The organism is Burkholderia sp. A9 (assembly GCF_000801975.1).
Genome location: NZ_JSZN01000004.1, coordinates 113,277 through 169,018 on the forward strand (window position 1 = coordinate 113,277; position 55,742 = coordinate 169,018).

General features: G+C 68.0%; 51 protein-coding genes and 2 pseudogenes (2 of these 53 cut by a window edge). 22 read left to right on the forward strand and 31 right to left on the reverse strand.

Annotated elements, in window-relative coordinates:
* Positions 1-387: the final stretch of a serine hydrolase domain-containing protein gene (locus tag PI86_RS02460; RefSeq protein WP_039318450.1), read on the forward strand. The gene continues 1,014 nt to the left of window position 1, outside the view; 387 of the gene's 1,401 nt are visible here — the last part of the coding sequence; the start codon falls outside the window, past its left edge; the stop codon is at positions 385-387.
* Between the two features lie 79 nt (positions 388-466).
* Here PI86_RS02460 and PI86_RS02465 read toward each other — a convergent pair whose 3' ends face one another.
* From PI86_RS02465 to PI86_RS02490, 6 genes are all read right to left on the reverse strand, one after another.
* Positions 467-1,090: a glutathione S-transferase family protein gene (locus PI86_RS02465; protein WP_039318451.1), complete on the reverse strand. Its 624-nt coding sequence runs from the start codon at positions 1,088-1,090 to the stop codon at positions 467-469.
* Between the two features lie 73 nt (positions 1,091-1,163).
* Positions 1,164-2,663, reverse strand: a complete 1,500-nt coding sequence (locus PI86_RS02470) for a TIGR01777 family oxidoreductase (RefSeq protein WP_039318452.1) — start codon at positions 2,661-2,663, stop codon at positions 1,164-1,166.
* Positions 2,660-3,529, reverse strand: coding sequence for a thiol-disulfide oxidoreductase DCC family protein (locus PI86_RS02475; RefSeq protein ID WP_039318454.1), 870 nt, complete (start codon positions 3,527-3,529; stop codon positions 2,660-2,662). The genes PI86_RS02470 and PI86_RS02475 overlap by 4 nt, the downstream gene beginning before the upstream one ends.
* A gap of 97 nt (positions 3,530-3,626) precedes the next feature.
* Positions 3,627-4,097 (reverse strand): DUF2269 family protein, encoded by a 471-nt coding sequence (locus tag PI86_RS02480; RefSeq protein WP_014900886.1) that lies wholly within the window; start codon positions 4,095-4,097, stop codon positions 3,627-3,629.
* A complete protein-coding gene (locus PI86_RS02485) occupies positions 4,094-5,410 on the reverse strand; it encodes an SDR family oxidoreductase (RefSeq protein ID WP_039318723.1) in 1,317 nt (438 codons plus the stop codon). The genes PI86_RS02480 and PI86_RS02485 overlap by 4 nt, the downstream gene beginning before the upstream one ends.
* Before the next feature lie 88 nt (positions 5,411-5,498).
* Positions 5,499-6,032: a GbsR/MarR family transcriptional regulator gene (locus PI86_RS02490; protein ID WP_039318455.1), complete on the reverse strand. Its 534-nt coding sequence runs from the start codon at positions 6,030-6,032 to the stop codon at positions 5,499-5,501.
* Between the two features lie 160 nt (positions 6,033-6,192).
* Between PI86_RS02490 and fabV the strand changes: the two genes are divergently transcribed.
* Positions 6,193-7,395 carry an enoyl-ACP reductase FabV gene (fabV, locus tag PI86_RS02495; protein ID WP_039318456.1) on the forward strand — a complete coding sequence of 401 codons (1,203 nt, stop codon included), beginning with the start codon at positions 6,193-6,195 and terminating at the stop codon, positions 7,393-7,395.
* 61 nt (positions 7,396-7,456) lie between these two features.
* Here fabV and PI86_RS02500 read toward each other — a convergent pair whose 3' ends face one another.
* Positions 7,457-8,161, reverse strand: coding sequence for an SDR family oxidoreductase (locus tag PI86_RS02500; protein WP_039318458.1), 705 nt, complete (start codon positions 8,159-8,161; stop codon positions 7,457-7,459).
* A gap of 340 nt (positions 8,162-8,501) precedes the next feature.
* Between PI86_RS02500 and PI86_RS02505 the strand changes: the two genes are divergently transcribed.
* Positions 8,502-9,086 carry a TetR/AcrR family transcriptional regulator gene (locus PI86_RS02505; protein WP_014900881.1) on the forward strand — a complete coding sequence of 195 codons (585 nt, stop codon included), beginning with the start codon at positions 8,502-8,504 and terminating at the stop codon, positions 9,084-9,086.
* Positions 9,087-9,169: 83 nt separating this feature from the next.
* Here the strand turns inward: PI86_RS02505 and PI86_RS02510 are convergent, their stop codons facing one another.
* The 3 genes from PI86_RS02510 to PI86_RS02520 form a co-directional block, all read right to left on the reverse strand.
* Positions 9,170-9,748: a membrane protein gene (locus PI86_RS02510; RefSeq protein ID WP_039318460.1), complete on the reverse strand. Its 579-nt coding sequence runs from the start codon at positions 9,746-9,748 to the stop codon at positions 9,170-9,172.
* A 113-nt stretch (positions 9,749-9,861) separates the two neighbouring features.
* A complete protein-coding gene (locus tag PI86_RS02515) occupies positions 9,862-10,647 on the reverse strand; it encodes a YhfC family intramembrane metalloprotease (RefSeq protein WP_235362670.1) in 786 nt (261 codons plus the stop codon).
* Between the two features lie 76 nt (positions 10,648-10,723).
* Positions 10,724-11,254: a GNAT family N-acetyltransferase gene (locus PI86_RS02520; RefSeq protein WP_039318464.1), complete on the reverse strand. Its 531-nt coding sequence runs from the start codon at positions 11,252-11,254 to the stop codon at positions 10,724-10,726.
* 191 nt (positions 11,255-11,445) lie between these two features.
* Between PI86_RS02520 and PI86_RS02525 the strand changes: the two genes are divergently transcribed.
* From PI86_RS02525 to PI86_RS02545, 4 genes are all read left to right on the forward strand, one after another.
* Positions 11,446-11,823 carry an ArsR/SmtB family transcription factor gene (locus PI86_RS02525; protein ID WP_039318466.1) on the forward strand — a complete coding sequence of 126 codons (378 nt, stop codon included), beginning with the start codon at positions 11,446-11,448 and terminating at the stop codon, positions 11,821-11,823.
* Positions 11,786-12,271: an SRPBCC family protein gene (locus tag PI86_RS02530; protein ID WP_039318469.1), complete on the forward strand. Its 486-nt coding sequence runs from the start codon at positions 11,786-11,788 to the stop codon at positions 12,269-12,271. The genes PI86_RS02525 and PI86_RS02530 overlap by 38 nt, the downstream gene beginning before the upstream one ends.
* Before the next feature lie 119 nt (positions 12,272-12,390).
* The gene (locus PI86_RS02535) at positions 12,391-12,867 is read left to right on the forward strand and encodes an SRPBCC family protein (protein WP_039318725.1); all 477 of its coding nucleotides are present in this window, start codon (positions 12,391-12,393) and stop codon (positions 12,865-12,867) included.
* A gap of 225 nt (positions 12,868-13,092) precedes the next feature.
* Positions 13,093-13,731, forward strand: coding sequence for a 2-hydroxychromene-2-carboxylate isomerase (locus PI86_RS02545; RefSeq protein WP_014900874.1), 639 nt, complete (start codon positions 13,093-13,095; stop codon positions 13,729-13,731).
* Positions 13,732-13,748: 17 nt separating this feature from the next.
* Here PI86_RS02545 and PI86_RS16800 read toward each other — a convergent pair.
* Positions 13,749-13,874: pseudogene (locus PI86_RS16800) on the reverse strand (LysR family transcriptional regulator); the annotation flags it as partial.
* On the opposite strand from PI86_RS16800, the pseudogene PI86_RS02550 reads away from it, so the two are divergent.
* Both PI86_RS02550 and PI86_RS02555 read left to right on the forward strand, forming a co-directional pair.
* Positions 13,875-14,390 (forward strand): annotated as a pseudogene (locus PI86_RS02550) (MFS transporter); the annotation flags it as partial.
* A gap of 428 nt (positions 14,391-14,818) precedes the next feature.
* Positions 14,819-15,514 carry a phosphatase PAP2 family protein gene (locus PI86_RS02555; protein ID WP_039318729.1) on the forward strand — a complete coding sequence of 232 codons (696 nt, stop codon included), beginning with the start codon at positions 14,819-14,821 and terminating at the stop codon, positions 15,512-15,514.
* 127 nt (positions 15,515-15,641) lie between these two features.
* Here PI86_RS02555 and PI86_RS02560 read toward each other — a convergent pair whose 3' ends face one another.
* Positions 15,642-16,301: a glutathione S-transferase family protein gene (locus tag PI86_RS02560; protein WP_039318474.1), complete on the reverse strand. Its 660-nt coding sequence runs from the start codon at positions 16,299-16,301 to the stop codon at positions 15,642-15,644.
* Positions 16,302-16,430: 129 nt separating this feature from the next.
* The gene (locus PI86_RS02565; protein WP_039318477.1) at positions 16,431-17,501 is read right to left on the reverse strand and encodes a rhodanese-like domain-containing protein; all 1,071 of its coding nucleotides are present in this window, start codon (positions 17,499-17,501) and stop codon (positions 16,431-16,433) included.
* Between the two features lie 241 nt (positions 17,502-17,742).
* Here PI86_RS02565 and PI86_RS02570 point away from each other — a divergent pair, with 241 nt between their 5' ends.
* Positions 17,743-18,648, forward strand: a complete 906-nt coding sequence (locus tag PI86_RS02570; RefSeq protein WP_039318479.1) for an HTH-type transcriptional regulator ArgP — start codon at positions 17,743-17,745, stop codon at positions 18,646-18,648.
* Between the two features lie 152 nt (positions 18,649-18,800).
* Complete coding sequence (locus PI86_RS02575) at positions 18,801-19,013, forward strand: DUF1059 domain-containing protein (RefSeq protein WP_014900867.1); 213 nt, start codon at positions 18,801-18,803, stop codon at positions 19,011-19,013.
* Between the two features lie 105 nt (positions 19,014-19,118).
* Here the strand turns inward: PI86_RS02575 and ltaE are convergent, their stop codons facing one another.
* The gene (ltaE, locus tag PI86_RS02580) at positions 19,119-20,132 is read right to left on the reverse strand and encodes a low-specificity L-threonine aldolase (protein ID WP_039318482.1); all 1,014 of its coding nucleotides are present in this window, start codon (positions 20,130-20,132) and stop codon (positions 19,119-19,121) included.
* Between the two features lie 517 nt (positions 20,133-20,649).
* Between ltaE and PI86_RS02585 the strand changes: the two genes are divergently transcribed.
* Genes PI86_RS02585 through PI86_RS02595 form a run of 3 tightly spaced genes read left to right on the forward strand, consistent with a single transcriptional unit; the run spans position 20,650 to position 23,250 of the window.
* Positions 20,650-22,062, forward strand: a complete 1,413-nt coding sequence (locus PI86_RS02585; protein ID WP_039318486.1) for a cytochrome ubiquinol oxidase subunit I — start codon at positions 20,650-20,652, stop codon at positions 22,060-22,062.
* 29 nt (positions 22,063-22,091) lie between these two features.
* On the forward strand, positions 22,092-23,099 hold the full coding sequence (gene cydB, locus PI86_RS02590) for a cytochrome d ubiquinol oxidase subunit II (RefSeq protein WP_014900864.1): 1,008 nt from the start codon (positions 22,092-22,094) through the stop codon (positions 23,097-23,099).
* The gene (locus PI86_RS02595) at positions 23,071-23,250 is read left to right on the forward strand and encodes a hypothetical protein (protein WP_014900863.1); all 180 of its coding nucleotides are present in this window, start codon (positions 23,071-23,073) and stop codon (positions 23,248-23,250) included. The genes cydB and PI86_RS02595 overlap by 29 nt, the downstream gene beginning before the upstream one ends.
* Before the next feature lie 136 nt (positions 23,251-23,386).
* Here the strand turns inward: PI86_RS02595 and PI86_RS02600 are convergent, their stop codons facing one another.
* The gene (locus PI86_RS02600; RefSeq protein WP_014900862.1) at positions 23,387-23,581 is read right to left on the reverse strand and encodes a YqaE/Pmp3 family membrane protein; all 195 of its coding nucleotides are present in this window, start codon (positions 23,579-23,581) and stop codon (positions 23,387-23,389) included.
* Positions 23,582-23,742: 161 nt separating this feature from the next.
* On the reverse strand, positions 23,743-25,419 hold the full coding sequence (locus PI86_RS02605; protein ID WP_039318489.1) for an alkaline phosphatase family protein: 1,677 nt from the start codon (positions 25,417-25,419) through the stop codon (positions 23,743-23,745).
* Positions 25,420-25,668: 249 nt separating this feature from the next.
* On the opposite strand from PI86_RS02605, the gene PI86_RS02610 reads away from it, so the two are divergent.
* A complete protein-coding gene (locus PI86_RS02610) occupies positions 25,669-25,890 on the forward strand; it encodes a hypothetical protein (protein WP_039318491.1) in 222 nt (73 codons plus the stop codon).
* Between the two features lie 68 nt (positions 25,891-25,958).
* Here the strand turns inward: PI86_RS02610 and PI86_RS02615 are convergent, their stop codons facing one another.
* Positions 25,959-29,735 carry a DUF748 domain-containing protein gene (locus tag PI86_RS02615; RefSeq protein ID WP_039318494.1) on the reverse strand — a complete coding sequence of 1,259 codons (3,777 nt, stop codon included), beginning with the start codon at positions 29,733-29,735 and terminating at the stop codon, positions 25,959-25,961.
* 152 nt (positions 29,736-29,887) lie between these two features.
* Positions 29,888-31,324: a DUF1254 domain-containing protein gene (locus PI86_RS02620; RefSeq protein WP_039318497.1), complete on the reverse strand. Its 1,437-nt coding sequence runs from the start codon at positions 31,322-31,324 to the stop codon at positions 29,888-29,890.
* Between the two features lie 311 nt (positions 31,325-31,635).
* On the opposite strand from PI86_RS02620, the gene PI86_RS15915 reads away from it, so the two are divergent.
* Both PI86_RS15915 and PI86_RS02625 read left to right on the forward strand, forming a co-directional pair.
* Positions 31,636-31,899 carry a toxin HicA gene (locus PI86_RS15915; protein WP_082012114.1) on the forward strand — a complete coding sequence of 88 codons (264 nt, stop codon included), beginning with the start codon at positions 31,636-31,638 and terminating at the stop codon, positions 31,897-31,899.
* Positions 31,900-32,078: 179 nt separating this feature from the next.
* Positions 32,079-35,120: a heavy metal translocating P-type ATPase gene (locus PI86_RS02625; protein WP_082012115.1), complete on the forward strand. Its 3,042-nt coding sequence runs from the start codon at positions 32,079-32,081 to the stop codon at positions 35,118-35,120.
* Between the two features lie 61 nt (positions 35,121-35,181).
* On the opposite strand, the gene PI86_RS02630 is transcribed toward PI86_RS02625, so the two are convergent.
* From PI86_RS02630 to PI86_RS02635, 3 genes are all read right to left on the reverse strand, one after another.
* Positions 35,182-35,418 (reverse strand): hypothetical protein, encoded by a 237-nt coding sequence (locus PI86_RS02630; RefSeq protein ID WP_039318498.1) that lies wholly within the window; start codon positions 35,416-35,418, stop codon positions 35,182-35,184.
* Position 35,419: 1 nt separating this feature from the next.
* Positions 35,420-35,905 carry a tlde1 domain-containing protein gene (locus PI86_RS17590; RefSeq protein ID WP_082012116.1) on the reverse strand — a complete coding sequence of 162 codons (486 nt, stop codon included), beginning with the start codon at positions 35,903-35,905 and terminating at the stop codon, positions 35,420-35,422.
* A 225-nt stretch (positions 35,906-36,130) separates the two neighbouring features.
* Positions 36,131-36,610 carry a GNAT family N-acetyltransferase gene (locus PI86_RS02635; protein WP_039318733.1) on the reverse strand — a complete coding sequence of 160 codons (480 nt, stop codon included), beginning with the start codon at positions 36,608-36,610 and terminating at the stop codon, positions 36,131-36,133.
* A 265-nt stretch (positions 36,611-36,875) separates the two neighbouring features.
* Here PI86_RS02635 and PI86_RS02640 point away from each other — a divergent pair, with 265 nt between their 5' ends.
* Entirely contained in the window at positions 36,876-38,081 is a 1,206-nt protein-coding gene (locus tag PI86_RS02640) for an MFS transporter (protein WP_039318499.1), read from the forward strand.
* Between the two features lie 37 nt (positions 38,082-38,118).
* On the opposite strand, the gene PI86_RS17430 is transcribed toward PI86_RS02640, so the two are convergent.
* From PI86_RS17430 to PI86_RS02650, 3 genes are all read right to left on the reverse strand, one after another.
* Positions 38,119-38,274 (reverse strand): hypothetical protein, encoded by a 156-nt coding sequence (locus tag PI86_RS17430; RefSeq protein ID WP_162835528.1) that lies wholly within the window; start codon positions 38,272-38,274, stop codon positions 38,119-38,121.
* Between the two features lie 162 nt (positions 38,275-38,436).
* Positions 38,437-39,834, reverse strand: coding sequence for a hypothetical protein (locus PI86_RS02645; protein ID WP_039318501.1), 1,398 nt, complete (start codon positions 39,832-39,834; stop codon positions 38,437-38,439).
* 104 nt (positions 39,835-39,938) lie between these two features.
* On the reverse strand, positions 39,939-40,637 hold the full coding sequence (locus PI86_RS02650; RefSeq protein ID WP_039318502.1) for an MgtC/SapB family protein: 699 nt from the start codon (positions 40,635-40,637) through the stop codon (positions 39,939-39,941).
* Between the two features lie 111 nt (positions 40,638-40,748).
* Between PI86_RS02650 and PI86_RS02655 the strand changes: the two genes are divergently transcribed.
* Positions 40,749-41,858: an AGE family epimerase/isomerase gene (locus PI86_RS02655; protein ID WP_039318503.1), complete on the forward strand. Its 1,110-nt coding sequence runs from the start codon at positions 40,749-40,751 to the stop codon at positions 41,856-41,858.
* On the opposite strand, the gene PI86_RS02660 is transcribed toward PI86_RS02655, so the two are convergent.
* Positions 41,831-43,456: a methyl-accepting chemotaxis protein gene (locus PI86_RS02660; protein ID WP_039318505.1), complete on the reverse strand. Its 1,626-nt coding sequence runs from the start codon at positions 43,454-43,456 to the stop codon at positions 41,831-41,833. The two genes, PI86_RS02655 and PI86_RS02660, sit on opposite strands and share 28 nt — an antisense overlap.
* Positions 43,457-43,723: 267 nt before the next feature.
* Here PI86_RS02660 and PI86_RS02665 point away from each other — a divergent pair, with 267 nt between their 5' ends.
* Positions 43,724-44,167 (forward strand): PaaI family thioesterase, encoded by a 444-nt coding sequence (locus PI86_RS02665; RefSeq protein ID WP_014900849.1) that lies wholly within the window; start codon positions 43,724-43,726, stop codon positions 44,165-44,167.
* Between the two features lie 395 nt (positions 44,168-44,562).
* On the opposite strand, the gene PI86_RS02670 is transcribed toward PI86_RS02665, so the two are convergent.
* The 5 genes from PI86_RS02670 to prpB all read right to left on the reverse strand — a co-directional run bounded on the left by PI86_RS02670 (position 44,563) and on the right by prpB (position 52,391).
* The gene (locus tag PI86_RS02670) at positions 44,563-45,612 is read right to left on the reverse strand and encodes a CaiB/BaiF CoA transferase family protein (protein ID WP_039318506.1); all 1,050 of its coding nucleotides are present in this window, start codon (positions 45,610-45,612) and stop codon (positions 44,563-44,565) included.
* Positions 45,613-46,072: 460 nt separating this feature from the next.
* Positions 46,073-47,263 (reverse strand): 2-methylaconitate cis-trans isomerase PrpF, encoded by a 1,191-nt coding sequence (gene prpF, locus PI86_RS02675; protein ID WP_039318507.1) that lies wholly within the window; start codon positions 47,261-47,263, stop codon positions 46,073-46,075.
* Positions 47,264-47,289: 26 nt separating this feature from the next.
* The gene (gene acnD, locus PI86_RS02680; RefSeq protein WP_039318509.1) at positions 47,290-49,884 is read right to left on the reverse strand and encodes a Fe/S-dependent 2-methylisocitrate dehydratase AcnD; all 2,595 of its coding nucleotides are present in this window, start codon (positions 49,882-49,884) and stop codon (positions 47,290-47,292) included.
* A gap of 81 nt (positions 49,885-49,965) precedes the next feature.
* On the reverse strand, positions 49,966-51,138 hold the full coding sequence (gene prpC, locus PI86_RS02685; protein WP_014900845.1) for a bifunctional 2-methylcitrate synthase/citrate synthase: 1,173 nt from the start codon (positions 51,136-51,138) through the stop codon (positions 49,966-49,968).
* 359 nt (positions 51,139-51,497) lie between these two features.
* Positions 51,498-52,391 (reverse strand): methylisocitrate lyase, encoded by an 894-nt coding sequence (gene prpB, locus PI86_RS02690; protein ID WP_039318510.1) that lies wholly within the window; start codon positions 52,389-52,391, stop codon positions 51,498-51,500.
* Positions 52,392-52,561: 170 nt separating this feature from the next.
* Between prpB and prpR the strand changes: the two genes are divergently transcribed.
* Complete coding sequence (prpR, locus tag PI86_RS02695) at positions 52,562-54,562, forward strand: propionate catabolism operon regulatory protein PrpR (RefSeq protein ID WP_039318511.1); 2,001 nt, start codon at positions 52,562-52,564, stop codon at positions 54,560-54,562.
* A gap of 42 nt (positions 54,563-54,604) precedes the next feature.
* Here prpR and PI86_RS02700 read toward each other — a convergent pair whose 3' ends face one another.
* Positions 54,605-55,228 (reverse strand): CGNR zinc finger domain-containing protein, encoded by a 624-nt coding sequence (locus PI86_RS02700; protein ID WP_014900842.1) that lies wholly within the window; start codon positions 55,226-55,228, stop codon positions 54,605-54,607.
* Between the two features lie 279 nt (positions 55,229-55,507).
* On the opposite strand from PI86_RS02700, the gene PI86_RS02705 reads away from it, so the two are divergent.
* Positions 55,508-55,742 carry the 5' portion of a VOC family protein gene (locus PI86_RS02705; protein WP_039318514.1) on the forward strand. Its footprint extends 149 nt past the window's final position, so only the first 235 of its 384 coding nucleotides appear in the window; the start codon lies at positions 55,508-55,510; its stop codon lies beyond the right edge, outside the window.

Consider the following 55,742-nt stretch of genomic DNA (forward strand, 5'->3'; position numbering starts at 1 on the left):
AGTGCGTCGTTCATGTATGCGAGCGCGCGCGACTGGGCGCGCTTCGGGCAGTTGCTGCTGCAGGACGGCAGGTGGAACGGGCAGCGGCTGCTGCCGGAGGGCTGGGTGCGCTACCTGACGCGCGCGACGCCGCTATCGACGCGGAAAGAATTCGGCGCGCAGCTGTGGGTCAAGGTGCCGGAGCCGTTCAACGATCGCGATCCGCAGGCGCGCGCGATGCCGGCCGACGCGTTTCATGCGGTCGGCCATGAAGGGCAGTTCGTGAGCGTGGTGCCGAGCCGCGAGCTGGTGGTCGTGCGGCTCGGGCTGTCGCGGCCGGAATCCGCGTGGAATCACGAGGCGTTTCTCGCGCGCGTGCTCGACGCCGTGCCGGCATCCGGCACGTGACGGCCGCAACACGGCGGCAGCACGGCCGCAGCGCGGCGGCAGCCGTCACGCCGCCGCGCTGCGCACGACATCGGGTGCGTTACGGGTTCGCGCTGCCCGCGTACTGCTGGAAGCCGTCGCGCGTCGCGAGACGGTCGAGATAGCGCTTGACCGCCGGGAAATCGGGATGCTCGAACGGCGTGCCGAACCAGCGGTTCACCGACAGGCCGATCGGAATGTCGGCGAGCGTGAAGTGATCGCCGGCCACGAACGCGCCGGTCGCCTCGAGCTGCGCGTTCAGCACCTGCATGTGTTTCGTCCAGCCCGCGATCGACTGCGCGATCGCCGCTGGGTCCTGGTGATCGGGCGACTTGCGCACGAGGCCGAGGAACGCGCCGACCCACGAGCGGTTCAGGTCCGACGCCTGCCAGTCGATCCACTGATCGACCCGTGCGCGCGCCTGCGGCTCGGCCGGATAAAGCGCGTCGCCGCCGTAGCGGTTCGCGAGGTAGCGGATGATCGTGTTCGATTCCCAGAGCACGAAGTCGTCGTCCTTGATGACCGGCACGAGGCCATTCGGATTCAGCGCGAGATAGGTCGGGTCATTGGTCGTGCGAAAGCCCGCGCCCCAGTCTTCCTGTTCGAACGGCAGGTTCAGTTCGGTGCACAGCCAAAGCACCTTGCGGACGTTGATGGACGGGATCTTGCCGAGGATGTGCAGCATGCAGGCTCCTTTGTGAGGTCGGATGCGGAGCGTTCGGGACGCACGGCACGTCCTGAACGCGTTCACGCCGAATTTATACACGAGCGCGCGGCAAACGGCAGGCCGAGTGTGCGAAATCGGCGTGCGGCCGATTCATCGAGTCACGCAGCGCGGGCTCGGCCGCCGGGAACCGGAACATGAATCCGTCCTGATGCAGCCGCGCCGGCATCACCCGCTGCCCGTCCAGCAGCAGTTCCGCCATCTCGCCCATCGCCACGCGCAGCGGCGCGGCCGGCACGTGCAGCCAGGCCGGGCGGCGCAGCACCTTCGCCACGATCTGGACGAACTCGCGCTGGGTCAATGGCGTGGGCGCGACCGCGTTGTAGACACCGTGCATGCGCCGAGTCGACATCGCGGTCGCGATGATCCGCAGCACGTCGTCCCGGTGAATCCAGCTCAGCACCTGCGCGCCGTCGCCGAATCGGCCGCCCATCCCGAAGTAATGCGGCAACAGCATCGGGCGCAACGCACCGCCGGGGCCGAACACGATGCCCAGCCGCAGCACCACCGCGCGGACTCCATGGCGCTCGAGCGGTTGCGCGGACTGCTCCCACTGCCGGCACAGCTCGGACATGAAACCGGTGCCGGCGCTGCTCCCCTCGTCGAGCCGTTCGTCGCCCGGCCGCACGCCGTAGTAGCCGATCGCGGATGCCTGGATCCATGTGCGCGGCTTGACCTCGGCGGTGTCGACCCAGCGCATCAGCGACTGCGTGACGCCGACGCGGCTGGCAAGCAGCAAGGCCTGCCGGCGCTTGCTCCAGCGCGCACCCAGCACCGGCGCGCCCGCGAGATTGACGACCGTGTCGAAACGCTCGTGCGGCTGCAACTGTTCGACGGACGTCACGCTGCGCACGCGGCCATGAAACAGGTACGCCGCGCGTAGCGGATCGCGCGCCAGCAACGTGACCGTATGCCCTGCATCGAGCAGCTGGTTCACGAGGGTTTCACCGATAAAGCCGGTCCCGCCGGTGACCAGCACGGTGCCGGGTGGCAGCTCCGCGAACGGATTGGCGACCGGCGCGCGCCGCGCGATGCGGCATGCGGCGATCGCGTCGCGCAGACCCGATACCGTCACGCCGACGGCAAACACGCTGAGCAGCCAGCCGCGCCAGCCGAGGTCGAGTGCCCGCAGCGCGGTCGGTTCGTGCGCCCACGCGGCCAGCTGCATCGCGATCATCCCGAACAGCGCGCCGCCGTTGACGGCCAGCAGCGTGTGCAGCACGCGCTCGGTCGCCGGCAGCTTGCGGCTCTGGTCCTCGACGACGAAATCCCACAACGTGAGCACCACTTCGACGAGTAACACGGCCGCGAGGGCCGCGACCCAGGCACCGTGAAAGGCGACGTTCGCGATCGACGCGAACACGAGACCGTACAGCACGGAACGCACCGCATGTATCGCCAGCTCGAGCCGCGCGCGCGGGCGGTGCGGCAGGTCCTGCGTGAGTTCGTGGTGATAAAGCGTATCGAATGCGCCCATCGCACCCTGCACGATCAGCAGGTCGAGCGCCCAGTCGAAAGCAGGCAAGGTGTTCATACTGTATCCCTCCTCCACAGCCAGACCAGCGGCGGCACCATCGCGACGAGCGCGGCAACATCGATCGCCACGTGGCGCCATACCTGCGCCTGCAACGACAACAGCATGTCCTGCGGCGCCCAGATCAACAGTCCGGCCAGCAGCCATCCCCACACTTCGCGCCTGCGCAGCCGGTTACCGAGGTGGACGAGCGCCAGCATCCAGACCGACGCGCATTGGACCGTCGCGCCGATCAAGGCCATCCACCAGATCTGCTGGGCACGCGCCTCCACGGGCGCCGCGCCTGCCCAGAAATGCAGCTCGACGCCGCGGTGATACGCGTCGAGCCACGCCGCGCCGGCGCCCCACGGAACGGCCGCGCCGACGAGCAGGTGCACGATCGCCGCGCCGTACATCCAGCGCACCACGGTGCGGCGCGCGCGGTCGCCCACGGACCGCTCCGCCCCCGCGCCGTCGGCAGACTCGCCCAACCCGCACGCCGCCCCGTCGCATCGTGCTGGCGCGCGATGGCCGAGCCAGCGCGAAACCGCATGCCGGTTGCGTGCGAAGCGACGATATAGCGGCGCGAGCGCCTTGCGCATGGCCGGGACGCGAAGCAGCCACACGGGCCAGCGGCGCCCGACCAGCGTATAGGCTGCCAGGATGCCGTCCACGCCGGTCAGCATGCGTCCGTCGGGCAAGCGCGCGTGCAGCTCGCGATTCAGTGCGGACAGGTCGACGCCCAGCGGCGCCGGATCGAAGCCCGGCTCGGCGATATCGACGAAAGCCAGCCGGTGTCGCGCGTCCCGGGCCCCGAGACGCCGTATTTGCGCGACACACAACGGACACCGTCCGTCGAAGTACAGCACCAGTTCATTTGATCTCATGATTTGCACTCCTTCTTTTTATCGCCAGCATCGTGAAACGATCGATCGACTGCGTTCGACTGCGCCGCACCGCCATTCCCGTATGGCGGCGGCGCACTTACATCGGCTTGACCACCATCAGGAAATAGACGGCCAGCATCGCGACGAACGCGGGATAACCGAGCAGCTCCCAGCGCTTCGCATAGCGCCAGTACCGTTGCGGCAACGCGGCGGCGCCGTTCACGTGCGCGAGCTTCGCCATCGCAGCCAGTTCGAGCTGCAGCCAGACGACTGGCAGCCAGCACGCGCCGGCGATCGCGTACAGCACGATCGACGCGACGAGCCACGGCGTATGCCACGGCCAGCCGGCCGTGTGCGCGAGCCACAGCCCGGACGCCGGCTGGAAGATCACGGCCGGCGTCGTGAACCACCAGTCCGCGCGCACCACGAGCCGCGACACGGCCGCGATCGCGGGCACCGAGCGCGTGCGGTTCGCGAAGAACAGGTAGAACGCGGTGCCGAATCCCGTGCCGACCAGCAGCACCGAGGACAGGATATGAAGCGCCTTGATGACGAGATAGGTATTCATGCGTGTTCTTCTTCTGAAAACAGGATCGACAGGATCGCGAGAATCGGCACGTTCTTGAGCACGGGGCCGAACGGTTCGGCCAGCAGGCCGGGCATCGTGACCGCGATGACGGCCGAATACGCGACGATCAGCGCGCCTTGCGCGACCCACAGGCGCCGCGACGGCGCGGCGACGGTCGCGATGCCGAACGCGAAGTCCAGCGCGCTGGCCGCGTAGAGCGCGATCAGCGCGGGCAGCCCCGTCAGGTGCGCATGGGCGAGCAGCGCGAGGCTCGCTTGCAGCGGATGGATGAATGCGCTGGCGATCGCCGTCCAGATCCAGACGATCGCGAGTGCACCCAGCAGCAACGGGTGCTGCCACATCGCGAGCGCGTCGCGCCGCAGCGCGGTGGCGTCAGCGCCGATGAACCCGCCGACGCCGCGCGGCGGCCGGCCGAGCACTGCCGTGGCAGCCGCCGGATCGCCGGTGTTCCCGCCGCGCAGCATCGTCCATGTGTCGCGTGTGAACATCGCGCCGGGCAGCATGCCGAGCAGCACGGCCGCCGCGCCGGCCAGCGGGCCCGGCAGCGTCACGCAGGCGGCCGGCGGAAACCCCAGCGCGGCGCGGTAGCGAGCCAGCATCTCGCGGTATTCGACCTCGTCGTTGCCGACCACGTCGATCACGTCGATCACCGGGCTACCGGCCGCCGGCGCATCGACGCACCGCGCGACGACTTCCGCGAGATCGTCGACATGCACGGGGCGCAGCCGCTGATGACCGCCCGCCGGCAGGACCTGCACGGGCAGGCTCGCGAGCATCCGGAACAAACGCGCCGACGCGCCGGCCGTGCCGTAGACGAGCGCGGGACGCACGATCCGGCAATCGATCGGCAGCGTCTGCAGAAAGCGGTCGGCTGCGTGCTTGCCGGTGAAGTACCGCGTATCGCCACGCTCGACACCGAGCGCCGAGATCTGGATCACGCGCCGCACCCGCGCGCGGCAGCACGCGGTGAAGAGCGCGCACGGCGCGGCACGATGCACCGCGTCGAGCGTCGCGCCGCGTTGCTCGGCGAGGATGCCGACCGCATTGATCACGACGTCGACACCGTCCAGCCGCACCCGCCACGCTTGCGGATCGACATCCTTCGCGAAGTCCATCGCGACGTCGCGCGGACCGGCCGCATGACGTACGCCGCGCAGCACACGATGGCCGCCGGCTTCGAGTTGCGCACACAGGGCCCGCCCGATGAAACCGTTCGCGCCGCAGACGAGGACGGTCATGCTGCGCGCGCCGGTGCGATCGTGCTGGCAGGTCGACGACAAGGCTGCGTTCACTTTCATCCTCTATTTACAGTTATTTCTGTAATGACAGAAATATCAACTCCGAAAAAAGCGGGCTGTCTGCCCGCACTTCCGCTACCGCTTACTTCGACGGCTTGCGCCTGACCGTCTGGCTGATCTTCGCGCCGATGCCGAGCGCCTTCATCAGCGTATCGGGCTTGAGCCGCAGCATCTCGTCCGACCAGGTCGTCAGCGTCTCGACGAACGCCAGCGTGTCGCGGATGCGCTGTTCGGTCTCGCGGTTCTCGTTGGCGATCTCCGGATTCGTCAGGCAATCGCGCAGCACCGTGAGCGTCGGCTCGATCTCGCGTTGTCGCCGTCCTTCGACGATCAGCTTGAACAACTCCCAGATGTCGGTCGACGTCTCGAAGTGGTCACGGCGGTCGCCGAGCACATGCACGACCTTCGCGAGCCGCCACGCCTGCAACTCCTTCAGGCTCGTGCTGACGTTGGAGCGTGCGACGTTGAGCGTCTCGGCGATCTCGTCGGCCGCGATCGGCCGGCCGGCCAGGTAAAGCAGCGCGTGAATCTGCGAGACGGTGCGGTTGACGCCCCACCGCGAGCCCATTTCGCCCCAGTGGAGAATGAATCGTTCGGCAATCGGTGTGAGTTCCATGTCGTGAAATCTAGTTATTTCAGTTATTTCTGTCAAGAGAGAAATAACTGGGCGATCCGGCACCTTCCGGCCGCGCCCGCCCGCGATCGCCCGCTTCCTTTACAATGCGCGGGATTTTTCCGATTTCAGGCCGTCCCCGCCTTTCTCACTAGAGGTTTCCATGATCATCAAACCGCGCGTGCGTGGCTTCATCTGCGTGACGACTCATCCGGTCGGCTGCGAAGCCAACGTCAAGGAACAGATCGACTACGTGACTTCGCACGGCCCGATCGCCAACGGCCCGAAGAAGGTGCTCGTGATCGGCGCGTCGACCGGCTACGGCCTCGCCGCCCGGATCTCGGCCGCATTCGGCTCGGGCGCGGACACGCTGGGCGTGTTCTTCGAGCGCGCCGGCAGCGAAACGAAACCCGGTACGGCCGGCTGGTACAACAGCGCCGCGTTCGAGAAATTCGCCGCGGAAAAGGGGCTCTATGCGCGCAGCATCAACGGCGACGCATTCTCCGACAAGGTCAAGCAGATCACGATCGACACCATCAAGCAGGATCTCGGCAAGGTCGATCTGGTCGTCTACAGCCTCGCGGCACCGCGCCGCACGCATCCGAAGACGGGCGAAACGATCAGCTCGACGCTCAAGCCGGTCGGCAAGTCGGTCACGTTCCGCGGCCTCGACACCGACAAGGAAGTGATCCGCGAAGTGTCGCTCGAGCCGGCGACGCAGGAAGAGATCGACGGCACCGTCGCCGTGATGGGCGGCGAGGACTGGCAGATGTGGATCGACGCGCTCGATGAAGCCGGCGTGCTGGCCGACGGCGCGAAGACGACCGCGTTCACGTATCTCGGCGAGCAGATCACGCACGACATCTACTGGAACGGCTCGATCGGCGAAGCGAAGAAGGACCTCGACAAGAAAGTGCTGTCGATCCGCGACAAGCTGGCCGCGCACGGCGGCGATGCCCGCGTGTCGGTGCTGAAGGCGGTCGTCACGCAGGCGAGCTCGGCAATCCCGATGATGCCGCTCTACCTGTCGCTGCTGTTCAAGGTGATGAAGGAAACCGGCACGCACGAAGGCTGCATCGAACAGGTGTACGGGCTCCTGAAGGACAGCCTGTACGGCGCGACGCCGCACATCGACGAAGAAGGCCGTCTGCGCGCGGACTACAAGGAGCTCGATCCGCAAGTGCAGGGCAAGGTCGTCGCGATGTGGGACAAGGTCACGAACGACAACCTGTACGAGATGACCGACTTCGCCGGCTACAAGACCGAGTTCCTGCGCCTGTTCGGCTTCGAGATCGCCGGCGTCGACTACGACGCGGACGTCAACCCGGACGTGAAGATCCCGGGCATCATCGACACCACGGCCTGACGACGGCCAGGCCCGCCGCGCGCACGCGCGGGCGGCGGGCCGTCTTCCGCAGCAGGCGACGTCAGAGCGGCGTCGCCTCGTCCAGATACACGCCGGCCGACAGCGTGGCCTTCACCTGCCGAGTGAAGTCGTCGGTGGACACCTCCTCCGCACCGGATTCGATCGCGTCGTACGCCTGGCGCACGACGTCGGCCGGCGTCGCCTTGGGCACCTCGAGGCCGCGCGTCAGGTCCGTATCGATGAAGCCGGCATGCAGCCCGACCACCTGCGTGCGCTGCTCGCGCAGCGAATGCCGCAGCCCGTTGGTCAGCGCCCACGCAGCCGATTTCGACACGCCGTAGCCCGACAGGATCGGCCGGTTCACCCAGCTCGCAACCGACAGCACGTTCAGGATCGCGCCGCCGCCGTGGCTGGCGAGCGTTCCCGCGAACGCGCGCGACATCGCCAGCATCCCGAACACGTTGGTTTCGAGATGATCGCGCAATGCGTCGACCGCGCCGTCGTCGGTCAGGCTGCCGAGACGGGCGATACCCGCGTTGTTGATCAGCAGCGTGACGTCGCGCGCCGCGTCGGCGGCCGCGGCCACTGCCGCCGGATCGGTCACGTCGAGCTTCACGGGCACCACGCCCGGCAGCGTCACGCTGGCCGGATCGCGCGCGCCCGCATAGACCTTCCGCGCGCCACGTTCGAGCGCCTGCTTCGCGAACTCGAGGCCAAGCCCGCGGTTCGCGCCCGTGACGAATACCACTGCACCTTCGATCTTCATGACCATTCCTTTCGGATAGTGAATCCCGCTCGCGCCGGTTCGCCGCGCGCTCGGGATCCGGTGAAAAACCACGCTGCCATCGCGTACCGAACCGTTGCACCGCCGGCGCCGGAAGCCGGGCCGCCCCGCTGCCCGCGCCCCGCGGCGCCAAAGACCGGCGCCGACGTCCACCCGTGCCGCGCCGGTCGCTTCGCTTGGTTCGCGAAGTCGGCTACACTTGATGTCAATGTCGATCACCATCGTCTTTGCGTTGCATTGTGTCAGCGCGATTTCAACGCGTCAATGGTGATCGCCATTGTGTTTTCCAATCGACGTAATTGCCGGAATGAGGGAGGGATCGATGGGCGTCTCGAGACAACAGGCTGCCGAAAACCGCAACGCGATCGTCGCGGCAGCCGAGCGGCTGTTCCGGGTGCGCGGCGTCGACGCCGTCGGGCTGACGGAGCTGATGAAGGAAGCCGGCTTCACGCAGGGCGGCTTCTACAACCACTTCAAATCGAAGGACGCGCTGGTCGCCGCGGTGATGGAGAAGGCGATGCAGGACCGCGCGGATTCGCCGAACGCCGGCAGCGTCGCGAACCAGGTGACGGCCTACCTGTCGAGCGCGCATCGCGACAACGTCGAAGCCGGGTGCCCGTTGTCCGGCTTCGCGGGCGACGCGCCGCGCCTGACCGACGCCGCGCGCGCCTGCTACGCGCACGGCGTCGCCGCGTATCTCGACCGGCTGGAACGAATGGTGGCCGCCGAAGGCTCGGCCGCGGCAGACACGCGCCGCGATGCGATCGCCGTGTTCAGCCAGATGGTCGGCGCGCTCGTGCTGTCGCGCGCGCTCGCCGGCACCGATCCGGCGCTGGCCGACGAGATCCTCGACGCAGGGCGCCACACGCTCGCCGGGCAGCCCGACGATCCGGCCGTGCCGGCGTAGCGGCACGACGCCGCACGATCCCGGGCTCGAGAACCCGGGCGAAACGGCGCCTGCGACACTCAGGCGTCAGTCGCACCCGATCGCTATTTCACGGCCCGTGCCGCGTCCCACAGCGGCTGCTGGCCCAGCGCGGCATGCCACGCTGAGAATTGCGTGCGCCACGCCTCGAACGGCTCCTTCAGCGGATGACGCGGATCGTCGCTGAGCGAATAGGCCATCCCCTCGATCAGCCAACGCGGCTTGGTCGCGACCGCGAGGTTGCCGAGCACTTCGGCCTGACGGTGATGGATCAGCTCGTGGGCGAGAAAGTAGGTCTGCCAGCCGCGCGGCGCGACGACCACGCCAAAATCCCCGAGCGTCAGTGCCGCGCGTTCGCCGAGACCGAACTTGTCGGCACACTCGCGCGTCGAGCAGAACACCACGCGCGGGGCGTCGCGAAACGGGCCCACGGCCGCCGCCGCGCGCGCATAGCCGTCGCGATAGAGCTGCTGCGCGGCGCCGAACTTCGCGGCATCGTCCGTGCAGATGTCCGCGCTCGGGCATGACACGCCGGGGAGCAGCGCGGGCGCGACGACGCGCAGCGGCTTGACGAGCGCATACGCGGCGATCGGCAGCGCGACGAGCAGGCCCGTGAAGGCAAAGGCGACATGGGAGCGTTTCATCGAGGCGGCGATTCCGTTGGCGTTCCGGGGCGATATCCAGCGTCACTATATCGGACCGGAACACCCGCAGCGCGACTTTTCATGCTGTCGCGAGCGCCGCCATCCGCCCCGGATCAGGCCGCCCGCCCGTAGCCCGCGTCGCCGGCCCCGGCGCCCCAGCGACTCCAGCGAATGCCCGCCCACAGAATCGCGAGGCTGCATACGAGCAGGATTGCCTCGATCAGCATCGCATCGACATGCCAGTACCGCGACAGCAGCACGACGACGAGATCGATCCCGAAATGGATCGCGATCGCATAGGCCAGCCATCGCTTCGTCCCGCGCACGAACGTCTGCAGCACGATCAGCGACATCCCGACATGCGCCGCGAGCGCGCTCACGCGCTCGAGCAGCGCGAGGAACGGCGACGCAAGCGTCATGCCGGAGAACTGCGATGCGACCAGCGATTGCACGCCCGCACTCGTGACGACCCCGGCGCGCCCGAGCAGGTAACCCCCGCAGAGCGCGAGAAAGCCGATGCCGACGAGCAACATCGCCTCCAGCCCGCCGTGTCCGAGCCCGTACATCACGGCAGTACGCGGATCGCGTCGCCCGGCCAGCAAATAGCGGAACGCGACCCAGCGCCCGCACTCCTCGAAAAGCCCCGCCGTGAATGCCGCGAATACGAGCATCGGCAGGTGCCAGCCCGGATCGGGGCCGAGCCAGCGGAACAGCGGAATCTGCCAAGACAGCCGTAGCACCGGCTGAAACACGAAAAAGATCAGCATCCCGCAAAAAAACGCGCGCAGCGGCACGCGCGTGCGGCGCCGCCACGCGATTGCGAGCAGCGGCGGCCCGATCAGCGCGGCGATGCCAGCGGTGAACGTGGCAAACAGGAGCATCGGGGCGACAGCGTGCATGGCGGGCGTTGGATATCGGGGTCGACAAGCGGTGTCGATGCGTCCCCGCGCGCGGGGCGCGCAGCGGCCGGCACCGTTACACGAGCTGCTTGTGAAAATACGTCGTCGCGCACAACGCGCCGTCGGGCATCAGCGCAAAGTTCGGCACGACGCCGACGCGCTGCCACCCGGCCCGCTCGTACAGGCGCTCCGCATCGCCACCCGTCACGGTATCGAGCACGAGCACGGTCTTGCCGGCGGCGCGCGCGGCGTCGTCGGCGGCCGCCATCAGCCGCGCGGCGACACCTTGCCGGCGTGCATGCCGGGACACCAGCATCTTCGCGATGTCCGCGCGATGCGGCTGGTTCTCAGGCTGCACGGTCAACACCTGCACGGTCCCGACGATCCGGCCGGCAGCGTCCTCGGCAACGAGCAGGATGCGCTCGCCGCGCGCGACGCCGTCGGCGACGCGCGTCCAGAACGCGACCGCGGTCGAACGCTCGATCGGCAACATGAAGCTGACGGACGCGCCGCCCTCGACGCAATCGATCAGCACGTCGGCCAGCGCGTCGATGCAGGCACTCGCTTCGCTCGCGTCGACGCGGCGGACGGTAATGGTGTCGGTCATACCCTCTCCGGTAATCAGGCGGGCGACACGCGTTCGGTGGCATGCGCCCGGATCGAAACACACGCCGGCGCGCACTCGCTGCGTGTGCATTGGCGGCCGTTGCACAGCAACGCGACGCCTGGTCGGCGCGTGTTGCCGCCCCATCATGCTACGCGATGAAAATTCAGGTTGCAGCGCCTATACTTAGCCACATGGCTAACTTTCAACCCGGTATCAGCGACGTCTTCCACGCACTCGCCGACCCGACCCGCTGCGCGATCGTCAGCGCGCTCGGCGACGGCGGGCGGACCGTCTCGGAACTGGCCGCGCCGTTCGAGATGGCGCTGCCGTCGTTTATGAAGCATGTCGCGGTGCTCGAGCGCAGCGGCCTCGTCCTGACCCGTAAAACCGGCCGCTCGCGCACCTGCGAGCTGGTCGGCAGCCGGCTGGCGGAGGCCGAACAGTGGCTCGCCGCGCAGCGCGCGCTGTGGGAAGCGCGCTCCGATCGTCTCGTGGAATTCGTCGAACGCCGCCACCTGGAGGAGCAAGCCCATGTCAGCAAGCCACGTCGAACCCGTCGAAGCCCTTGACCTCGTCATCACGCGCACGCTGCGCGCACCGCGCCAGGCGCTCTGGTGCGCCTGGACCGACCCCGAACTGCTGAAGCAATGGTGGTGCCCGAAACCGTGGACCACCGAAGTGCGTGCGTTCGACCTGCGCCCGGGCGGCGCCTTCCACACGTTCATGCGCGGCCCCGACGGCGGCACGAGCGACAACCCCGGTTGTTTCCTCGAGATCGTGCCCGAAGCGCGGATCGCCTTCACGTCGATGCTCGCGGGCGGCTGGCGGCCGCAGGTGCCGTGGCTGGGCTTCACGGCCATCATCACGATGGCCGACGACGGCGCGGGCTGCCGCTACGATGCGCGCGTGATGCATCCTGACGCGGCGACACGCGAGCGCCACGAGGCACTCGGCTTCTTCGAGGGCTGGAACATCTGCATCACCCAGCTCGACGAATTCGCGGCCGCGTTGCGCTGAATCCGGACGCATGCGCGGTCGTTGCATGCCGTCGCGCACGCGCCTAGGATTCCTGAAGGAAGCATGACGACACGCCGGCATCCGGCGTGCACCGTCGCGCGCGCTCCGCGGGAGGCGACATGCTGCACATGCACACGCATTCGACCCGGGTCAGCCGGCACCTGAACGCCCCGCGCGGGCGCGTCTATCGTGCGCTGCTCGACCCGCAAGCGGTCGAACAATGGAAGGTGCCCGACGGCATGACGTGCCGCGTGCACGCGTACGACGCGCGTGAAGGCGGCGCGCTGCGCGTGTCGCTGAGCTACGACGAACCGTCAGCCGGCGCCGGCAAGACCACCGCGCACACCGACACCTATCACGGCCGCTTCGTGACGCTCGTGCCCGACGAGCAGATCGTCGAAATCGACGTGTTCGAAACCGACGATCCGATGCTGCGCGGTGCGATGACGATCACGATCACGCTGTCCGACGAAGCAGGCGGCACGCGCGTCGATGCGGTGCACGATGGCGTGCCGCCGGGCGTGCCGGCCGCCGACAACGAGACCGGCTGGCGCATGGCGCTCGCCAGGCTCGCGGCGCTGGTCGAAGCGGGCTAGCTGGCGCGCGGGTCTTGCGCGGTTGCGCGCCCCCGTCGGCCGCCGCCACGGCCGCACCGGCCGGCGGATGGCGCACCGCCCGTCCGGCGCGGGATCGCCCGCGTTGTCGCGGCCCGCAAGCGCGAAACGCCGCCGCGTGCGACACTGGCCCGCCCCCGCGTGCCTCGCTCGCCGGTCCCCGGCCCCGCACGCGCCCTTCCGCATCCGCACGAGGAGACTCACGCGATGAACGCCGCGCGCACCGCTACCTGGTATTTCGATTTCGTTTCGCCGTTCGCCTATCTGCAGCAGGAACGGTTCGATCGCTTGCCGCCTGCCGCAGCGTTCGAGCCGAAGCCGATCGTGCTCGGCGCGCTGCTCACGCACTGGGGCCAGAAAGCGCCGGCCGAGATCGCGACGAAGCGCATCTTCACCTATCGCCACGCGCAATACCGCGCGGACCAGCTCGGCATTGCGTTCCGGATGCCGCCCGCGCATCCGTTCAACCCGATCCGGCCGCTGCGTCTCGCGATCGCGATGGGCGGCTCGCGCGACGCGATCCAGCGGATCTTCCGGCACATCTGGCGCGACGGCCAGGACGTGTCGACGCCGGACGGCTTCGCCGCGCTGTGTGAGGCGGTCGGCTTTCCCGAAGGCGTGACGGCCGTCGATGCGCAGCCGGTCAAGGACGCACTGCGCGCGAACACCGACTGCGCGATCGCGCACGGCGTGTTCGGCGTGCCGACCTTCGAACTCGACGGCGACCTGTTCTGGGGCGACGACGCGACCGACATGTTCGTCGACTGCGCGACGTCCCGCGCATGGCTCGACTCGCCCGAAGTACGCCGCATCAGCGCGCTGCCCGAAGGCATCCGGCGCGGCTGAAAGCCGCGCCCCGGCGCTTACGTGTCGAGCCCGTCGACGAGCGGCGGCACGGCCTCGCGCATCATCGCGACGAAGCGCACGAGCCGCGACGGATAGAACTGCGCGTTCGGATAGGTCAGGCAGACCGGCAGCGGCGCGGCCTCCTGCTGTCGGTCGGGTTCAGCGCATTCTGGTCGACGCTCGCCATGATGCTGCACGGTGCGCCGTTCCACCTCGGCAGCGCGGCCGCCGGCGCATTCGGTCTCGCCGGCGCCGCCGGCGCGCTGGCCGCGCCGATTGCCGGACGCCTCGCCGATCATCACGGGCCCGAACGCGTCACGCGCATCGGCATCGGGATCGCGACGGCGTCGTTCGCCGCGATGGCCGCCGCCCCGCTGATGACGCCGCACGCACAACTCGCGCTGCTCGCCGCTGCGACGATCGGCTTCGATCCCGGCGTGCAGGCCTCGCTGATCGCTCACCAGGTGATCGTCTACCGGATCGATCCCGCGTCGCGCAGCCGCCTCGACGCGGTGCTGTTCGTCGGCATGTTCCTCGGGATGGCGGCCGGTGCCGCACTCGGCAGTTCGTTGCTCGCGCAACTGGGCTGGAATGCGGTGATCGTGCTGGCAGTGACAACGTCGCGGGCTGCGCTGACCGTGCGCATGTGGCACCGGTAATTTCCGGCAGCGCGATGGCGGGGCGGGCAGGGCCACCGGGCTTGCCCGCCTTTTCTTTTATTTTCGATCGGTGCTATGCGGCCCAGCGCAGCACGGCAGATTCGTGCGACAGACGGACTGCATTCGCGCATCCGATGCAATGTCCGCCATGCCTCGCGAAATTAACCAGTTCAACCGATTATTTTTCCGCCCGGCCCCGGGTCCCGTGCGCAATCATCGGATCATTCCGCACGCGCGCGCCGTATGGCCTTCTCCCATCCGGCCCCGTCATACAAGCGCGTTTTCTCAGGGGATTCCCGGTATTTTTTCCCATTTTCTTCGAAATTACGGATGACATACTTGCCCCCCGTTGCGCTCGGGTGCGAGCGCGCTTTCTGATCCTGGTCGGCCGCATGTCATGCGCTGCGCGTCCGCCGGGATCGCAGAACATGAACAATTTCGACACCTCGATCCAGATCTTCCTGACCCACATCACGTTCAGCCCGCTGATGAACCACGCGATCCGCGTGATCGCGGGCCTCTATACGTTCAAGGGCTTCATCCTCATCCCCGTGCTGTGCTGGCTGTGGTTCCAGCCGGGACCGGAACGCGAACGGCAGCGCGAGCTGATCATCGCGACGGTCGCGAGCGGGATCGTCGCGCTCGCATTCGGCCGGTTGCTCGCGAAAGTCCTGCCGTTCCGCGTGCGGCCGATCTACAACCCCGACCTGCACCTGCACTTCCCGTCCGAGGAATTGCGCGCGGCCACGCTGCAGGCATGGAGCTCGTTCCCGAGCGATCACGCGATGCTGTGGATGGCGATCGCGACGGGGATCTTCATCATCGCGCGCCGCGCCGGCGTACTCGCGCTGCTGTATGCGGTCGTGTTCATCTGCGTGCCGCGCGCGTATCTCGGCTATCACTACCCGACCGACCTGATCGCCGGCGCGGCGATCGGCATCGCGATCGCGTGGCTGCTGACGCGCGATGCCATTCGCTCGCGCTTCGCACCACAGGTGCTGGACGCGATCCGGCGCTTCCCCGCGCCGGCCTATACGCTCGCGTTCCTGCTGTGTTTCGAGCTGATCACGCAGTTCGATGAACTGCTGACGCTTGCGCAGTCGGTCAAGCATACGACGATGTAACGGGACGGCGCCGCGATGCATCCATTACTGACGTCACGACGCCCGGGCACGCGCTGCCGGCCCTGCGCGGCAGCGTCGCGCCTTGCCACATCGATCGTCGTCGCCGCGGCGGCCTCGGCCGCGCACGTCAGTCGCGATCGGGCGCGCCGAGCGGAAAGAACGAACGATACGGCCGCGCCTCGTCCACCGCACGCGCGAACGATGGCCGCGCAAGCAGCCGCTTGCGATACGCGATCACGTTCGCAAACGACGGATCGATCCGGTGCGTCCAGTCCGCGTAGAACAGGAATGGCGCCGCGCCGCAGTCGGCGAGGCTGAAGCGGTCGCCGGCCGCCCATTCGCGATCGGCCATCTTTTGGTCCAGCCATGCGTACGACGTTTCGAGCATCGCGCGCGCATCGGCGACGCCGCGCGGATCGCGCTCGCCCTCGGGCCGCAGCGAATCGAACACGACCTTCTGCTGCGGCGTCGACACGTAGTTGTCGAAGAAACGATCCATCGTCCGCACTTCCAGCGCCGCGCGCGGATCGTCGGGCAGCAAGCGCACGGGGCCCGGATGGTAGAGGCCGAGATACTCGACGATGATGGTCGCCTCGATCACGGTGCGGTCGGCATCCACGAGCACCGGGAAGCGCTTCAGTGGCCACAGCGCGGTCAGTTCCTGCATCGGCTTCGGATCGTCGTGTGCGAGCACACGATACTCGAACGGCGTGCCGTTCTCGTACAGCGCGGTCAGCACTTTCTGGCAGTAGGACGAAAAGGGATGGGCGTAAAGCGTCGGCGTCATCGCGTGGTCTCTCGGGGTTTCGGCGCCGCGTCGTGCGGCGCCACGTGATCGGATACCTTGACGACGAACGGCACCCGCCCGGTTCGACATCGATCCGGCATTTTTTCTTCGCCGCGCGGCATCGCGCCGCTACGACCGGCCGTCCCTCACGACTCGCCCTTCGCCGCGCCAGCGCAGCATGCCGCCGCCGAGATTCGCGACGGCAGCGAAACCGGCCTTCAGCAGGATCACGGTCGCCTGCGCGGAGCGGCCGCCGGCGCGGCACACGGTCACGATCGGCCGGTCGCGCGCGAGCTCGCCGGTGCGCGCGGCCAGTTCGCCCAGCGGAATCGGCGTCGCGCCGGGCAGGTGGCCGAGCGGGCCAGTGAATTCGTCCGGCTCGCGCACGTCGACGATCTGCACCGCCGGCAGGTGATCCTCGAGCCATTGCGGATCGATCTCCCAGAACCCGGCGAACGTATAGACGAGCGGTGCCCAGTCGGCCACCGCCTGCGCGTCGGGCGCGTTCGCGGCCACCCCGCACTGCAGGTTCGCGGGCACCGCCACGTCGATCTGGCGCGGATGCGCGAGCCCGAGGTTGCGCATGTAGCCCGCGAAATCGTCTTCGCTGAGATCGCCGCCGAGGCGCGGATTGAAGCGCCGCTCCTCGCCGACGCTCGTCACCGTCAGCCCGCGATAGTCGTGCGCCGGATACAGCAGGCATGCCGCCGGCAACGTGAACAGCCGGCCATGCACTGCGCGATACAGCGCACGCGGATCGCCCTGCTGGAAGTCGGTGCGGCCGGTGCCGCGAATCAGCAGGCAGTCGCCGGTGAACGCCATCGATTCGTCGTCGAGCACGAGGCTGATGCAGCCGCTCGTGTGGCCCGGCGTCGCACGCACGGTCAGGTAGCGCGCGCCGAACCTGCAGCTGTCGCCGTCGTCCAGGTAGCGGTCGGCGCCCTGCGCGCCACTCGCGGCCGAGATCGCGATCGTGCTGCCGGTGCGCTGCTTGAGCAGCCACGCGCCCGTCACGTGATCGGCGTGCACGTGCGTGTCGACGGTCGCGACGAGCCGCAGCCCGAGCTCGTCGAGCAACGCCGCATCGCGCCGCACCTGCTCGAACACGGGATCGATCAGAAGCGCTTCGCGCGACGCATGATCGGCTAGCAGATACGTGTAGGTGGACGATTGCGGGTCGAAAAGTTGCCGGAAGATCATCGCGAAGTTGCTCCGTCGCCTGTGCCTGTCGGTTGTGCGGGTCGTGCGGGTTGTACTGATCGTGCGGTCCGCCAGCGTGCATCGCCGGCGCGCGGGGCGCGCGTTCATACAGGGTAGTTCAAAACGCGCGGGCCGCAGCATCGTTGCGCGCGGCGGGACGTTACGCCGCGCCCGGACCGTCGTGCGCACTGCCTTACACTACCGCCTGTTCTCGTCTTACGTTCACAGGAATTGCGTCGACATGTCGATGACGATCGATCCGAAGCAGGCCGCCGCGCTGCTGGCCGTCGCCGACACCGGCAGCTTCGAGCAGGCCGCCGTGCGCCTGCACGTGACCGCGTCCGCCGTCACGCAGCGGGTCCGCGCGCTGGAGGCGAGCCTCGGCACGCCACTCGTGCTGCGCACGCGGCCGTGCCGGCCGACGGTGGCCGGACAACGCGTGCTGCAGCACCTGCGCCGCGTCGCGCTGCTGCAGGCCGACCTGCAAAGCACGCTCGCGACCGAGCGCGAATCGCCGATCTCGGTCACGATCGCGCTGAACTCCGACAGTCTCGGCACCTGGTTCCTGCCCGCGCTGACGTCCGTGCTCGCGGGCGAGCGCATCCTGTTCGAGCTGATCGTCGAGGATCAGGACCATACGTTCGCGCTGCTCGAAAGCGGGATGGCCGTCGGCTGCGTGACGACCGAGCCGAAGCCGATGCGCGGCTGCGTTGCGACGCCGCTCGGCACGATGCGCTACCGGCTGCTCGCGACCGCCGCGTTCGCGGTGCGCTGGTTTCCGCGCGGCCTGAATCGCACCAGCGCGCGCGCTGCGCCCGTCGTCGCGTATTCGCGGCGCGACACGCTGCAGTCCGCATTCCTGAAGGAGAAGTTCGGGTTGCCCGAAGGCGCGTACCCGTGCCATTACGTGCCGGGCACGCACGCGCATTTCGCGGCGGTGCGGCACGGGCTCGGCTACGCGATGGTGCCGGAGCCGCTGATCGGCGGCGCGCCGCTCGACGCGCAGGGGCTCGTCGATCTCGCCCCCCTGCATCCGACCGACGTCGCGCTGTACTGGCATGCGTGGACCGTGCAGTCGCCGACGATGGCATCGCTGTCCGCGCGGGTCGTCGAAGCGGCGCGCCGGTTGCTCGCGCCGCTACGGTGACGAGCAGGTGATCGACACCGCCTGCGCGGCGCGGTACGCGTGACGGCGAGCAACCCCGCCGCGCCACCTATACTTTTTTCATCGGCCTCGCGAACGCGCCGCGCGGCCGATCTCGCAAGTCCGGCCGTTCCCTTTCCTGTGAGGAGAACATCATGTCCCGCCGCTATATCGATTGCCGCGAGTTTCCCAGCGCGATGCACTGTTCGGTCGCGATTTCCGCCGACTCCGACAACGAACTGCTGGAAGCCGCCGTGCAACATGCGGTCTCGGTGCACCAGCACACCGACAGCGCCGAACTGCGCACGCAACTGAAAGCGCTGTTCCGCGACGGCACGCCGCCCGTCGACATGCCGCGCCAGGCGTAATCCGCCGGCACGCCGGATGTCGACCGACGGGTTGCAGCCTCACCCCTCCTCTCCCTGCTTCGCGCCACGCCGCGCCGGCGCCCCCGCCGGCGGGCGCATTCCGCGTTACGTGCGGCGCTGCGCGAAATACGCCCCCACCGCGTCGATGAAGGTCTCGATGTCCGCGCGCGACACGTCGCAGTGCGTGACGAAGCGCGACGCGTACAGCATCTGCGTGAGGATCCCGCGCTCCTTGAGCCACGCCTCGAGCGGCGCGCAATCGGCTTCGGGGAATTGGGCAAACACCATGTTCGTCGCGTGCGACAGCACCTTCACCGACTCGATGCGCGCGAGGCCTTCCGCAAGACGCCCGGCGTTCGCGTGATCGTCGGCGAGCCGCTCGACGTTATGGTCGAGCGCATACAGGCAGGCTGCCGCGAGGATGCCCGACTGCCGCATCCCGCCGCCCAGCACCTTGCGCCAGCGCTGCGCGCGCTCGACCAGCGCGCGGTTGCCGACCAGCACCGAGCCGACCGGTGCGCCGAGCCCTTTCGAGAAGCAGATCGACACCGTATCGAACGGCGCGCACAGCTCGGCGATCGAACGGCCCGACGCGACGGCCGCATTGCACACGCGCGCGCCGTCGAGGTGCGCGGCCAGCCCGCGGCTGCGCGCGAACGCGACGGCTTCCTGCACATAGCCTTCCGGCAACACCTGGCCGCCGATCGTGTTTTCGAGCGCGAGCAGGCGCGTGCGGGCGAAGTGGTTGTCGAGCGGCTTGATCGCCGCGGCGATCTTCGCGAGCGGCAGCGTGCCGTCGGGCGCGTTCTCGATCGGCTGCGGCTGGATGCTGCCGAGCACGGCGGCGCCGCCGCCTTCGTACTTGTAGGTGTGCGCGAGCTGGCCGACGATGTATTCGTCGCCGCGTTCGCAATGGGCCATCAGCGCGGCCAGGTTGCTCTGCGTGCCGCTCGGGAAGAACAGACCGGCCTCCTGGCCCGCCCGCTCGGCCGTAATCGCCTGCAGGCGCAGCACGGTCGGGTCGTCGCCCCATACGTCATCGCCGACTTCGGCGCCAGTCATCGCGGCCAGCATCGCCTGGCTCGGACGTGTCACGGTATCGCTGCGTAAATCGATCATCTTCGTGCCCTGAGTAAACGCGGACCGGAACCGACGCGCCCGGCCCTGCCGAAACGAGACTCAGAGTGTACGCAATTCGCGTAGCGCTTGCCGACGGATCGCGCCGCGCAGCGGTGGCGCGATCGCACGCCGGCGACGCACGCCCGGGCCGGGGCCGGTGCGCTTCGGCCCCGCCGGCACGCCGTCGTGCGTTACACGCCAAAGCATCGCAACAGCTCGGCCGCGCCCGCAAGCACCCGGCACCTGCGCGCCTGCCGCATCGTTCCGATGATGCGACGCGCCATATTGCCGCACGTGCGGCAGACCGCCACGCCGCGGCCGCATCCGGCGCGAACCACGTTCTTGATACGAATCAACGATTTATCCCGAAAACGCGCGCGGCGGGCTGGACATCTGCGACGAGTTGGCACATTTCGCGGCGCAACATCGCGATCCATACTCCAGCCAACCCCGATGCCCGTCGGCCGGGGTCCGCCGGCACCCCGCCGGCGGGTATCGTCAGCCTCGGTCAACTGGTATGGACACCGCAATTTCGGCCCTCGATCTGGCCCGCCTGCAATTCGCGTTCACCGTCTCGTTTCACATCGTCTTCCCGGCGCTGAGCATCGGCCTCGCCAGCTTCATCGCCGTGCTCGAATATCGCTGGCTGAAGACCGGCAAGCCGTACTACAAAACCCTTTGCCTGTTCTGGTCGAAGATCTTCGCGGTCGCGTTCGGGATGGGCGTCGTCTCCGGCGTCGTGATGAGCTATCAGTTCGGCACGAACTGGGCGGGCTTCTCGAGCTTCGCCGGCGCCGTCACCGGACCGCTGCTGATGTACGAGGTCATGACCGCGTTCTTCCTCGAAGCCGGCTTCCTCGGCATCATGCTGTTCGGCTGGAATCGCGTCAGCCCGCGCGCGCACTTCGGCGCGACGCTGATGGTCGCGATCGGCACACTGATCTCGACGTTCTGGATCCTCGCATCGAACAGCTGGATGCAGACGCCGCAGGGCTTCGAGATCGTCGACGGCCGCGTGGTGCCGACCGACTGGTTCGCGATCATCTTCAACCCGTCGTTCCCGTACCGCCTGTTCCACATGGCGATCGCCGCGTTCATCGTCGCCGCGCTGGTGGTTGCCGCGACCGGCGCATGGCACCTGCTGAAGGGCCGCCGCGACAAGGGCGTGAAGAAGATGTTCTCGATGGCGCTGTGGCTGCTGCTGGTGCTCGCGCCGCTGCAGGCCGTGATCGGCGACCAGCACGGCATCAACACGCTGAAGCACCAGCCTGCGAAGATCGCCGCGATCGAAGGGCTGTGGGACACCGAAAAGGGCGGCACGGCGCTCAACCTGTTCGGCCTTCCGGACATGAAGGCCGAAACGACCCGCTACGCGGTGAAGGTGCCGCACCTCGGCAGCCTGATCCTCACGCACAGCTGGGACGGCGAGATCCGCGGGCTGAAGGACTTCCCGGCTGAAGACCGCCCGAACTCGACGATCGTGTTCTGGAGCTTCCGGATCATGGTCGGCCTGGGCTTCGCGATGATCGGTCTCGCGGCGCTCGCATGGCTGCTGCGTCGCCGCGGCCGCCTGTATGAATCGAAGTGGTTCCAGCGCTTCGCGCTCGTGATGGGCCCGACCGGTTTCGTGTCGCTGCTCGCGGGCTGGGTGACGACCGAAGCGGGCCGCCAGCCGTGGGTCGTGTACGGCGTGAAGCGCACCGCGCAGGCCGTGTCGCCGCTGTCGGTCCAGCAGGTCAGCCTGTCGATGATGACGTTCGTGATCGTGTACTTCCTCGTGTTCGGCACCGGCGTGTACTACATGCTGAAGCTGATGAAGGCCGGCCCGGCGCTGCCCGACGCAAAGCACGACGACAAGCCCGACACGCACCCCGATCACACCGCGCGCCGCCCGATGTCGGCCGTCGACGAACTGATCGAGACCGTCTGAGCCCAACCCATCCGCAAACGAGAAAACCTATGGACGTCACCGTAATCTGGGCCGCGATCATCGCATTGGGGCTCTTCATGTACGTCGTGCTCGACGGCTTCGACCTGGGCATCGGCATCGTCTTCCCGTTCTTCCCGGACGAGAAGGAGCGCGACCTGATGATGAACACCGTCGCGCCCGTGTGGGACGGCAACGAAACGTGGCTCGTGCTCGGCGGCGCCGGGCTGTTCGCGGTGTTCCCGATCGTCTATTCGACGGTGCTGTCGGCGCTGTACCTGCCGCTGATCTTCATGCTGGTGTGCCTGATCTTTCGCGGCGTGTCGTTCGAGATCCGCGCGAAGGCGCGGCGCACGAAGCAGCTGTGGGATCTCGCGTTCATCGGCGGCTCGGCCGGCGCGACGCTGTTCCAGGGGATCGCGCTCGGCGCGTTCCTGCAAGGCATCAACGTGAAGGACGGCGTGTTCGCGGGCGACGCATTCGACTGGCTCACGCCGTTCAGCCTGCTGACGGGCCTCGGCCTGATCGTCACGTACGCGCTGCTCGGCTGTTGCTGGCTCGTCGCGAAGACGGAAGGCGACCTGCAGCGCCGCCTGCATCGCGTCGTGTGGCCGCTGACGATCGTGCTGCTCGGCTTCATCGCGGTCATCAGCCTGTGGACGCCGCTGCAGGATCCGGCCATCGCACAGCGCTGGTTCGATTCGGGGCTGTTCTGGCGCCTGCTGCCGGTGCCGTTCCTGGTCGCCGGGTGCGCGGTGTGGATGCGCCGCGCGGTGCGCGACCGGCACGACATGACGCCGTTCGTGCTGGCGCTGGCGCTGGTGCTGCTCGGCTACGTCGGCCTGCTCGTCACGCTGTTCCCGTATGCGATTCCTCAGACGATGACGATCTGGGAAGCGGCCGCGCCGCGTTCGAGCCAGACCTTCACGCTGGTCGGCGCAGCGGTTATCCTCCCGATCATCATCGCCTACACGACGATGGGTTACTGGGTATTCCGAGGCAAGGTGCGCCATGAAGACCAGCATTACTACCACCACTGATTCCACCGCTCGCCAGCCCGACGCGCCGCGGCCGCGGATGCGCGGCTGGATGTGGTTCGTCGTCCTGTGGGCGGGCGGCGTGCTCGGCGCCGTCACGCTCGGCTATGCGTTCAAGATCTTCATGAACCTGACGCTGTTTGCGGTGAAGTAAGCCGACCGGCCGCTTCGATCGAACGACGATCGGGGCGGCCGTTTTCATATCGTCGGCCGATTTCGCCAAGGTCGCCGATTCGCCCGGTTTCACCGGCTCCGCTCGGTAGGTACGCGGCGCCGCGCCCTTCCCCCGCCTACCGCCGCTCGCGCAGCGCCGCTTCGATCTTGCGATCGGTCTTGTACTGGCTCAGCGCATACACCGACCAGATCGCGGCCGGCAGCCAGCCGATGATCGTGAGCTGCAGGATCAGGCAGATGATCCCCGCGATCGGGCGGCCGATCGTGAAGAACTGGAACCACGGCAACAGCAGGGCAAGCAGCAGGCGCATGAACGATCCTCTCGGTGCGTCGTTGAACGGGTGATGCGTGACGAATATGCCGGTGCACGCGCCCGAATTCAAGCCGTGCACCGGCAGCGCGGCGCCGTCAGCCGCCCGGCGCCGCCCGCCGCGCCCGCGTCATGCCGCGGGCACTGCCCCGTCCCCGATGCTCAGTTGCCGAGACCGAGACCCGGCAGCACGTGCGTGTGCTCGGCCACGACCGCGTGCAGCAGCTTCGGTTCGGCGCCGAGCAGCCCGAGGATCGTCGGCGCGACCTGCTTCGTGCCGACGGTATCGCTCACGGTACGCGCGCGATGGAGGCCCGGGTACGACACGAGCAGGCCGAGGTGGCTGTCGTCCGGCGCGTTGCCGCCGTGTTCCTCGTCCTTCTTCGTGCTTGACGTGTAGATCACGCCCGGATTCGGCTGGACGATGATGTCCGGCGTGCGGCCGTTGGCCGGATCGCCGAACCGCTCGGCCAGCGCGGCGCCGTACAGGATGTATGCCTGCGAACCGTCCGCGCAGATCCCCGGCGCGTTGCAGCCGAGGTTCGCCTTCAGCGTCTGCACCACGGCCGTGCGCTGGCTACGGTCGCGCAACCAGATCAGGCCGACGTCGTCGGTCTGCACGAAGCCCGTGCCGACCAGGCCCGAACCGTCGTTCAGGTTGCCCGTCGTCGTGTTGTTCTGGCCGAAGTTGCCGTTCGGGTCGACGTAGTTGTTCGCTTCGAGCAGCTTCGTCAGCGTGTCGCCGTTCTTCACGAGCTTCGTGCGATCGGTCGGCGACTGGCCGTGCTTCGCCGTGACGATCACGGCCGTCGACGTGTACAGGTTGCGCTGCTTCAACTCCGCGACGATACGGCCGATCGAATTGTCGACGTAGGTGATCGCGTTCGCGACCTGCCCGTTCGGCGTGAAGTTCGCATCGAGGTAGCCGCCGCCCTTCGCGACCGCCGCCTTCTGCGCGACGCTGAGCGTCTGGAAGTTGCCGCCGAACAGCGTCGGCACCGGCGCGTTCTTCGTGCCCGTCGAATCGCGGCCGTCGATCTGGTTGATCAGCGCCTGCACGTGCAGGTTGTCGAAGCGCGCGGTGTGCGAATAGACGTCGGTGTAGTCGGTGTTCGTCGCCGGGTCGATCGAGTTGATCTCGGTACGCATCAGATCGTCGACGCCGGTGCCCGATGGGCCGTTCAGCCAGTCGTAGCCCCACGCATGCTTGTCGGCCCACGCGGTGTACGCGTTCGGCACGCCGGCCTTCACGGCCTCGAACACCGTGTTGGTCTTCACGTAGTTGTGCGGATACACCGACACGCACTGACCGTTCACGAGTGCATGCGGGATCGCCTGCGGGTTGAATGCGCCGCCGCCGTCGAGGTGCACGAGCGCGCCGCCGTTCTGCGCATCGATGCCGGTCGTCTCGTCGAATACGACGTTCCAGCCCTGCTTGCCCGCGCAGGTCGTGTCGCTCGGCGCGTACAGGTTGCGGTCGTACGACACGTCGTAGAACAGGCCGGCCGTCTTCGGCGAGCCGCCCGTCACGAGCGCCGCGAGGCCCGGGAACGAGTCCGACAGGCCGGGCGTGTACGCGTTCGTGTACGTGACGCCGCTTTGCGCGAGCACCGCGATGTTCGGGCACGTATTCGCGCCGATGCAGCGCGCGAGATCCTGCTCGTGCAGGCCGTCGACGCTGATCAGCAGCACGTGCTTCGCGACGCGCCGGCCGTGGCCGGCGTCGTTGCCCTGACTGTTGCCATCCTGCTGCGCCGCGTAGGCGCCCACGCTTGCGAGCGCCAGCGCGCCCGCCACCATCGCCGCCATCTTCCGTTGCTTAACGAACCTGGAAATCATCACCCCACCTCATCGATAGACGTTGAACCGCATGACTTGCCAACAGGCGCGCAAAATATCGCTGCATCGTGGGGCGGTCGCATGAAGCGAGGCTTTCGGTTTTCTGTCAAACGTAACGAATCGCAAACGACATCACCCGGTCGCATGTGCGTGTTCCCGGCCGCACGTGCATGCAGCCGGTTTTTTTTCGGGGTTGGCGTTCGACTATTGGCGTGTGATAAAGGGTTTTCCCTGACCCGGAGCACGAGTATGTCGACCCTGGAAGCTCTCCGGTTCGTGCTGGACGATGCACGTACCCCCGAAATCATTCGCCACCACGTCGTCGACGCGCTGCAGTACGCGTTGCGCAACTACGGCCAGGTATTCACCGCGAAGGAAATCGAGTGGCTCGCGCAGTGGGACGATGCCCGCCTGCCGCTGGCCGCGAGGAAGGAACTGGACAAGCGCGAACCGGTGCTCGCCGTGCGCTGAAAGGAAGCGCGCCGCCGCGCCCGATTGCCGGTCGGACGCGGCGGCGGCGGATGATGGCGTAACGCCGCTTACTGCAGGCCGAAGTCCACGCGCGTCGTCGCGCCCTTGTCCTCGATGCCCTTCGCATCGAGCTTCGGCGCCACGACGAACATGCGGCTCGAATCGATCTTGCCGTCGAGGTACTGGCGCACGGCCTGCGCGCGCTGCTGCGCGAGCGCGCGCAGCGCGTTGTCGTCGGCCGGCGCGTGATCGGCGAGCGCCTTCTTCATGTCCGCATCGGGCAGCGTCTTCTGCAGGCCGATCAGGTTGCGCGGCTTCTTGAAGTCGGCGTCCTTGTACGCACGCGTCAGGTACTTCGTGTACTCGCCCGGTTCGACCTTCACCGACATCGGATCGATGCTCTCGCCCTGGCCGACCACGTCCTTCAGCTTCTGCTGGCGAACCAGCCGTTCGACGTATGCATCGCGCAGCCCCGGCGTGTCCTTCGCCGGATCGACGCGGCCGATCAGGTCGAGCCGGATCGACGGCTTCTCGGTCAGCATCTTCACGACGGTGTCGAGCTTCTTCTGCTGCGCGTCGGTCAGTTCGTACGTGCCCGGCGCGAACTCGACGTAGCCGAGATCCTCGCCGCCGCTGCCGCCGAACGCATTCGCGAGCAGCGTGAACGGCGACGTGACGGCCTTCGCGATCAGGTTCAGCACCGCGTGCCAGATCAGCCCGCCGATGCTGAACTCCGGATTCGACAGCGAGCCGGACACCGGCAGGTTCACGTCGATCTGGCCGCGCGTGTTCTTCAGCAGCGAGATCGCGAGCTTCACCGGCAGCTTGGTCGCCGTGTCGTTGTCGACGTGATCGCCAAAGGTGAGCTGGTCGATGAAGATGTGGTTGTTCGCCTGCAACTGGTCGTTCGCGAGCTGGTAATGCAGGTCGACGTTGAGCTTGCCCTTCGTGATCGGGTAGCCGGCGTACTTCGCCGAATACGGCGTCAGGTTGGTCAGCTCGATGTCGTGCGCGGTTGCCGTGAGGTCCAGCGCCGGTTTCTCGATCAGCGGGTTCACCGAGCCCTGGATCGAGATCGGCCCGTTGCCTGCAAGGTTCGCGGCGACGTCGACCGGCGCGGACGTCGTCGAGTCCGTGCCGAACGCGCCGACCGTGCCCTTGATCGCGACCAGGTTCGCCGTGTAGTTCGGCTTGATGAAGTTGTCGGTGTAGGTCACGCGGCCGCTCTGCAGCAGGAGCTCGCCGAAATGCATGCGCACCGGACTCTGCGGCGGCGGCGCGGCCTTCACGACGACCGTCGCCGACGCGGCGGCCGGGGCCGAAGCGGCCCGGGCGGCAGCCGGCGGCGTCACGCCCGGCGACAGCGGCACCGGTTCGGTCTTGCTCGCGTCGCGCGTCAGCGACTGCGCGGGGCCCGTCTCCTTCGCGACGACATCCTTCAGGTTCAACCGCCCCTGCGCATCGAGCAGCACGCGGCCGTAGAAGTTCGAGAACGTCACGCGCGTGGCATCGACGTCGGTGCCCTTCTCGTCGTAGTTCACCTTCAGGCTCGACAGCGCGAGCGAGCGCCAGCCCGCGAACGGGTCGGACGTCGCCTTGTCGAGCATCCGCACGTCGACCAGCGCGACGTCGCCGCGATAGGTCGCGCGCGGCGTGTCCTTCACCTGCGCGAACGTCAGGTTGCCCTGCGCGTTGAGCAGCGCGCTCGCGATCGTCGCGTTCAGCGCGCTGCCGAAGTACGGCTCGAACGCGGCCGCGTCGAGGCGGTTGCCGTTGATCTTCAGGCCGAGCTTCAGCGGCTGTGCGGTCACGTCGCCCGATACGTTCAGCGAGCCCTTGCGGTTCAGCGTCGCCTTCAGCTGCACCGGCAGCGGCTTCGTCAGGTCGTCGCTGAGCTTCTGGACCGACAGGTCGAGCGGCTTGATCGCGAGCTTCACCGGGCGCGGCGTCGACAGGTCCGTGAAGTTCGCGGACGCGTCCTTCACGTTCAGCGCGTCGATCCGGTAATGCCACGACGGCGCGGCCGCCTCGGCCTTGCGCGCGACCGTGCGCTTGGGCACCGCCGCCTGCGCGGGTTCGGCCAGTGCCGCGAGGTCGATCTTGCCGTCCTTCAGGCGCTGCACGTCGAGACCGAGTCCGGTCACGTCGACGCTCGAGATTTCCGCGGTGCGCGCAGCCACGTCGACCTTCGCGATCTTCGCGCTCGCGTCGGGCAGCACGATCGCGGGCGCCTTCGCGTCCGGCGTCGCGAGCTTCAGCGACTTCAGGCTCACCGTGCTGTCGGCGACCTGCGCGTCGAACGGCGTCTTGCCCCAGTCGGCCTTCGCGTTGACGGCCGCGCCGAGCGTACCGTCGAGCACGCGCGCACGGGTCGCCTCGCCGAGGTACGGCTGCAGCGCCGGCAGCGCGAGCGCGTCGAGCATCAGCTTCGTGTCCGCCTGCTTCGCAGCCAGGTCGAACGCGCCTTCGGCCTTCACGTCGCCGCCGCGCGACAGCGACATCGACAGCGTGTACTTCGTCGGCGTCTTGCCCTGCAGCGTGAATCCGTCGAGCGTCGCGGCGAGCTTCGTCAGCGACATCGTGGTCGGCGTCGCCGGCACGCGGTCGTCGACGTTGATCGTGCCGCCGTCGATCGCGAAATGGTGGATCGTCAGGTCGAGCGGCGGCGCTTCCTTCGCGGCGACGTCGGCCTTCGCACCGCTTGCAGCGGCGACCGCGGCGCTTGATGCGGCGGTGGCCGACGCAGCCGGCTCACCCGCAGCGCCCTTCGGCGCGGCTGCCGGCTGGCCGGCGAGCGTCTCGACGTTCAACACGCCCTGCTTGTCGCGCGACAGGTCGACGACCGGCTGGTCGATCCGGATCTCGTCGAAATGCAGCGCGTTGCGCAGCGGCTCGAGGCTGGCCGCCGCGACGTGTACGCCGCGCGCGGCGAACAGCGGCTCGGACGCCCGGCCGGTCACCTTCGCGTCGTTCAGGTCGACGGTGCCCGACACGCGCAGCACGGGCGTGTCGCCGCTCATCACGAAGTTCAGCTTGAGGTCGCTGCTCAGGAGGCCGCTCGTGACGATCACCGGCAGCTTCGTCGGCGCGTACGAAATCAGCTTCGGCACGTCGAGCCGGTCGAACTTCAGCGCGACTTCCGACTCGCGCGACTGCGCGAACGGCTTGGTCTTGCCGTCGATCGCGATCGGGCTGCCGTCGAATCGCGCGCGCAGCTTCGGCTGCACGAAGATATCGGTCTTCGACGGCAGCGTCGCGATGAACGGGATGCCGAGCGTCCAGTTGTCGACCACGTGCTGTTCGTTCAGCAGACGATCGTCGAAATCGATCCGGCCGTCGTTGACCTGGATGTTCGACACCGAGAACGGGGTCGACTTGCTGCCCGGCTTGGACGGCGTCGAGAACTTCTCGATCAGGTCGGTAAAGTTGAAGCGCTGCGCGTCGTAGCGGACGATATGAAAGCGCGGCGAATCGACGCGCACTTCGTTGACGATCGGCGCGCCGCGGAACAGCGACGACCACGACGGCCTCACGACGAGCTTGCCGATGTCGATGAAATTGCCCTGGCCGCCGCGTTCGCCGACGTGCACGCCGTCGGCTTCGAGGTTCAGCGTGTACGGGTTCAGCGCGATGCGCCGGACCGTGGACGGCCGGCCGAGCTGCTGGCTCAGTTGCTGTTCGGCGATGTGACGGATCAGCGGCGGCGCGGCGAAGAATCCGAGCAGTCCGAATAAAACGAGGAAGATCAGCACGCCGAGGCCGATACGCCGGGTCCGGCGCGAGCGTGCAACGCCGCCGAGGGCATGGAGGGTCGAGGTTACGGTTTCTTTGTCTGCGCTTGCCATGCTTGGATGCCTCGGGAATGGATGCCGGGCCGCACCGGAAAACCGGCACGGCCGCGCACGCTATCCCGAAAGTATAGGCTCAGGTGGTGACGGAACGGCGTCCGGGCGCGGCCGGCGCGCCCGCCGATCGGACAGCGGCGACCGCTATCCGTTCATTTCCGGACGACGACGGGCGGCATCCACGATCCGTCGCTCGCCTGCGGCTTCGGTGCGTAGAGGCGCAGCGCGAGCGCGAAATCGGTGCGCGGCGCCGGCAGCAAGTTGGCCGCGTGCGTGCCGCCCGGCGATGCCGACACGACCACGTCGATCGAGCCGTCGTGGTTGCGGCGCAGCCGGTCGCGGTCGCCGAGCGAGCGACGCGCCGAGCCGACGTCGGGCAGCGCGCCGTCCGTCGTATACGGTGTAAGGGTCCAGAACCCGCGCACCGGCGGCATGGCGCCCGGCGCGAAGTGCAGCACGTAGCGGTTCGCGCCGTTCAGCGGATGACCGTCGCTGTCGACGCGCACGAGCGCGAGCGTCTCGTCGTCGCGCGTCGCGGTGCCGAACTGCGTGTAGGCCGCGTAAGCGCGCAGCGTGTAGTCCTGACCGTACTTGCCGGCCGTGTCGCCGATCCAGCTCCAGCCGTTCGCGTTCAGCAGGTTCGGCGGCGGCGCCACGAGCCGCGCGCGCGCTTCGGCGACGCCGGCCGTCGCGGCGGTCAGGCGGTCGCCCGTCCACAGCACGGGGTAACCGGCCGACACGCCGATGTCGTTCAGCAGTTCCTGCGCATGCGCGTCGTCGGCGGGCGCCGGGTTGTCCTGCAGCGCCTGTGCAAAGCGCGCGAAGAACGCCTTCGGGTCGAGCGCGGCGACCTGCTCGGCCGGCGTGCCGCCGCTCGCGGCTTCCAGCGGCGCGCTGCCCGCATGGACCGCGACCGACGCGCCGCGCGCGCTGCCCGTATAGACGGACAGCGGCACCACGCGGATCGCGCGCTGCTGTTTCTTCACGTTCGTGAGGTCGCGGCCGCCGCTCGTCTGCAGCCGCACCTCGAGCCACGCGTTGGCCGACGGCACGTCGATGCGCACTGCGCCCGTCGGCAGCGTGCCCTGCCAGTCCTTCGCGGCAAAGGCAATCGTTTGCGATCGCGCAACGCCGCGTGCGCCACGTGCCGCCACGCTCGACGACGACCACAGCACGTTCGTCCACATGTCGAGCGCGCGTGCGTCCCAGTAGCGACCACGGGTGTCGGGCAGCGTAACGATCACCGGCTCGGCGCCGACGTCGAGCCAGCCGGTCGAGTCGAGCGTGTCGACGCCCGGCAGCGGCGGGTTGAGCGCGCCGACGGGCGGCAGCGCCTGCGCATGACGCAGCGTGTTGAGCGGCGCCTGCCCCGGCTGCGCGCCGTCGCCCCCCGTCGCGGCTTCCTTCGCGACGTCCATCAGCACGAGCGGATACGCATAGACATAGGAGTCGGCCACTTCGGCGCGCATCCAGCCGGTTTTCCGCTGGATCGCGTCCGGTTGCGACGCGCATCCCGCCAGCAGCGCCGCAATGGCCAGCGACGCGCCTGCGCGCCGCGGAGAAATTGATTCTCGTAGGTTTTCAATCATTGATTACTGGCCGAATATCGTTCTTTTCAGTCAACGCCTTGTTCGACTCGCGAGCGGTGAAAGCAAGGCACCCCAGCCTGCCCTGTCGCCGCTTCGCCACGGCGGGCGCTGATGTCAGGGCGGTATCATAGCGCCTAAGGGCATCCCCCAATATGCCGAATAACGGGTGGAGCGGTAGTTGGGTCGTCGGCCATCCCGACGCGGCTCCGGCGCGTGGCCCGACAATTCGGTCGATATTGCCCCGCACAAGCGGGTTGCCGTCATGCTTCCGTCCTGATTGACTTGTGGTGCCACTATTGACGCCATTCGTTATGGCAAACGAATGGAAGATCCTCGAGCAAATGAGGCCTGAGCCGGCGAATGTGCGATTCAACGATCTGCTGAAGATCTGCGAGGCACACTTCGGACAGGCCCGCCATTCCGGTTCGAGTCATGCCATTTTCAAGACACCGTGGCAAGGCGACCCTCGGGTGAATATCCAGAACGATCGCGGGAAAGCAAAGGCCTACCACGTACGGCAGGTTCTCGACGCGACCGACCGACGGAAGGAAGGAGGGAAGGAACAGAAATCATGACCCAAGACCACTTTACGCATTGCGTAACGTGGTCCCCGAAGGACGGGGAGCACGTCGGCAGCCCCGCGCCGGTGCACACGCCCCTGCGTCGCATCGTCGCCACCCCTTGACCTTCCTATCATGGGAATGTTGATACTGGGACCATTCGCGGCTCGAACCGCGCTTTTGGGAAATCCGCCATGACTGAACCACTCGCCTCCGCGGGCGTGCAAACGATCGAACTGACCGTCGACGGCATGCATTGCGGCGGCTGCACGGGCCGCGTACAGCGTGCGCTGGCCGCCGTGCCGGGCGTCGTCGACGCCGCGGTCGACCTCGACGCGCATGCCGCGACGGCCATCGTGCAGGACGCGGTCGAGCCCGCGCAGCTCGTCGACGCGATCGGCGCGGCCGGCTACCGTGCGACGGTGCGCGAGCCGGCAAGCGATGCCGTTGAAACGGCGCCTGCGCGGCACACCGAGCCATCGCCCGCGCCGGCCATCGCCACCACCGAGCTCGATATCGACGGGATGACCTGCGCGTCGTGCGTGTCGCGCGTCGAGAAGGCGCTGGCGAAGGTGCCGGGCGTCACGCGCGCGTCGGTCAACCTGGCCACCGAACGCGCCACCATCGACGCGGCGCCGGACGTTTCCGCGTCGCAACTGGTGGATGCCGTGAAGCAGGCCGGCTATGGCGCAACGCCGACCGCATCAAATCACGCCGTTGCCCCTTCAGTCCCTGCAACCGCCGCCAGCATCGAACTCGACATCGACGGGATGACCTGTGCGTCGTGCGTGTCGCGCGTCGAGAAGGCATTGGCGAAGGTGCCCGGCGTCACGCGGGCATCGGTCAACCTGGCCACCGAGCGCGCGACCATCAACGCTGCGCCGGACGTTTCCGCGTCGCGACTGGCCGAAGTCGTGCAGCAGGCCGGCTATGGCGCGACGCCGGTCGCCGTCACGCCGCCTGCCGCTTCCGCTGCGTCGGCCTCTTCCGCCGAGTTCGAATTCGACATCGGCGGGATGACCTGCGCGTCCTGCGCCGGCCGCGTCGAAAAGGCGCTCGCCGCCGTGCCGGGCGTCGCGCGCGCGTCGGTCAATCTCGCGACCGAGCGCGCGTCGGTGCATGGCGCCGGCGCGCTCGACGCCGCCACGCTGATCGCGGCGGTCACGACGGCCGGCTACCGGGCGTCGCTCGCTGCCGCGCCGGAAGCCGGTGCCACCGCCGGCACGGACGCCCGCGCCACCGCCCCGGCACCGGCCCCCGACGCCCGCAAGCGCCGCGAAGCGATCCGCGAACGCAACCTCGTGATCGGCTCGGCCGTGCTGAGTGCGCCGCTCGTCGTGCCGATGCTCGTCGCGCCGTTCGGCATCGACGCGATGCTGCCCGGCTGGCTGCAGCTCGTGCTCGCGTCGATCGTCCAGTTCGGCTTCGGCGCACGCTTCTACCGCGCCGCCTGGCATGCGGTGAAGGCGCGCGCCGGGAACATGGACCTGCTCGTCGCGCTCGGCACGTCGGCCGCGTTCGGCCTGAGCCTGTGGATGCTGTTGCGCGACGCCGCGCACCCGGGCCACCTGTATTTCGAGGCATCGGCCGTCATCGTGACGCTGGTGCGCTTCGGCAAGTGGCTCGAAGCGCGCGCGAAGCGCCAGACGACCGAGGCGATCCGCGCGCTGAACGCGCTGCGGCCCGACCGCGCGCGAGTCGTCGAGCACGGCGTCGAACGCGACGTGCCGCTCGCGCAGGTGCGCGTCGGCACGACCGTCAGCATCCGTCCCGGCGAGCGCGTGCCCGTCGACGGCCGGATCGTGTCGGGCCGCTCGCACGTCGACGAATCGCTGATCACCGGCGAAAGCCTGCCGGTGCCGAAGGACGACGGCGACCCGGTCACGGCCGGCTCGATCAACGGCGAAGGCGCGCTGGTCGTCTCAACCACCGCGATCGGCGCGGAGACGACGCTCGCGCGCATCATCCGTCTCGTCGAATCCGCACAGGCGGAAAAAGCGCCGATCCAGCGGCTCGTCGATCGTGTGAGCGAAGTGTTCGTGCCGGCGATCCTCGGGATTGCCTTGCTGACGCTGATCGGCTGGCTGATCGCCGGCGCCGGCACCGAAACGGCGATCCTCAACGCCGTCGCGGTGCTCGTCATCGCGTGCCCGTGCGCGCTCGGCCTCGCGACGCCGGCCGCGATCATGGCCGGCACCGGCGTCGCGGCACGCCACGGCGTGCTGATCAAGGACGCGCAGGCGCTCGAACTCGCGCAGCGCGCGACCGTGATCGCGTTCGACAAGACCGGCACGCTGACCGAAGGCAAGCCGTCCGTGACGGCCTTCGAAGCGGTCGACATCCCACGTGAGCAAGCGCTCGCGCTCGCCGCGGCGGTCCAGCGGCACAGCGATCACCCGCTCGCGCGCGCCGTGGTCGCCGCGCACGCTGCGGACGTCATGTCCCGCGGCGGCGCCGGGGAGGCGGTCGTCGCAGCCGATGCGCGTGCGGTCGCCGGACGCGGTGTCGAAGCGCGCGTCGACGGGCAGCTTCTCGCGCTCGGCAGCACGCGCTGGCGCGACGAACTCGGCATCGTCGTGCCGCCCGCGCTCGACGCGCGTGCGGCGGAACTCGAACGCGCGGGCAATACGATTTCGTGGTTGATGCGTGCCGATACGCCGCGTGTGCTGCTCGCGCTGATCGCGTTCGGCGACACCGTGAAGCCCGGCGCGCGCGACGCGATCGCGGCCCTGGCGGCGCGCGGCGTCGCGAGCGTGCTGGTGACGGGCGACAACCGCGGCAGCGCGGCGGCCGTCGCGGCGGCGCTCGGGATCGGCGAGGTGCATGCGCAGGTGCTGCCCGACGACAAGGCGCGCGTGGTGGCCGAGCTGAAGCGCAAGCACGGCGGGATCGTCGCGATGGTCGGCGACGGGATCAACGACGCGCCCGCGCTTGCCGCGGCCGACGTCGGCATCGCGATGGCGACCGGCACCGACGTCGCGATGCATACGGCCGGCATCACGCTGATGCGCGGTGATCCAGCGCTCGTCGCCGACGCGATCGACATCTCGAAGCGCACGTACCGGAAGATCCAGCAGAACCTGTTCTGGGCGTTCGTCTACAACCTGATCGGCGTGCCGCTCGCGGCGCTCGGCTGGCTGAACCCGGTGATCGCGGGCGCGGCGATGGCGTTCTCCAGCGTCAGCGTCGTGACGAACGCGTTGCTGTTGAGGAGATGGAAAGGCCGCGCACGTTGACGTGGCGCGGTGCGAAAGCGGGTGGGACGACAACCCGCCCGCTTGCCGCCGCGCACTGGATTCAACGGCTTCGACGAATCCAGAAACAATACGCGCCGATCGCGACCAACATCGCGCCGTCAATAATACCCAGCAACGGAAGCGGATTCGTCCACTTGTCCATATTGGTCGTGCGCGCGTAGTAGGGCGGACCGTCGCCGTACGCCTCGTTGAGGTTGATCGCGTTGAACGCGAAAACGAGCACGACCAACATCAGCAGTGCGGCACCGATCAAGATGCGCAACGGGCGTTTTCGCATTTCAATATTGAACTGTCAGTGGAACGTAGCACTCGGGTGTGTCCTTCGTTGCAGCCTCGATATCGCGAACGAAACCTTCCATTCTCGAATTAAGATTGATGCACCCAGCGGACCCGGCGTGACTGCCGCCGTGGATAAAGAATCCACCGCGACCGAACGTCCGGGTGCCGGGCATGACGTGAATGGTCAGTCGGTGATCCCCCCATGCTGCGCGTGAAGCAAGGTTGTACCAGCGATTCGTCCACATCTGGGAAGGCTGAATCCAGTATCGACCAGGTGGTATAGGGCCAACATTTTCCATCTGTTGGCGAGCGCTCGAATAATCGAAATTGCCGCGACTATCCGGACGGCCGGAAACTGCAGGATATATCCTGGTTGCCCCGCCCGTCATGACCAAAAAGCGCCCATCGAAGCGGAGCGAAATGGAAGCGCGCGCGCATGCGGGTACACTCGGATTACCGCGTTCGGCCGCATACTTGGTCCCCATCGTTCTTATCCTCGTTTTTTGTGATTTGAGTGCGCCAAGCTATTGGCCCGCCCATCTTGGGCGCTCCGCTCGATTTCAGTCGCTCGGCGGATTCGAGCACACCGCGTTCAAGATGTTGATCGGGGCTCAAAGGCCTGTCCGGAGCGCGCCACCCGTCACCCGGGCTCTCACACGAAAGCGTGTCGAACTGCAAACGCTACACCCGCGGCGTTCATATCCTCTCTGTTAGCCCGGGACGACCGGCTTGATCAGCGTCGTCGTGATCGGCGCGAAACCGCAGGCCCGATACAGCGCACGTGCGGCCGCGTTGTGATTGAACACCGACAGCCCGATCTCCGTGACGCCGTGGCGGCGCGCCTCGGCGTCGAGTGCGTCGAGCGCGCGCGTGGCCCAGCCCTGGCGGCGCCGGGACGGGACGATGTCGAGGTCGTAGATGAACAGCGTGCGGTTCGCCCCTTCGGGCACGATTGCGTACCAGAGGTCGCCGACCGTATCGCCGCTGGCGGCGTCGATCAGCAGGACGAGGGTCTGGCCGGAGGTGAGCAGGCCGTCGGGCAGCAGCGTGTCGAAACAGGCGCGGGCCCGGCCCGCCGCGTCGTCGGCCGCGTTCTGACCGGATGACACGAGATCGCGCGCGTAGCCGTCGATGGCGCGCGTGCGGTATGCCTGAAATTCGCCGGCCGTCATCGGCCGCATCTGCAGCATGGCCCGGTTGTCGCGAGGGAAGTCGGACTTCCAGTGTAGCGGGACGGTCGCACCGGCGCGCGATGCGGCGATACCGATCGAGAAAACGTCTGCCCCGCGCCGACTCAGCATGGCGGCGACGCGCGCGCCTTCGACGAACGGCGTGTCAATGCAGATGCGCCCGCGCGGATCGGCAGATCGCCTGTCACGCGGCGCCCATTCTCTATGCATCCCCGCTGCGTTCTGATTAAATGACCGGCTCCCGGCATTCCGCAGAACAATAACGATGAGCGATCTGAATAGCGAAGTTTCCGTCGGAGAAACGCACGCTCCCGACGCTACGCGCCGGCGCACGCTGTGGGCCGCCTGCGGTGCGCACGCGGTGCATGACGGCCTGACGGACGTCATCTATGTGCTGCTGCCGATCTGGCAGGCACAGTTTGCGATCAACTTCGCGCAAATCGGCCTGCTGCGTGGATCCTATTCCGGGGTGATGGCGGGCTTCCAACTGCTCGCGAGCCGCGCGGCAAGGCGCTGGGGGCGGGAACGCATGCTGGTGGGCGGCACGGCCGTCGCCGGCATCGCTTACCTGATCGCGGGCCAGGCCGGCGGACTGGCGACACTGATGGTCGCGCTGGTGCTGGCCGGACTCGGCGCAAGCACGCAGCATCCGCTCGCGTCCTCGATGGTCAGCGACGCCTATGACGCGGGCGGCGGCGTGAAGGAAGCACTCTCCCAATACAACTTCGCCGGCGATATCGGCAAGACGCTCATACCCGGCGCGATCGGTCTGCTGCTGGCCGTCGCGACGTGGCGCACGGGCACCACGCTGATCGGGTTGATCGGCCTCGCTTCGGCCGGCCTGCTTGCGTGGCTGATTCCATCGAACCACGTGGCTGCCAGGCTGAGCGGCAAAGCACCGAGGGCTGCTGCCGTGCGTGGATCGGTCCGGGGTTTGCGCGCGTTGCTCGCGACCGGAACCGTGGACAGTGCGGTGCGGATGGGTTTTCTGACGTTCTTGCCGTTCCTGCTGAAAAGCAAGGGCGCCGGCACCGCCGGTATCGGCATCGCGCTGGCGCTGCTATTCGTCGGCGGCGCGTTCGGCAAGTTGCTCTGCGGCTATCTGGGCGTGCGCATCGGCATGATGAAGACGGTGTGGCTCACCGAATCCGCCACGTCGCTGCTGATCGTGCTCGTCGTATTTGCGCCGCTGTTCGCGATGATGACCGCGCTTCCGTTGCTTGGGCTCGCACTCAACGGAACATCGTCGGTGCTGTACGGTGCGGTGCCCGAACTGGCGGGCGAAGGCAAACGCGAGCAGGCGTTTGCGCTGTTCTATACCGGCACGATCGGTGCCGGCGCGCTGTCGCCGGTCCTGTTCGGACATCTGGGCGACGTTGCTGGCGTGCCCGCGGCACTGCTTTCGCTCGCTGCGATTCTGCTGCTGACGCTACCGCTGTCGTGGTCCGTCCAGAAGGGACTGGATGCGTGACGCGGCGCAGTCGATCTGACCGCGCCCGATTGGCGAATCAGCGACGGTACAAGACGATCGGTACGAGGTTCGAACGACGCAGGCGCTCGGCTTCGGCGCGACGCGCAGCGTACGAATATTCCGCGTCGAGCGGCAGGTGCGGGGAGACGAACAGGTCGTCGATCTTTTGCAGCAGGGCAAGAATGAAGCTCATGTGAGACTCCTGACAGATGGCGCTAGGGTTTTCCCTTAGACAGACTCTATTCTAAGGGTTTTCCCTGAACTCTGCCAGCACGCCGCACCCGTGTCGCCGCCGACGCACGGGCCGGAATGGCGAGCCTTGCCCGCTCTGGGTTTACAGGTAGGGTCTGAATATTTAACGGATTCGACGCGCCCGCTTCGCCGCTGCCGCCTCGCGATTCGCGTTGCGCTGAAGCCGGTCGACCTGCGACAGCATCGCTTCGTGGTGTTCCGCGAGCGTCATCAGCGTGGCCTGCTGGGTCGACAGATCGGCAGCCAGCCGGTCGATCCGCTGTTGCCGGGCGTCCAGATCCTGTTTCAGCTGCGCGATCTGCCGCGTTTGCAGCACCAGCGTGACGAGGCCCGCGAAGACGACGGTCGCCAGCGCCAGCAGCAGCCGGTTGACGCGACGCATCTCGCGATCCGCAGCCTGCTTCAGGTTGGCCGTCTCGGCCTGCAGGGTGGCGAGCCGGTTCGACAGCGGGCGCAGGTGGGTGTCGGGATCGAAGACCGGCGTGCTCGGTGCGGTCGATTGCGCGCCGTCGGCCGACGGCTTCGTCACGAACGACGCCGCGGACGCCACCGGCTGCACGGCCGGCGATGCCGACGCTGCAGCTGCTTGCGCGGCAGTTGCGACAGCGGCGGAGTCGACAGGTTCGGCGGTTGAAAGCGGTTCGCCGGATGGCGCAGTGTGCTGAGGTGCGGTCGATTCCGGCTCGGCGCCGACAGCCGCCTCTTCCGGCGCGCTGCGCACCGCTGCCGCTGCGCGTGCGCCGGCGGCCGCCCGGCGCTTGCCGCCCGAGGCGGCACGCCGCCCTTTCGCGGTCTCGCCGGGCGTCCGCACTGCTTCATCCTGCGTGACCGGCGCTGCGGCAGCGTCGGCCTCGGCGCCTGCTTTCACGGGACGGTCGCCGACAACTGTCTCGACCGCGCCGCTCTCCGCACTGTCGATCGCCACCGAGCGATCGGTTTGCGTCTCGGCCACGTGGCCAGTTTCCGACACGCTGCCGGCCTTCGCCTGGCCGCCATCAGTGACTGGCTCGCCGGCTGCAGTCGCGATGACGCCATCAGACTGCCGCGCATCGTCGAGCGCCTTTGCGTCGGCAGCGGCAGCGCGCACGACATCGGCGTCGATCCCATCCCCGTTGCCGCGCGTCGCTGCCGACACTGTCGTCGGCGCGGTGTCGGAAGCCTGCTCCACCTCACCGGCAACGCCGCCGGTCGCCGCGAAGCCGTCTAGCGTCGCCTGCCGACGGGCATGCTCGCCGTCCGCGACAACCGCCACCGTCCCGACATCCGCCACCGCGTCATCGCGCGCGACGACCGACGCACGCGCGGCCGGCTCGAACACCGGATCGCCGAACAGGTCGAGCGTGCGTTCGTCGCGCGGCGCATCGCCGGCCGGCGCGTTGCCGGGCCGCACGGTGGCCTTCGCGGACGTGTCGCTCACGGCCGCGACTGCGCGCGGACGCGAACGGGCCGACGAACGGTTGGAATGGGAACGGGAGCGAGGCAGGGAAACGGATTCGGTCATGGAGTCGGATTACAGGCCCGCGAACGCGGAACCGGATGTCGAACGGAATCAGTGACCAGCCATTGTCGCATGACCGATCGCCGAACCGGCCGTTCCGATGCCGTCTATTCGTCGTCCGACAATCCGCTGCCTTCCTCGAAGCGCGTAACGCACGACAGCCCACGGAGCTTGTCGCAGATCGCGCGATACTCCAGATCCGACACGCGCCCGAGCGCGATGCGCACTTCGTCGTGCTCGCCCGTGTCATCGGCGCGCTGCACGATGAACTGCTTCACACGCGCGCTGTCGGGGCCGAGCGCCGCGTGCAGCGAATCGAACGTCAGTGTGCCGCTCACCACCGTCAGCGCAAGCTGGCGGCGCTGCCGCACCGTGAAGTAGCGCCGCTCGAGCGGCTTGATGCCGGCCAGGATGATCAGGATGATGATCGTCGCGGAAATCGCTGCGACGTACAGGCCGCCGCCCACCGCGAGGCCGATCGCGGCGACCGACCACAGGCTCGCGGCCGTCGTCAGCCCGCGCACGATCTCGCCGCGCAGCAGGATCGAGCCCGCGCCGAGGAAACCGATGCCCGACACCACCTGCGCGGCGATCCGCGACGGATCGAGCACGATGTGTTCGCTGCTGCCGAGCACATCGGCGAAACCGAATGCCGACACGATCATGATGAGCGTCGAGCCGACGCAGACCAGCATGTGCGTGCGCAGGCCCGCCGCCCATGAAAGGCGCTCGCGCTCGAAGCCGATGACGCTGCCGAGCGCCGCCGCGAGAACCAGTCGCATCACGAGTTCCAGGTTGCTCAGCATGCGATTTATCTCCTTTTTTGAGGACGGCCGCGCGGAATGTTATATCCTTGGCCCCGGCCGCGCCGCTCCGGGCCGCGCCGACTCGACTCGATCCAAGCGCTCAACCCCGCCATGTCCGTTCCCGATTCCGCTTCCACCCAGACCGCCCGATTGCGCGACCATTTTGCGCACGTCATCTTGCCGATCTGGCAGGGTTCAGGGTTCGACCAGACACTACGGCTGCCGTTCGAGGCCGTCGATCCGGCCAGCCACGCACCGCTGCCCGTTACCCGTTATCGCGCCATGGCATGTGCGCGGCAACTGTTCGTGTTCGCGCAGGCCGGCAACACCGCGCACGCGGCCACGCTGTTCGACTCGCTGTGCAGCCGCTTCCGCGACCCGCGCCACGGCGGCTGGTTCTACAGCGTCGACGCGCAAGGCGCGCCGCTCGACACGACGAAAGACCTCTATACCCACGCGTTCATGGTGTTCGCGTGTGCCGCCTGGCATGCGGCGTCGGGCGACGCCGCGGCGCGCACGGTCGCCGAGGAAACCGCCGCGCTGATCCAGGACCGCTTCGCGCCGCAACCGGGCAACGCGCTACTCGACGCCGCACGTCACGCCGATTTCTCGTCATCGGGCAGCGGCGCGCTGCAGAACCCGCTGATGCACCTGACCGAAGCGTGGCTCGCAGCGGCCGATGCGTTCGGCGACGCGGCGTTCGACGATGCGCTGGCGCACACCGCACAGGCCGTCGAGCGCACGTTCGTCGATACGGCGACCGGCTGCGTCGCCGAGCTGCCGCTCGGTGCGGCCGACAACCGCTTCGAGCCCGGCCATCAATTCGAATGGTTCTATCTGGTCGATGCGGCCGGTGCACGGCTCGCGCAAACCGGGCTCCCTGACGCGCTCGCGCGCGCGTTCGCGTTCGCCGAGCAGCACGGGATCGATGCGCAGACGGGTGCCGTGTGCGCGGCAGTGGACGCGCAAGGCGCGTGCCTCGACAGCACGCAGCGGATCTGGGCGCAGACCGAATACCTGCGCGCGCTCGCGACGCACGGCGGCACGCCGGCGTCCGCGCCGCTCGCGCAGCAGATCGAGCGCTTCGCCGCGCGCTTCCTGCATCCGCGCGGCTGGTTCGAGTGCAAGACGGCGGACGGGCAGGTGTCGCGCGCCGACATGCCGTCGACGACGCCCTACCACCTCGCGACCGCCTACGCGGCGCTGCCGGCCGGTTCGTAACCCGCGCCGTCGAACGACGCCGCGCCCGCATCGCGCACACCGCGACCGGCGCGCGCGTCGCCCAGTTCGAACACCGACACCGCCTGCATCAGGTGCGCGGTCTGGTCGTTCAGCGACGCGGCCGCCGCCGCGACTTCCTCCACCAGTGCCGCGTTCTGCTGCGTCAGCTGATCCATCTGCGTGACGGCCTGGTTCACCTGCTCGATGCCGACGCTCTGCTCGACCGACGCGGCAGTGATCTCCGACATCGTCTGCACGACCCGTGTGATCGACGCCGACACCGTCCGCATCGCGTCGCCGGCACGCTCGACAAGCTCCGAGCCGCCGTCGATCTGCGCGACCGATTCCTCGATCAGCGCCTTGATCTCCTTCGCCGATTGCGCGCTGCGCTGCGCGAGCGAGCGCACTTCGCCCGCGACCACCGCGAAACCGCGGCCCTGCTCGCCGGCCCGCGCGGCCTCGACCGCCGCGTTCAGCGCGAGGATGTTGGTCTGGAACGCGATGCCGTCGATCACCGAAATGATCTCCGCGATCCGTCCCGAGCTCTGCGCGATGCCGCGCATCCGGTCGATCACGCTGTCGACCACGCCGCCGCCATGGCGCGTCGCGTCGAGCGCCGCGTCGGCCAGCGCGCTGGCCGCGCGCGCGCTGTCGGTGTTCTGGCGGACGGTCGCGGTCAGTTCCTCCATGCTCGCGGCGGTTTCCTCGAGCGACGCGGCCTGCGTGCCCGTCCGCGCGGACAGGTCTGCGTTGCCGCCGGCGATCTCGCCCGCGCCGAGGTGGATCGCGTCGGACGCGTGACGCACCGTGCGCACGGTGTCCGCGATGCTTGCCTGCATCGCGGCGAGGCCGCGCAGCATCCGGTCGATCTCGAACACGCCGCCGGCCCGCACGGCCTCGTCGAGCCGGCCCTGCGCGATCCGCTCGAAATGGCGGCCGGCTTCGTCCAGCGGCGCGACGACCGCGCGCCGCGCGGCCGCGTAGATGGCCGCGCTCGCCGCCAGCATCGCCACCAGCAGCACGATGCCGACCCACTTGAACCACTGCATCCCGCTGTCGATCGTGCCGAGCGCGTCGCGGCTCGATGCGCCGCCGTAATCGGCGAAGCGGTGCAGTTCGGCGAGGTACGCGTCCTGGAAGCCTTGCGTCGGCTGGTCGAGGAACGCCTGGATGTTGTCGGCGTCGAGGAACTGCACGAGTTCGCCCAGCGCGCCGCGCAGCGCGCGATAGCGCTCGGCGAGCGCCGCGACGCGTGCGCGGTTCGTTTCGTCGACGGGCTGCGCGGCCGTCAGTGCGGCGAACGCCTTGTCCGCTTCGGCGAGCGACGCGCTCGCATGACGGATGATGTCGTCGGGCTTCGGGCCGCCGCGCACCATCCGCGTGCCGGCGCGCGACAGGTTGACGCGCGCGTCGAGCAGGCGCTCGGTCGCCTGGCTGGCCGCGTCGACCTGCGAAATCGCGACGTTCGACAGATCGTCGACGCCGCTGCGCGTCGACGCGAGCGCCCAGAAGCCGAGCGCCTCGATCGCGAACAGGAAGAGGCAAAACACGGTCAACACGCCGAGCAGACCCGACGCGAGCTTGATTTTTCCGAACATGGGGGAGATTCCTGGAGAGCCGACGATGGAGCAATGAACAATGCCCCGGCATTAGCGGCATTTCTTCGTCGGACTTTAGAGACGGCCGGTCAGGGGCGCCGTCTTTTCCGCCGAATCGCCCGCAAACGAGGACAATGCCCACATTCGACGCAATAATCGCGTCGCACCGCATCGGCAATCGCAAGAAACGCGGACGAATTTCCTTGCTTATCCGCAGCCCCCTTCCTAGAGTTCAGCGCAAGCGGACACGCATTGTGAGGAAAGTCGATGACGGACATCACGGACCACGCGCGCGGCGCATTGCGCGCGCAACCGTTCAGCATGCTGCTGGGCACGGAGCTGATGCACATCGGCGACAACGAGGTGTCGCTGTGCCTGCCCGTACGGGAAGAGTTGCGGCAGCAGCACGGCTTCGTGCACGGCGGCGTGATCGGTTATCTCGCCGACAACGCGCTGACGTTCGCCGGCGCGCTCGTGCTCGGCCCGCGCGTCATCACCGCCGAATACAAGATCAACTACCTGCGGCCGGCCGTCAGCGGCACGCTCGTCGCGCGCGCAAAGGTCGTCTACGCGGGCCGGCACCAGGCGACCTGCCAATGTCATGTGTTCGTCATCGACGGCGATCACGAGCGCCTCGTCGCGATCGCACAAGGCACGATCAACCGCGTCGGCGACGGCAAGATGCCGGATGCGCCGGAGGAAACGGCGTGAGTCCGGTGCGCCGATGAGGTGTTTCGGCGAGTCTTACTCCGTGTCCTGATGCGGTTCCGCGCGACTTCGACGTGTACTGCCTTCCCGTCCGACTCGACGCCAAAATCTCCGTCAATATCCCCACCGCGGTACGAATATTCCCTAAATGGCGCGAATTATTCTTTTTGCCACCTATAGCTCGATGCGGCCGGCCAGTCGTCATCCTGTCATTCACCGGAATGCTCGGACTTCGGCTCGTGCTCGGTTTGATTTGCACCGGCGACGGCTCGCAACTCATCGTCGTGACGTGCTCTGGTAGCCGGTGGCGACGCTGGTTCCTCCATTGGGTTTGGTGCAGTGTCGAATCGAGATAAAACAGCATTGCTTAGTCCGGAATGCATCCAATTCCGGGACGCTTAACCCTTTTCCCCCGTCAACGGCAGGAACCGCGGCGCCACGCGCGCCCGAATATTGCCATTCGCGTCGGTACGGTAAATCCCGCGCGCCGCATTGTGCGGATGCTCCACCGCGTCGGCCACGCTCAGCAGCGGCGCAAAGCACGCGTCGGTACCTTCGAGCAGCGTGCGCCAGTGCGCGGACGGCTGCTGCGCGAATACCTCCGCGAAACGCACCTTCAGCGCGGGCCAGCGCGCGCGATCGTATTGGGACGCCGGATCGACGTCGGTCAACCCGAGCCGTTCGACCAGCAGCGCATAGAACGGCGGCTCGAGCGCGCCGATCGTCACGCATTCGCCGTCCGCGCAGCGATACACGTCATAGAACGGTGCGTCGTGAAAGAGGCTCGGCTGCGCACCGTCGAGCTGCCCGTTCGCGCGCGCCCACAGCGCGAGCGAACCGAGCATCGACACGATGTCGACGATCGCGCCGTCGACCACGCGCCCCGGGCCGCCGCCGCGCACGTCAAACAGCGCGCAGACGATCCCGAACGCGAGCCCGAGCGCGCCGCCCGCATCGCCGACGACCGTCGGCGGCACGCCGGGCCGGCCGTCGCGCGGCGCTGACAGCGACAGCAGCCCCGTCAGCGCGACGTAGTTCAGGTCATGTCCGGCGGCCGTCGCGAGCGGCCCGTGCTGGCCCCAGCCGGTCATCCGCCCATACACGAGCTTCGGATTGCGGCGTGCGCACTCGTCGGGCCCGAGGCCGAGGCGCTCCATCACGCCGGGCCGCAGCCCTTCGATCAGCGCGTCGGCCTGCGCGATCAGCGCGAGCGCCGCGTCGCGGCCTGCCGGCGACTTCAGATCGAGTTCGACGATCGTCTTGCCTTCGCGCAACAGGTCGCCATCGCGCCCCTGCAGTGCATCCGGCGCGCTCGTTCTGCCGGCCGGGCGCGCGATCAGCGTGATGCGCGCCCCCATCCCGGCGAGCATCCAGCCTGCGAGCGGGCCGGGGCCGAGACCTTCGAATTCGACGATATGGACGCTGGAAAGCGGCGCACCAAGCGACATACGATTCTCCTGTCGACCCACGTTAGCGCTTTAGCGCTTACGTGGGTCCCATGCTTCGCGGTCGACCCACGTTAGCGCTTTAGCGCTTACGTGGGTCCCATGCTTCGCGGTCGACCCGCGTTAGCGCTTTAGCGCTTACGCAGGTCCCATGCTTCGCGGTCGACCCGCGTTAGCACTTCAGCGCTTACGCAGGTCCCATGCTTCGCGGTCAACCCGCATTAGCGCCTTGGCGCTTACGCAGGTCCCATGCTTCGCGGTCGATCCGCGTTAGCGCCTTGGCGCTTACGCAGGTCCCATGCCTTGCGGTCAACCAGCGTTAGCGCGCCGGTTCGATGCTTTGCTCATCGCCTCGGCGCCGCCACGCATGCATCAAACGAAAAATCCCTGCGTAGCGGATTCGCTGCGCAGGGATCGGGTCAAGCTTCAGCCGCGCCAGCTCGCGCGCACGAACCGTCGAGCGTCAGAACGCATCCCCCGGCACCCGCACCCAGCCTTCCATCAGCACGCGTGCGCTGCGGCTCATGATCGCCTTCGTGACGGTCCATTCGCCGTTCTCGAGCCGGGCTTCCGCGCCGACGCGCAGCGTGCCCGACGGATGCCCGAAGCGCACCGCGTTGCGTTCGCCGCCGCCCGCCGCGAGATTGACCAGCGTGCCGGGAATCGCCGCGGCCGTGCCGATCGCGACCGCCGCCGTGCCCATCATCGCGTGGTGCAGCTTGCCCATCGACATCGCACGCACCAGCAGGTCGACGTCGCCTGCGTTCACGCGCTTGCCGCTCGACGCGACATAGTCGGCCGGCTTCGCGACGAACGCGACCTTCGGCGTGTGCTGGCGCGTCGCGATCTCGTCGAGCGTGTCGATCAGGCCCATGCGCAGCGCGCCGTGCGCGCGGATCGTCTCGAACTTCTCGAGCGCCTTCGCGTCGCCGTTGATCGCGTCCTGCAGCTCCGTGCCCGTGTAGCCGATCGCTTCGGCCTCGACGAAGATGGTCGGAATCCCCGCGTTGATCATCGTCGCCTTCAGCGTGCCGATGCCGGGCACCGCCAGATCGTCGACGAGGTTGCCGGTCGGGAACATCGACCCGCCCGAGCCTTCTTCGTCGGCAGCCGGGTCCATGAATTCGAGCTGCACTTCGGCGGCCGGGAACGTGACGCCATCCAGCTCGAAATCACCCGTCTCCTGCACCGCGCCGTTCGTGATCGGCACGTGCGCAACGATCGTCTTGCCGATGTTCGCCTGCCAGATCCGCACGGTCGCGACGCCGTCGCGCGGCACGCGCGACGCCTCCACGAGGCCGCCGCTGATCGCGAACGGGCCGACCGCCGCCGACAGGTTGCCGCAGTTGCCGGTCCAGTCGACGAACGCCTTGTCGATCGCGACCTGCCCGAACAGGTAGTCGACGTCGTGGCCGGGCCGCGTGCTCTTCGACACGATCACCGTCTTGCTGGTGGACGACGTCGCGCCGCCCATCCCGTCGATCTGCTTGCCGTACGGATCGGGGCTGCCGATCACGCGCAGCAGCAGCGCGTCGCGCGCGGCGCCCGGCGCCTGCGCGGCGTCCGGCAGGTCCTGCAGCCGGAAGAACACGCCCTTGCTGGTGCCGCCGCGGATGTAGGTCGCCGGAATCCTGATTTGAGGAATGTGAGCCATGTTTGCGTTATCCCTGTGTGACCCGGTCATGCCGCCTGCGACGATTCGAGGAAGTCCTGCGCGAAACGCTGCAGCACGCCGCCCGCGTCGTAGATCGACACTTCCTCGGCCGTATCGAGCCGGCACGTCACCGGTACCTCGACGCGTTCGCCGTTCTTGCGATGAATCACCAGCGTGAGATCGGCGCGCGGCGTGCGCTCGCCGATCACGTCGAAGGTCTCGGTGCCGTCGACGCCGAGCGTGGTGCGGTTCGTGCCCGGCTTGAACTCGAGCGGCAGCACGCCCATCCCGATCAGGTTCGTGCGGTGGATCCGCTCGAACCCTTCGGCGACGATCACCTCGACGCCCGCGAGCCGCACGCCCTTCGCGGCCCAGTCGCGCGACGAGCCCTGGCCGTAGTCGGCGCCGGCGATCACGATCAGCGGCTGCTTGCGATTCATGTAGGTTTCGATCGCTTCCCACATCCGCATGACCTGGCCTTCCGGCTCGACGCGCGCGAGCGAGCCCTTCTTCACCGCGCCGTCGACGACCGCCATCTCGTTGATCAGCGTCGGGTTCGCGAAGGTCGCGCGCTGCGCGGTCAGGTGGTCTCCCCGGTGCGTCGCGTACGAGTTGAAGTCTTCTTCCGGCAGGCCCATCTTGGCCAGGTACTCACCGGCCGCGCTGTTCGCGAGGATCGCGTTCGACGGCGACAGGTGGTCGGTCGTGATGTTGTCGCCGAGCACCGCGAGCGGGCGCATGCCCTTGAGCGTGCGTTCGCCGGCCAGCGCGCCTTCCCAGTACGGCGGACGGCGGATGTAGGTGCTCTGCGCGCGCCAGTCGTACAGCGGCGCCGCGCGCTCGCCGGCATCGGCCGTGCGCGCGAACATCGGTTCGTAGACCTTGCGGAACTGCTCGGGCTTCACGCTCGACGCGACGATCGCGTCGATCTCCTCGTCGGTCGGCCAGATGTCCTTCAGCGTGACGGGCTTGCCGTCCTGGTCGTGGCCGAGTACGTCCTTCTCGATGTCGAAGCGGATCGTGCCGGCGATCGCATACGCGACGACGAGCGGCGGCGACGCGAGGAACGCCTGCTTTGCATACGGATGGATGCGGCCGTCGAAGTTGCGGTTGCCGGACAGCACGGCCGTCGCGTACAGGTCGCGGTCGACGATCTCCTGCTGGATCTTCGGATCGAGCGCGCCCGACATCCCGTTGCAGGTCGTGCACGCGAACGCGACGATGCCGAAGCCGAGCTTCTCGAGTTCCGGCAGCAGGTTCGCTTCTTCCAGATACAGCTCGACCGCCTTCGATCCCGGCGCGAGCGAGCTCTTCACCCACGGCTTGCGCGTGAGGCCCTTCGCGTTCGCGTTGCGCGCGAGCAAGGCGGCTGCAATCACGTTGCGCGGGTTGCTGGTGTTCGTGCAGCTCGTGATCGCGGCGATGATCACCGCACCGTCGGGCATCTCGCCCGCCTTCTCTTCCCACGCGCCGGCGATCCCGCGCGCGGCGAGGTCGGACGTCGGCAGCCGCTTGTGCGGGTTCGACGGGCCGGCCATGTTGCGCACCACGCTCGACAGGTCGAACGTCAGCGTGCGCTCGTACTGCGCATTGTTCAGCGTATCGACCCACAGGCCCGCCGCCTTCGCGTAGGTCTCGACCAGCTTCACCTGCTCGTCGCTGCGGCCGGTGAGGCGCAGGTAGTCGGTCGTCTGGCCGTCGATGAAGAACATCGCGGCCGTCGCGCCGTATTCGGGCGCCATGTTCGAGATCGTCGCGCGGTCGCCGAGCGTGAGGCTCGCCGCGCCCGCACCGCGGAATTCCAGGTACGCGCCGACCACCTTTTCCTTGCGCAGGAACTCGGTCAGCGCGAGCACGACGTCGGTCGCGGTGATGCCGGGCTGGCGCTTGCCGGTCAGCTCGACGCCGACGATGTCGGGCAGGCGCATCCACGATGCGCGGCCGAGCATCACGTTCTCCGCCTCCAGGCCACCGACGCCGATCGCGATCACGCCGAGCGCGTCGACGTGCGGCGTGTGGCTGTCGGTGCCGACGCAGGTGTCCGGATACGCGACGCCGTCCTGTGCCTGGATCACCGGCGACATCTTCTCCAGGTTGATCTGGTGCATGATGCCGTTGCCCGGCGGGATCACGTCGACGTTCTCGAACGACTGCTTGGTCCATTCGATGAAGTGGAAGCGATCCTCGTTGCGACGATCCTCGATCGCGCGGTTCTTCGCGAACGCGTCCGGATCGAAGCCGCCGCACTCGACGGCGAGCGAGTGGTCGACGATCAGCTGCACGGGCACGACCGGGTTCACCTTCGCCGGGTCGCCGCCGCGCTCCGCGATCGCGTCGCGCAGGCCCGCGAGGTCGACGAGCGCCGTCTGGCCGAGGATGTCGTGGCACACCACGCGCGCCGGGAACCACGGGAAGTCACGCTCGCGCTTGCGCTCGATGATCTGCTTCAGCGAATCGGCGAGGATCGCCGGATCGGCGCGGCGCACGAGGTTTTCGGCGAGCACGCGCGACGTGTACGGCAGCGTGTCGTACGCGCCGGGTGCGATCGCTTCGACCGCGGCACGCGCGTCGAAGTAGTCCAGCGACGTGCCGGGCAGGGGTTTGCGGTTGGCGGTATTCATGATGTGGGGCGGAATTCGGGGTAAGACGTTCCGCGCGCGCCGGCGGCCCGCATCACGGGCGCCGGTGCGCGCGGCGGGCGATCAGCGCTTTTCGATCGGCACGAACTGCAGGTCTTCCGGACCCGTGTAGTTCGCGCTCGGGCGGATGATCTTGTTGTCGATGCGCTGCTCGATGATGTGCGCGCTCCAGCCCGACGTGCGCGAGATCACGAACAGCGGCGTGAACATCGCGGTCGGCACACCCATCATGTGATACGACACGGCGCTGAACCAGTCGAGGTTCGGGAACATCTTCTTCGCCTCCCACATCACCGATTCGAGGCGCTCGGCGATGTTGTACAGCTTCAGGTCGCCCGCTTCCTTCGACAGCTTGTGCGCGACGCCCTTGATCACCTTGTTGCGCGGATCGGAGATCGTGTAGACCGGGTGGCCGAAGCCGATCACGACTTCCTTGTTCTCGACGCGGCGGCGGATGTCGGCTTCGGCGTCGTCCGGCGAGGTGTAGCGGCTCTGGATTTCATACGCGACTTCGTTCGCGCCGCCGTGCTTCGGCCCGCGCAGCGCGCCGATCGCGCCGGTGATCGCCGAGTAGATGTCCGAGCCCGTGCCCGCGATCACGCGGCCGGTGAAGGTCGATGCGTTGAACTCGTGCTCCGCGTACAGGATCAGCGACGTGTGCATCGCGTCGACCCACGACTTCGACGGCGTCTTGCCGTGCAGCAGGTGCAGGAAATGGCCGCCGATCGAGTCGTCGTCGGTTTCCGTCTCGATGCGCTTGCCGTTGTGCGAGAAGTGATACCAGTACAGCAGGATCGAGCCGAGCGATGCCATCAGGCGGTCGGCGATGTCGCGCGCGCCCGGCAGGTTGTGGTCGTCCTTCTCCGGCAGCACCGTGCCGAGCACCGACACGCCGGTGCGCATCACGTCCATCGGGTGAGCGGAAGCCGGGATCTGCTCGAGCGCGGCCTTCAGTGCGTTCGGCAGGCCGCGCATCGCGCGCAGCTTGGTCTTGTACGCGGCCAGTTCGGTCAGGTTCGGGAGCGTGCCGTGCACGAGCAGGTGCGCGATTTCCTCGAACTCGCACGATTCGGCGACGTCGAGAATGTCGTAGCCGCGGTAGTGCAGGTCGTTGCCGGTCTTGCCGACCGTGCACAGCGCCGTGTTGCCCGCCGTCACGCCCGACAGCGCCACCGACTTCTTCGGCTTGAAGGCGCCTGCGGCTGCCGGTGCTGCTGCGTCTTTCGTCTCGCTCATGTTTCCGTTCTCCAATAGGTGTCTCTGTGTCGACCGGACTTAGCGCTTCAGCGCTTAGTCCGGTCCCATGCTTCGCGGTCGACCCGACTTAGCGCTTCAGCGCTTAGTCCGGTCCCATGCTTCGCGGTCGACCCGACTTGGCGCTTCAGCGCTTAGTCCGGTCCCATGCTTCGCGGTCGACCCGACTTGGCGCTTCAGCGCTTAGTCCGGTCCCATGCTTCGCGGTCGACCGGACTTGGCGCTTCAGCGCTTGGTCCGGTCCCATGCAAAGCCGGATCTCGGCCGGGCCCGGCGCGTCGGCGCGCGGCCCGGCTTCATGCAATGCGTTCCGGGATACGAGTCCCGGCGCGCGAGCCGCGTTACTTCTTGCCCTGCGCGAACAGTTCGTCGAGCTTCTGCTCGTACGCGTGATAGCCGAGGAAGTCGTACAGCTCGGCGCGGGTCTGCATCGTCGGCACGGCGGCCTTCTGCGTGCCGTCGCGGCGCAGCGTCTCGTAGAAATTCAGCGCGGCCTTGTTCATCGCGCGATACGCGCCACAGCAGTAAAGCGCGATGTCGACGTTCGCCTCGCGCAGTTCGTCGAGCGTGAACAGCGGCGTCGAGCCGAACTCGGTCAGGTTCGCGAGGATCGGCACCTTCACGGCGGCCTTGAAGCGGCGGTAGTCGTCGAGCGATTTCATCGCTTCCGGGAAAATCATGTCCGCGCCGGCTTCCACGTAGGCGATCGCGCGCTCGATCGCCGCGTCGATCCCTTCGGCGGCGGCCGCGTCGGTGCGGGCCATGATCACGAACTGGTCGTCGGTGCGCGCGTCGACCGCGGCCTTCACGCGATCGACCATTTCATCGGTCGGTACGACTTCCTTGCCCGGACGGTGGCCGCAGCGCTTCTGGCCGACCTGGTCCTCGAGGTGCACGGCCGCGACGCCGGCCTTGATGAACGAGCGGACCGTGCGCGCGATGTTGAATGCGCCGCCCCAGCCCGTGTCGATGTCGACCAGCAGCGGCAGGTCGGTCGCGTTGGTGATCCGGTTCGCGTCGATCAGCACATCTTCCATCGTGCTGATGCCGAGATCGGGGATGCCGAGCGAATTCGCTGCGACGCCGCCGCCCGACAGGTAGACGGCCTTGAAGCCGACGGCCTGCGCCATCTTGGCCGCGTACGCGGTGATCGCGCCGACCACCTGCAGCGGCTGCTCGGCCGCGACTGCCGCGCGGAATTTCGCGCCGGCGCTCTGAAGATGCGTATTGCTCATGAACGGCCTCCTGAGGGAATGCCCATTACCAGCAAGGACCGGGCCAGCTCGCGAAACACGGCTAACCCACTGATTCTTAAGCAACCGGCGCGGGCGCTGCATCGTCCGGCGATTTCAATTTGGCAATTTCATATTTCAAAAATGAAATCGCACGCGCATAATCGATCGTCATGGACCTCTCCTCGACCAAGCCCGTCGGCCCGGCCGACCGCGCGGTGCGCCCGCGCATCTGGGCGATGGGCATCAGCCGCCTGCGCGACCTGTTTCGCGAGATCGCCGGCGAATTCGACGAACGCGCCGACGTGCGCATCGTCACGCGCGCTTACGAAGACGCGCTGAGCGCGATCGCGGAGGCCGGCACCGCGCGGCCCGACGTGATCGTCGCGGCCGGCTCGAACGGCGGCTTCCTGAAAACACGCGCGCAGGTACCGGTCGTGGTCGTGTCGCCGACCGGCTTCGACGTGATGCAGGCACTCGCGCGCGCACGGCGCGACGCGTCGCGGATCGCGCTCGTCAGCGCCGGCGAGACGCCGCCGGAAGTGCGCCGCTTCGTCGCCGCGTACGGTCTCGACGTGCAGTTTGCGTCATATCAGTCCGCGCAGGAAGCGGAAGCCTGCGTGCACGACCTGCACGATCGCGGCATCGAGACGATCGTCGGCCCCGGCCTCGTCACCGATCTCGCGGCGAGCGCCGGCATGGGCGCGGTGTTCCTGTATTCGCACGCGTCGGTGCGCAAGGCTGTCGAGACGGCGCTCGAAGTCGCATACGCGACGCACGCCGAGGCGTTTCGCCGCCAGCGGCTCGACAACCTGCTGCAACACCTGCGCGACGGCGTGGTTGCGCTCGACGCGCGCGGCCGCGTCGAGGCCATCAACGAGCGGCTCGCATCGGCGCTCGGGGTCGAACCCGCTGCGGCCGTCGGCCGCGCGCTCGTCGACCTGCGACCCGAGCTGCGCACGCTGCGCGGCGAGGACGGCGACGCGCTTGCGACCGTGCGCGGCGTGCGCTACGTCGTGCATCGCGGGCCGCTCGTCGATCGCGGCGTCACGTCGGGCAGCGTGCTGACGTTCCAGGAATCGCGCGCGGTCGAACGGCTCGACCGTGCGCTGCGCTCGCAGCCGAACACACAGCAGTTCGCCGCGCGCTACACGCTCGACGACGTGATCGGCGCGTCCGCGCCGATGGCGCGCGTGCGCGATCTCGTGCGCCGCTACGCGAAATCCGACGCGACCGTGCTCGTGCTCGGCGAAAGCGGCACCGGCAAGGAGATGATCGCGCAGAGCCTGCATGCGCTGTCCGTGCGGCGCAGCTATCCGTTCGTCGCGATCAACTGCGGCGCGTTTCCGGAAGCGCTGCTCGAGAGCGAGCTGTTCGGCTACGAGGAAGGCGCGTTCACCGGCGCGCGGCGCGGCGGCAAGACCGGGCTGTTCGAGGCCGCGCACCGCGGCACGCTGTTTCTCGACGAGATCGGCGAGATGCCGCCGTCGCTGCAAAGCCGGCTGCTGCGCGTGTTGCAGGAGCGCGAGGTGATCCGCCTCGGCTCGACCGAGCCGATCCGGATCGACGTGCGCGTGATCGCCGCGACGCATCGTCCGCTGCTCGCGGCCGTGGAGGCCGGCACGTTCCGCGCCGATCTCTATTACCGGCTCAACATCCTGAACGTCGGCCTGCCGCCGCTGCGCGAGCGCGCCGCCGACATTCCGGCGCTCGCGGCCACGCTGCTCGTGCAAGCCGCGCGGCGCGAGCCGCGGCTGGCCGAACGCGTGCGCGAGGTCGGCGATGCCATGCGCGTGCTCGACGCGACGCAGGCGACGCTCGCGCGCTACCGGTGGCCCGGCAACGTGCGGGAACTGCAGAACGTGGTCGAGCGGATCGCGGTGGAGCTGGCCGAGGAAGTCGACGAGAACGATCCGGGCGCCGCGTGCGCGGCGCTCGCGCCCGACGCGCTGCAGGCGATCGCGCCCGAGTTGTTCGCGGCGCCGCCCGACGCGGCCGATACCGATACCGATGCCGATGCCGACGACGCACGGACGCTCCAGGCGCGCCGCCGCCGCGCGGAAGCCGACGAGATCCGCGCGGTGCTCGACGCGTGCGGCGGCGACCGCGATCGCGCGTGCGCGATGCTCGGCATCAGCAAGACGACGCTGTGGCGGAAGCTGTCGGCAAAATAGGTGCGAGCGGGACAGGCGTGACGCGCGGGATCATCGGCCCCGTCAATCGGCCTTGTGATAGTGGCGGTACGCCTTCGCGCGATTGCCGCACGACGACATCGAGCACCAGCGGCGGCTGCCGTTCTTGCTGTCGTCGATGAACAGCCACTGGCATGCGTCGTTCGCGCAGCGCTTGACCTTCGCGAGCCGCGCGCCGCCCAGCAGGTCGGTCGCCGACCACAGCACCGGGCTCAGCAGCCCAGCGAGCGTCGCGCCCGCTTCCCCGATCCGCCACGCATAGCCGCCGTCGACCCGCGCCAGCGCGACGCGCGGCGCCGCCTCCGCCAGAAAACCACCCAGCAGCGCGAGATCGTCGGCTTGCGGCTCGCGCCGCTCGGCCTGCGCGTGAAAGAGCCGATACAGCGCCTCGCGCAACGCGAGCGCGCGCGCCAGCATCGCCGGTTCTTCATTGTTGTTCAAGTATTGCGCACGACACGCGTCGGCCACGCAGGCCGGCATGCGCGCCTGCTCCCGGCACCACGCGAGCAGGTCGTCGAGCGTGCCGAAGGTTTCCGTCGGCGCGTCGGCGCCGCGCCAGTACAGCGTGTTCGCGAAATCGATGCTCAGCGTTTCAGACGGGGCCGGAATCAGGCAGTCCGTCGTGACGGAAGGTTGCGTTTTGCTCATGACGCGATCGTATCTAACCACCATGCTGGTTGACAAGCGTCCGGGCGCTTTCCAACATAACCAGCATGGTGGTTGAAAACAGGCTTGCTGCGCTGACGTCCCCTCTTCAGTTCAAGGAGCCACAGATGATCGATCGCTTTTCCTGCGGTGTTGTCCACATCGATCGCAGCCACGCGCTTTACGACAGCACGCTCGGCGCACTGCGCTACAAGCGGCTGGCATGGTGGTTATAAGCAGGTTTGCTGCACTGACGTCCCCCTTCAGTTCAAGGAGCCACAGATGATCGATCACCTTTCGTTCGGCGTTGCCCACATCGACCGCAGCCGCGCGTTCTACGACAGCACGCTCGGCGCGCTCGGCTACAAGCGGCTGTACAGCGACGACGGATCCCTCGGCTACGGCACCACCGAACCGGTGCTGTGGTTGCAGCACGCGCCCCGTCCGGTCGTCGCCGATCCCGATTCGGGGTTGCACGTGTCGTTTCGCGCATCGTCGCCGGTGGAAGTCGACGCGT

What these genes read in the sequence shown, in the direction of transcription:
- PI86_RS02465 (WP_039318451.1), bottom strand. Translation starts at nt 1,090, where the DNA reads ATGCTGCACATCCTCGGCAAGATCCCGTCCATCAACGTCCGCAAGGTG.
- PI86_RS02470 (WP_039318452.1), bottom strand. Translation starts at nt 2,663, where the DNA reads ATGAACACCTTGCCTGCTTTCGACTGGGCGCTCGACCTGCTGATCGTG.
- PI86_RS02475 (WP_039318454.1), bottom strand. Translation starts at nt 3,529, where the DNA reads ATGAGATCAAATGAACTGGTGCTGTACTTCGACGGACGGTGTCCGTTG.
- PI86_RS02480 (WP_014900886.1), bottom strand. Translation starts at nt 4,097, where the DNA reads ATGAATACCTATCTCGTCATCAAGGCGCTTCATATCCTGTCCTCGGTG.
- PI86_RS02490 (WP_039318455.1), bottom strand. Translation starts at nt 6,032, where the DNA reads ATGGAACTCACACCGATTGCCGAACGATTCATTCTCCACTGGGGCGAA.
- fabV (WP_039318456.1), top strand. Translation starts at nt 6,193, where the DNA reads ATGATCATCAAACCGCGCGTGCGTGGCTTCATCTGCGTGACGACTCAT.
- PI86_RS02500 (WP_039318458.1), bottom strand. Translation starts at nt 8,161, where the DNA reads ATGAAGATCGAAGGTGCAGTGGTATTCGTCACGGGCGCGAACCGCGGG.
- PI86_RS02505 (WP_014900881.1), top strand. Translation starts at nt 8,502, where the DNA reads ATGGGCGTCTCGAGACAACAGGCTGCCGAAAACCGCAACGCGATCGTC.
- PI86_RS02510 (WP_039318460.1), bottom strand. Translation starts at nt 9,748, where the DNA reads ATGAAACGCTCCCATGTCGCCTTTGCCTTCACGGGCCTGCTCGTCGCG.
- PI86_RS02515 (WP_235362670.1), bottom strand. Translation starts at nt 10,647, where the DNA reads ATGCACGCTGTCGCCCCGATGCTCCTGTTTGCCACGTTCACCGCTGGC.
- PI86_RS02520 (WP_039318464.1), bottom strand. Translation starts at nt 11,254, where the DNA reads ATGACCGACACCATTACCGTCCGCCGCGTCGACGCGAGCGAAGCGAGT.
- PI86_RS02525 (WP_039318466.1), top strand. Translation starts at nt 11,446, where the DNA reads ATGGCTAACTTTCAACCCGGTATCAGCGACGTCTTCCACGCACTCGCC.
- PI86_RS02530 (WP_039318469.1), top strand. Translation starts at nt 11,786, where the DNA reads ATGTCAGCAAGCCACGTCGAACCCGTCGAAGCCCTTGACCTCGTCATC.
- PI86_RS02535 (WP_039318725.1), top strand. Translation starts at nt 12,391, where the DNA reads ATGCTGCACATGCACACGCATTCGACCCGGGTCAGCCGGCACCTGAAC.
- PI86_RS02545 (WP_014900874.1), top strand. Translation starts at nt 13,093, where the DNA reads ATGAACGCCGCGCGCACCGCTACCTGGTATTTCGATTTCGTTTCGCCG.
- PI86_RS02555 (WP_039318729.1), top strand. Translation starts at nt 14,819, where the DNA reads ATGAACAATTTCGACACCTCGATCCAGATCTTCCTGACCCACATCACG.
- PI86_RS02560 (WP_039318474.1), bottom strand. Translation starts at nt 16,301, where the DNA reads ATGACGCCGACGCTTTACGCCCATCCCTTTTCGTCCTACTGCCAGAAA.
- PI86_RS02565 (WP_039318477.1), bottom strand. Translation starts at nt 17,501, where the DNA reads ATGATCTTCCGGCAACTTTTCGACCCGCAATCGTCCACCTACACGTAT.
- PI86_RS02570 (WP_039318479.1), top strand. Translation starts at nt 17,743, where the DNA reads ATGTCGATGACGATCGATCCGAAGCAGGCCGCCGCGCTGCTGGCCGTC.
- PI86_RS02575 (WP_014900867.1), top strand. Translation starts at nt 18,801, where the DNA reads ATGTCCCGCCGCTATATCGATTGCCGCGAGTTTCCCAGCGCGATGCAC.
- ltaE (WP_039318482.1), bottom strand. Translation starts at nt 20,132, where the DNA reads ATGATCGATTTACGCAGCGATACCGTGACACGTCCGAGCCAGGCGATG.
- PI86_RS02585 (WP_039318486.1), top strand. Translation starts at nt 20,650, where the DNA reads ATGGACACCGCAATTTCGGCCCTCGATCTGGCCCGCCTGCAATTCGCG.
- cydB (WP_014900864.1), top strand. Translation starts at nt 22,092, where the DNA reads ATGGACGTCACCGTAATCTGGGCCGCGATCATCGCATTGGGGCTCTTC.
- PI86_RS02595 (WP_014900863.1), top strand. Translation starts at nt 23,071, where the DNA reads ATGAAGACCAGCATTACTACCACCACTGATTCCACCGCTCGCCAGCCC.
- PI86_RS02600 (WP_014900862.1), bottom strand. Translation starts at nt 23,581, where the DNA reads ATGCGCCTGCTGCTTGCCCTGCTGTTGCCGTGGTTCCAGTTCTTCACG.
- PI86_RS02605 (WP_039318489.1), bottom strand. Translation starts at nt 25,419, where the DNA reads ATGATTTCCAGGTTCGTTAAGCAACGGAAGATGGCGGCGATGGTGGCG.
- PI86_RS02610 (WP_039318491.1), top strand. Translation starts at nt 25,669, where the DNA reads ATGTCGACCCTGGAAGCTCTCCGGTTCGTGCTGGACGATGCACGTACC.
- PI86_RS02615 (WP_039318494.1), bottom strand. Translation starts at nt 29,735, where the DNA reads ATGGCAAGCGCAGACAAAGAAACCGTAACCTCGACCCTCCATGCCCTC.
- PI86_RS02620 (WP_039318497.1), bottom strand. Translation starts at nt 31,324, where the DNA reads ATGATTGAAAACCTACGAGAATCAATTTCTCCGCGGCGCGCAGGCGCG.
- PI86_RS15915 (WP_082012114.1), top strand. Translation starts at nt 31,636, where the DNA reads ATGGCAAACGAATGGAAGATCCTCGAGCAAATGAGGCCTGAGCCGGCG.
- PI86_RS02625 (WP_082012115.1), top strand. Translation starts at nt 32,079, where the DNA reads ATGACTGAACCACTCGCCTCCGCGGGCGTGCAAACGATCGAACTGACC.
- PI86_RS02630 (WP_039318498.1), bottom strand. Translation starts at nt 35,418, where the DNA reads ATGCGAAAACGCCCGTTGCGCATCTTGATCGGTGCCGCACTGCTGATG.
- PI86_RS17590 (WP_082012116.1), bottom strand. Translation starts at nt 35,905, where the DNA reads ATGGGGACCAAGTATGCGGCCGAACGCGGTAATCCGAGTGTACCCGCA.
- PI86_RS02635 (WP_039318733.1), bottom strand. Translation starts at nt 36,610, where the DNA reads ATGCTGCAGATGCGGCCGATGACGGCCGGCGAATTTCAGGCATACCGC.
- PI86_RS02640 (WP_039318499.1), top strand. Translation starts at nt 36,876, where the DNA reads ATGAGCGATCTGAATAGCGAAGTTTCCGTCGGAGAAACGCACGCTCCC.
- PI86_RS17430 (WP_162835528.1), bottom strand. Translation starts at nt 38,274, where the DNA reads ATGAGCTTCATTCTTGCCCTGCTGCAAAAGATCGACGACCTGTTCGTC.
- PI86_RS02645 (WP_039318501.1), bottom strand. Translation starts at nt 39,834, where the DNA reads ATGACCGAATCCGTTTCCCTGCCTCGCTCCCGTTCCCATTCCAACCGT.
- PI86_RS02650 (WP_039318502.1), bottom strand. Translation starts at nt 40,637, where the DNA reads ATGCTGAGCAACCTGGAACTCGTGATGCGACTGGTTCTCGCGGCGGCG.
- PI86_RS02655 (WP_039318503.1), top strand. Translation starts at nt 40,749, where the DNA reads ATGTCCGTTCCCGATTCCGCTTCCACCCAGACCGCCCGATTGCGCGAC.
- PI86_RS02660 (WP_039318505.1), bottom strand. Translation starts at nt 43,456, where the DNA reads ATGTTCGGAAAAATCAAGCTCGCGTCGGGTCTGCTCGGCGTGTTGACC.
- PI86_RS02665 (WP_014900849.1), top strand. Translation starts at nt 43,724, where the DNA reads ATGACGGACATCACGGACCACGCGCGCGGCGCATTGCGCGCGCAACCG.
- PI86_RS02670 (WP_039318506.1), bottom strand. Translation starts at nt 45,612, where the DNA reads ATGTCGCTTGGTGCGCCGCTTTCCAGCGTCCATATCGTCGAATTCGAA.
- prpF (WP_039318507.1), bottom strand. Translation starts at nt 47,263, where the DNA reads ATGGCTCACATTCCTCAAATCAGGATTCCGGCGACCTACATCCGCGGC.
- acnD (WP_039318509.1), bottom strand. Translation starts at nt 49,884, where the DNA reads ATGAATACCGCCAACCGCAAACCCCTGCCCGGCACGTCGCTGGACTAC.
- prpC (WP_014900845.1), bottom strand. Translation starts at nt 51,138, where the DNA reads ATGAGCGAGACGAAAGACGCAGCAGCACCGGCAGCCGCAGGCGCCTTC.
- prpB (WP_039318510.1), bottom strand. Translation starts at nt 52,391, where the DNA reads ATGAGCAATACGCATCTTCAGAGCGCCGGCGCGAAATTCCGCGCGGCA.
- prpR (WP_039318511.1), top strand. Translation starts at nt 52,562, where the DNA reads ATGGACCTCTCCTCGACCAAGCCCGTCGGCCCGGCCGACCGCGCGGTG.
- PI86_RS02700 (WP_014900842.1), bottom strand. Translation starts at nt 55,228, where the DNA reads ATGAGCAAAACGCAACCTTCCGTCACGACGGACTGCCTGATTCCGGCC.